The organism is Paenibacillus suaedae (assembly GCF_032337355.1).
GTDB lineage: Bacteria > Bacillota > Bacilli > Paenibacillales > Paenibacillaceae > Paenibacillus_B > Paenibacillus_B suaedae.
The window spans coordinates 1-57,671 of the sequence record NZ_JAVYAA010000001.1; the positions used below are offsets into that span (position 1 = coordinate 1).

Consider the following 57,671-nt stretch of genomic DNA (forward strand, 5'->3'; position numbering starts at 1 on the left):
TGAAGTGGGCAACAATGAAGCAAAAAGGTCGAGTATGGGTACAAATGTAACCCATAGCTCGACCTTTTTCAAATCTAGAGTCGTCTCACAAGTAGTAAAAACCTACTTATGGGACAGCCCCATTTATTGTTTGATTATTTCAAGCGTAGAATTAAATGTGAAGAAAAAAGTTGAGATTTGGAATGGATTGTGATAACCTAAATTATACAATCTTATGTAAACTTATGTAAACTTTTTAATTAGCCTCTGATGAATGACAAGAAATCTATTCTACTTGTTCTCCTACTTCAAGAATATTCATTTTCTTCCTCTCGAGAATAGGAATAGTTAATTTCAAATAACCCCTATATCGTTTTCCATATGATAATTGAGAACTAGTAATAAAAACATGGTCGAAAGTTGGCTTTGCTAGGCTTTTGAAAGTGTTAGGATTTCAGAAGCATATGCATGAGGAGAAGAACGGTATTCACCAATTCTACTGGGAAGGTGAGAATCATTAAACACTGTTTTTATTATGCAATAATGCAACATATAAATAATATTTTTGACACTAATATGAGCGAACCTGAAATTTTCCTTTATTTTGGTGGTTATGATTTTAGTGTACAGAGGAATGAAAATGAGTTTTATGAAAACGTTTCAATAAAAGGAAACATAATAGATACAGAGCATTTTTCTTCATTTACAAACATTAAATTGGATATTTTAAATTTTAATGATACCGATAAAGCTACAAATTTCATTATTGATAAAGTGTCTTTAAAGAAGAATCAACTTGGAATAGTTAATAGCTACTATTTATCTTTTGATGCCGTTAATTATAAGAAAAATAACGGAAGCCACATTATCATAATCGAAAAATATGATGAACATACGAAATCATTCATCGCTAGCGATCAAAGATATACGCAAGAGCACATTACGCTTAATGATCTCGTCGTTGCTTTAACAAGTAATAATAATACGGATGTTGAATTAATTAATTTGCTTTATGATGAGACACCAGATGTACAAAAGATCAGAGGCAACATTCCTATCATTCTAAATAAGAATGCAGAAAAAAATGTATCGAATTGCACAAAAGAATTCGGAAAATTAAAAGCACTGCTCGAGCAAATGAATAATTCAGATGCATTTTATCGCTCGTTATCATTTTACGAATTAATGAGATCCATTAAGTCCGTGGATGGACCAATCTCTTCAAAAAATTATTTGATTAAAAGTGAGTACATAAATAATCCACTCCTTATAGAACTATTGGAAAAGGCAAACAGAAAATGGGAAAGATTATGTCTGGATTTATATAAGGCACATTCTACTGATGAACCTTTACATTTTAAGGATAGTATAGAGGTGCTCGAAGAACTCGAATATTCGTTTCACGATGCCATGATCTCATATTTATAGTTTTAGGTGTGTGTACTAGGCAAAAAGGAGGTAAGAACATGGAATTGAAAGTAATTCCTTTGGGAGCTAGCGTCCTCCCTGATAAAAGAAGTTAAATGAAGAGTGATTGAGACAAAACACTCTCAATATTTCCTTTTCTGGCCACCCTAGGAACACACGGATAACTAGAGGTGCTCGAAGAATTCAATATTCATTTCATAATGCCATGATCTCACTTATATAGTATTAGGTGTGTGTACTAGGCAAAAGGAGGTGAGAACATGGAATTGAAGGTAATCCCTCTTGGAAAAGATAATGTTGTTTCGAAAATGTAATTGAATAGTGATTGAAAAAACAAGATATTTATCATATTTTTCTTTCTGACCATTCTAGTACACACACCTAAAATTATAAGTAGATGAAGGTAAATGATTTATCAGTTGCAGCTTTACAATTTACCGTTTAAGAAGGTGATTACAGTAGAAAAGTGCACTTACTGTTATAATGATATCTTTTCGAATTCAATCTATAAAAATGGAAGAGTTTTGAAAAATGTTGTAACTAATGAATCTTTCTTCGTACACGAAGAAGCTTTTAAAATCATTAGCACGACAATTGATGGAAATGCAACCTTTGAAGAATTATATAATAGTAAATATTCAATTGAAGAGTTTGAAAGTTTTATACAAGATTTAGTGGATAAACAAATATTACTTGCAAAATAACAAGAAAATACATGAAGAGATTCATTCCAATTACTGAACTTTAGTCTTAATTCGTGCTGTTAAATGTACAATTCTCAAACGATAAAATCGAATTTTTTGATATGAGGCACACGGAGCCTGTTCTCCGTGTGTTTTTTGTAAGCAGTAACAGTCAGTACAACCCGGACACTGAAGTGAACTATGAGCTGGAACCAGTTATTCCGCATTTACCAATCGTGGCGTTGAAATCAACGAATGAAAACATATTGTCAGAATCTATGCAGAGAAGCAGAAGGCATTCTTGCAAACGGCATCGGTGGCGCATCGTGACCCAGGATAGGTCGATCCGCACATTTTGTTCATGCGGTTCGCGCGAGCAGGAGCTTGCCATCAAGTGCTCTGGTGTGCCATTTTCGGGCATCTTGGCCTTACTTGCCGTATCATTTCGGAATCAATCATACATTCGGCGTCATCAAGGACGGCGTGCAGTAGAAAAACATCAAGGCGTTAGCCATGATGGGTTTGGCCATGCATTCAAGCGCTTATATGGGATTGCGCTTGAAAGCTATCACGTCACTTCCGTTTGGCATCCATTTATCATCAGGTCTATTATTTGGGTGGTCCAATGAATATTCATTCCTCAACCCACCATTTAGTCATGGAAGGATTAAAGAACCGAATAAACGAGGAGAATGATCTTCATGTAGTCGGAACTTTCACGGATCCACGCGAGGGTATTCAAGAGCTGAACCATGTAAAGCCAAATGTATTCGTGATAGATTTTTCAATGCCGCATATGGATGGCTTCGAAGTGGCGAAGCTATGTAAAGAGAAATTCGGGCTAGCTATGAAAATTATTATGTTGTCCGGCTACTCTTATAGGAGTTCTACCAAAAAGCGTACGATATTGGAGTCCATGCTTATGCTTAAACTAATTGCTCAAGAAAAGAGCAATTAAGAAATCGCTGTTATTCTTGCGATGAGCAAGAGAACCGTTGAATATCACATTGCATCAATTATTGATATGCTTGGAGTTAAGACGCGCATTGGTGCCCTCGTAAAGGGCTACGATCCGGTTTGCTAATAAATCGAACCCAGTAGAATGGTGGATACAGAACGCAATTCTTTAGAAGATCGCACTCTCTATTATTCCTCAGCGCGGTTAATGATAAGGAAGTCCATCTGTACCGAGAGCTATCCAGCCTTACCATAAAGAACTCCCCCTCACTGAGGGGGAGTTACATATCAACATGATGTGAGCCGTTTATCAGCCTGCAGCCCATACATCCAGTTCAATTTTCAATTCAGGAAGACCTAATCCAGCAACATAGGCAATCGTCATGGAAGGAGGTGTAGCACCGAATACGTTATTCCACTCCGCATCGAAATGAGCCCAGTTGATTTCTTCCGTCGCCCAAATATTTACTTTCACGACATGATCAGGAGTTAGCTTCTGAGAAGCAAGGAGGGCAACAATGTTGCTCATCGTGTTCGTTACCTGTTCGTTGAAGTCAGTGGGAATGTGATTGTTTTGATCGATTCCAATTTGACCAGAAAAAACATACAGCTCCGCATCTCTGCCAATTTTGGTTACATGACTGTATTCTCCAACCGGCTTTGCAATCGATTCAGGATTATATCTGGAAACGATAGGATTGATTTGTGTCATAAGTAATATCTCCTTTTAAATGGTTTCGGTTATTTCCTTCAAAATGGACAGACTTATCCCGTCACATTGAATTCTAGAAGAAAACAGCAGTAGAATACCCGATACCGGAGGATAGGCTTCTCAAAGATCTCTTTTTCATCAGGTATTCACTCCTTCCCATTTAAAAGCGAATTATTTGACATAAAACACCTAAATTATAGCATTAGTTATGCTGAAATACTAGGGAATGTTCACTTGGTGAAATGACAGACTTTCAAATTGCGCCCTCATTTCCGACCATACAAGAGAATAGATATAGAATCGGCACACGGAGGCTCTTTCTCCGTGTGTTTTTTGTTTGGCGAAAGTGCTGCCGTACAAAGAGTGCAGTTAAATTGCAACCAGTTATCATCCGAAAACGACCGTCTATCGCGAATTCATTTACAGCAGTGGGGAATCTTCCTATAGTTAGAACCGAGAGAAGGGGATGAGATGACGTGAAATTCGAAGTATCGATCGATCCATCTTGTACAGAGCCGAAGATCATCATCCTAACCGACAAAATGACGGATGAAATATCAGAAATCATGAAGCGGCTGTCAGAGACTTATATAGATGCCTTGCCTGTATTTTCAGATCGCGGTGTAGAAATCGTCGATTGCAAGCATATTGTCCGAATTTACGCAGAGAAACAGAAGGTGTTCCTTCAAACGATCGCCGGTATCTACACTGTTCGTTCCAGGCTGTATGAATTGGAAGAAAAGCTCGATAGCGAATGCTTCGTCCGCATTTCGAATTCGGAGATCGTGAACATCAAGATGATTCTAAACATGGATATAAGCATGACGGGAACGATTGGCGTGTCGCTCGCTGGAAATGTGAAAACTTATGCTTCTAGGCGTTATGTTGCAAAAATCAAGAAACTGTTCGGTATATGAGGTGAATCATCGTGAAAAATCTACTTAATCGAGTTGCCGGTGGCTTCATTATCGGCGTAATCATTGGACAAATCGTCCAGATCATTATTTCGTTCTCTGTAGGTCAGGGGGAATATATGCCGGTTGTCGAACAATTTCGATCTTATTTCCATAATGGGACGATAGCCGTTATCGTGCAGAATCTGCTGACCGGAATAATAGGGATTACCTTCGCAACTAGCTCACTCGTGTTCGATGTGGCGAAGTGGGGACTATTGAAGCAGTATTTCATTCATTTTTGCATCACGGCAGCTGTATGGATTCCGGTCGTTATTCTGCTGTGGATGCCGCAGACGTCCCGTAATGTGCTTATGTTCCTGCTCAGCTTTCTAGGCACCTATATCATTACTTGGGTAACGCAATACGTCATATCGAAGAATGACATCAAACAGATTAATGCTGCGATTCAGTTGAAGCGATTCGAAGAGGGAGGCGAGGAATAGATGAGCATTGTAGTCAAGAACCTATCCCAAACTTATACAGGGCGCAAGGCTGTCGACAATCTATCGCTGACGATTGAACAGGGAGAATTCTTTGCATTGCTTGGTCAAAATGGTGCCGGAAAGACGACCACGATTAAAATGCTAAGCTGCCTGCTTCCCCCTACGAGCGGCGATGCATGGATGGCAGGCGATAGTATTGTCACCAATCCGACGGCAGTAAAGCAGAACATAAACCTTTCGCCGCAGGAAACGGCAGTCGCCCCGAATCTTACGGTGAAGGAGAATCTAGAATTCATTGCGAGCATTTATGGATATAACCAGCGAGAGGCCAAGCATAAATCGATGGATTTGATGGATAGGTTCGGGCTTACAGATCGGGCGAGAAGCAAAGCCAAGACACTATCAGGCGGGCTTCAGCGCCGACTAAGCATTGCGATGGCACTCATTTCCAATCCGAAAATCATCTTCTTGGATGAGCCGACGTTAGGGCTCGATATTCGAGCTAGACGTGATTTATGGGGGATTTTACTGGAGTTGAAAGGCAAGATCACGATTATCGTAACGACGCACTATTTAGAAGAGGTAGAGGCGCTTGCGGATCGAGTTGGTATTATGCACAGCGGTACCTTGCATGCGCTCGGAACAGTCGAGGAGTTAAAAAGAAAAACCGGGAAATCTTCGCTAGAAGAAATATTCCTCGCATTAACAGAAGAGGAGGCCTGATTATGAAATACTTCGCATTTGCTTCACGCAATCGTAAGGAAGTTTTACGAGATCCATTGACCCTTCTATTTGGAATGGGGCTTCCGGTTATCATGATCTGTCTTTTTTCACTCATGCAGAAGAACATGCCCGTTGCTCTATTTCAAATCGAGAATATAACGCCAGGTGTGATCGTTTTTAGCTTTTCATTCATTACGTTATTCTCAGGAATGCTGGTCGGGAAGGATAGAAGCAGCTCATTTCTGATGCGGATCTTCGCTTCGCCCATGTCGGCATCCGATTATATCATCGGATATGCGCTTCCCTTATTGCCAATTGCGGCTCTGCAAATTGCTGTGTGCTTGATTACAGCCTTTTTCTTAGGACTTTCCATACATTTGAATGTGCTGGTAGCTATTATTCTGCTCTTGATGATGGCGCTTCTGTATATTGGGTTTGGACTGCTGCTGGGGACATATTTCACAGACAAGCAAGTTGGAGGGATATTTGCGATTTTCGTTAATCTATCCGCATGGCTTAGCGGAACATGGTTTGCACTGGATATGATCGGGGGTGCATTCCAGTCAATCGCCTATGTATTGCCGTTCGCTCATGCAGTAGATGCTGCACGATATGCGTTGGCTGGCGAATACAGCAAGCTAGTTGTCCCTTTTATTTGGGTAGCAGGCTATGCGGTCTTCATTTTTGCTATCGCGGTGATGAGCTTTAAGAAGAAAATGAAGGGACAATAACTTTGTTCATAGATTGAAAATGGTAAGGAGATGCTGCTAGGCAGACAATATCCCCTCGCTAGGAAGTGTATTCGCCGTGTCCCAATTGGATTTGTGTCATATGGTGAATAGGGAGGAGGGGAACAACAATGGAAGCCTATCAAAATTGCTTGTACTGTATGAACAAAAAAGTCCGTATCCTGACGATGGATCGGAAAGAGTACCGAGGGACAGTTGTTAAGGTAGATTATCAAAATGTCTATTTGCGCCCTGAAGCGAATTATGGAGCTGTAAGAACGTCAGGCTTTTTTCCTTTCGTTAATAACGATATCATAACCTTAAGCTTATTCACATTACTCGCTATTGCATTGATATAACTTGATGGATCCGGAGCTCGGCATTTGCCGGTCGATTTTGTCTCATGACGAGCTTCGGGCTTACATATTCTTTGTTTTGTTTGAGTCTACTCATTTCATAAAAAAGTAAATTTATTCATTGAATCATGTCATATCGCTACCCTAGTTGGCAGCATGTTCGAGTCTTAAAATAATAGATAGAACCACACCTCAGATTCTTTACGCTTCAAACTATTTTTGGAGGCTATTAATTTATGAAGAAAAAGATTGCCGCAGGTATTTTGGCACTTGCGATGGTAGCAGGCATGTCAACATCAGCGTTTGCAGCAAAACCGATTTTTGTGTATGAGGATGAAAGCAAAGGAGGCAACGATACGTTTTCGAAGGCTAACAAGTTCCAATTATCAAATCATGTTATTATTGATGGGAACGCTTCTAAAGGTGATCTAGATTATTATGAGTTTTCTCCCTCTGAATCGGGATCATTTAAGTTTGATTTTACTCCTGGAAACATTGACCTTTCTGCTGGGGATGCAGTAGTTACTCTCTACGACGAAAAGAAAAATGAAATAAGAAGTAAAAAGTTGAATTCAAGCAACACAGTGGTATTTACTGAGGATTTGGCTGAGAGTCATAACTATTATCTGAAAGTAGAAAATAAACGAAGTAAATCCTATGACTATTTAATTTATATTGATAAACAAAACTAATTGCAACATTAAAAAAGTCGACTCGTTTTCCCGATGAATGATTTATTCATCGGGGTTTTTTCTTTGTGATGTAAAAAAGAAATCCTCGAAATGTTGATTTTTCTACTCATGATGTATTCCGATAAGAGGCTGCTGTGTCTATTCAGGAAATGCTTATGGTAATGACCAAAGGTAGCCGCATTATATTATGTTAAAAAGAATCATTGCCTACTATTTTTTATGCGCCCTTCTAATTATACTTACATGTGTACATGGTAGAACGTTGTATGGCTGATTAACACATTGTTTAGGGGGAGCAGTATTGAAATCACCGCTTATGTCTTATGCGACTTTATTTCTCGGGGTGCTGGCATTATCGACTTCGGCCATTTTCGTGAAGCTAGCAGATGCGCCGGCTGGCATTACAGCGTTTTACCGAATGTTTTTTGCAGCGGTTATGCTGCTGCCGTTTCTTCTCGCGAACAAAAAGAGCATGCGGGAACTACGTTCATTGTCGAAGAAGCAATGGGGGTTTGGACTGTTGTCGGGCTTGTTTCTTGCCACGCACTATGTGCTCTGGTTTGAGTCATTAAATTTCACGTCAGTCGCCAGCTCAACGGTGATTGTGACCTTGCAGCCGCTCTTTTCCATGGCGGGAGGCTACTTTTTGTTTAAAGAACGCTTCCGTATGGGGGCCATACTCGGTTGTATCGTAGCGATTGCAGGAAGCTTCGTCATCGGGTGGCAGGACTTCCAGATTAGCGGACAGGCGCTGTTCGGCGATATTCTTGCTTTTATTGCGGCAGGAGTCATTACGGCTTACTTCTTTGTTGGCCAGCATGTTCGCAAACAGTTGTCGCTCGTTCCTTATTCCATTATCGGCTATGCAAGCAGTGCGCTCTTGTTAAGTCTCTTTTCCTTAATTCAACAAGCATCCTTCCTCGATTATTCCACGAACACCTGGTGGTCCTTTGTCGGACTCGCCTTCATTGCAACGATTTTAGGCCAGACGTTATTCAATTGGCTACTGAAATGGCTCAGTACGTCAGTCATTTCTATGAGTATTCTTGGGGAGACGGTCGGGACATGCATCCTTGCTTATTTCATTTTGGATGAGGTTATCACGCTACAGCAAGGCATTGGCATTGCACTCATCTTGATTGGACTTGCTGTGTTCTTATTGCAGCAACGACAGGTGACCGAGCAGCAGACAAATCGTAAGGATATTAGGGCATAGATAGAATAGAGTATGAATGATCTACCCGAAATACTATTGTGAAAAAACTGCATCTCTAAATGCTATATGGTGTCTAACAAAGGAGATGCAGTTTATTTATGGTGGTACTATTTCAGACTATGATTCATGGGGAATTGTCTACTCATCTTCAGTGCCTGGTAACGGTTGACCTGCTTCGAGCAATAGCTTGCTGGCATCTTCTTTCGACAGATTCACGGTGTCGTATTTTTTGCCTGTCCTGTTTTCTAGTTGTCGAACTGCGGCAAGCTGGGTACTTGTGATAGGCTGGTCACGAATGAGCCGTTCGATATTGCCTGAAGCGATCTTTTTTGCCAACACCGGATCATCGAATGCGTCAAGCAGCATGTACATGGCTTGAATTGCATTTTCTTCGCTCGTGAGGCCGTAACCTGAATCCGTGCTTAGCAAAAAGCGATCCGGAAACTCCTTGATGATAGGAACGAAATCCTCCAGCTTATAGGCACTGGATGGATTAAATGCCGTAAAGCCTGCGAAAAAATCCGCGTAGACATTCGGGTGTTCGCTTAGCAATGAGCGTATATTTTCGGGAGAATTGTAGGCATTTGCATGCCCAAAGATAAATATAGTATCTGGGTATTTCTTGGCCGCTTCCTCCAGTTTCAGCATCGGGATGCCTTGAGGAGGATCAATATGCATCAATATAGGGGCCTTGTACTCGGCACACAATGCATAGAGGTCAGGCAAAATACCATCCATTGGATGCTCTGTCTTCCATATGGAATGTGCGAGTGCTTCCGAGTATGTAGATGCGATCGCAATGCAGCCAAGTCAGATAGTGCATTTCCGCAGCAGAGTACATGATACCTGCCAGCTTCATCCTCAACCCAGTTACCAAATTGGATTCCACGAAAACCATACAATTCAATTAAATGATCAGGACGGCTTACGCCAGATGGTTCCTGAGAGTGTCTAATCACATTTTCCGGAACCCTACGTTTCCAGCGCTCAGCATTTTCTACTCTAGCTTTGTCGCTCTCTATTTTCTTTGAAAGCGTCCAATTCCAGTCTCTTCCCTCTTCCGAAGAAAAAGCTTTTGATAATAGACTGCGGTAACCAATTGTCGTACTTCGACGAGATGAATTTACAAATAAGGATTTAAAGCGGTTGCCCAGGGCTAACCAGAAACGAAAATTCATCAGTTCAGGTTCAGCCTCTAATTTGAGACGATATGTCGAATAACGCGCCTTATAGAAGTCCTCTCGAAGCTGGTTAATAGCTTCTCGAACCAGTTGTTCATTCGTGGCTGTTGAAAGCCGTATTCGTAATTCTCCAACGGCTTGAATAAAATATTCTCGCTCCAAAGGGTCATCCTCAGGACGCTGACATACCCTGTCCCAGAGCAACTTAATGGCATAGGCTGCTTGAGATGTAAATCCCTCCTCACGGAGCTGCTCGGCTTTAAAATCGTCTAACAGCTCGTTTTTGCACACCATTTTTTATGCTAGGGTAGGGTCCTCTTCGATAGCTTTCTGCCATTCTGCTGAAAATCTTGCCATTGCAACTAAATGCTTTCTGGCGCCGTGCAATTCTTCCCCACAGTCATATGCATATTTCTTTCCTGTACTTGTATTGAGCGTACCGATTCTATGATCCACGCTGGGATTTACAGTAACAGGCCTAGAAATTGTAGCCTGTTGTAAAGAAGGAAAGTAATCAAAAAGATAAAATGAAAGCTGTTCCACCATTATCTATTACCTCCATAGGTTCCCCCGCTTCAGGCGGGGGGAAATGTGATCCGTCACCGCCTGACCGATGTGAAATCTATGGTCTAAATCCATTCGGGATTTAGAGTCTTCCTTTTACCTCCGGTATTACTCCTACCGAATGTAAATCATCGTTTGATTCGACTGAACTGGTTAATTCAGTTTGTTTTTCTTCTCGATGTTGGAGTAATAAGGAATTTGCTTAATGTTCTCTCTAGCATTGGGTGTATTGCACAGATGGAATGCATTATCTAGGATATCCTCCTTCAGATTCCCGAGACTATACTTGGCAGCCAGACTATTAAGGGAAGATAAGTAACCAAGTGCAAACTCTTTCGAATATACCCCTTTTACATAGCTCTCCTTAACAGTTTCGATTTCTGTAAAAATGAACTGTACAATGTCTTTCATATTGCCTCCTGAATACTGAATATTTTTTTACAATTACAGATCTCGAGGATTTTCCGCCTTTAATGACCTCCTGTTTTTGGACAAAAAAAGGAGACACAAAAAGACACACGTATCCCGTGTGTATCTTTGGTCTCCTATATTAAGTCCTATTTATTCACCAATAAACTTAGCATTCTCCTTCTTTGCCGTATCAATGAACAACAAAGAAAATTAATTAGTTTCGTAATATGCTTATTATAACGCCTTTCATGAGGGTTTGTAAATTATTGTAGGAGTTAATTATAGTCTGTTTATTCTTGCTATCAAAAGGAAGAAACGGTTTACGTGCCACTGATAAGGTCGATTGATTCTGGATGGAGAAAATAGAGTATTAGACTGGCAACTTTGATTTGTTGAGATTTTCGGCTAAGAAAAGCGTCAGCCTTTAAAAAGTATAGACTGTACCATCGAGGAGTCGTCAAAGAAACTTAATCCAGAAAATAAAGTGTTTTCTTAGTGCTTAGATTAAGATAAGGCTCCTTTAAAAGCACTACATGCTACCCGCGTATGTTCTTTAATTAATATTTGGTAAGGATTATAATGGAGGGGAGCGTAGCCCAAGCGAAGGCCTGAACGCCTATGACTTCGGAAGCCCAGCGGGGCGCAGACGAGGGTATGTTGTGATGTCACAGTACCCCTTGGACAACTTCATATGGCCTGAGCCGAAGATCCCTGAAGATTAAAAAGTAGCGCATGCTCCTTCACTTGCAGCATGCGCTCTAAGGAAAATTGGGCTTCGTTCCCATGCATTCATTCTATCATTAACTCTTATTTCACTGTGTACAACTTTAGGCAAAACCGTTGAAATCGCCGGGGATTCGTTGACCCCCAGGGCTATATCGCACGCAATATCGGTTGCTATTGGAAAAAGTATTCCCTATGTGGAAATTCCCGTCGAAACTATACGTTAAATAAGTCCAAGCGGAGCAAGAACGTTTGACTTTATTAATAATGAGGAGCTAAGAATTGATATTGCTGAAGTCCGGAAGTTACACCCCGGCTTGCTAACTTTTGATGAATGGTTACAAAATATAGAGTTTCTGCTCGCCTAGGAGCTGTAATAAAAACGAAATTTTTAAGAAAACATCCGAAATCCGTCCCTAACGAAGAGGCCATTCCTTGCGGGATGGCCTCCTGCTTGTCATTGCAGAATCAGATACCCTCGAAAAATAGTCCTTTAATTTTGCCGTTCAAGTGTTCAAGGAGGCTGGTGGAAGCATGAAGCCATCGGTAAGGCAAGGCGTCATTTGTGCATTCCATTCGGGAGTGCCCCTATACTTCTAACGCATAAGAAACGGCCTGCTCTCTCGTCATTCCTCTTCCGATCGTAATGGCCTCGTTAAACGGCTCATCGCCGCATTCTAGCCTGCAGGTTCGTTTCGCTTGCTCATAAATCAATTGAAACTGAGGCTGAGCCGCGGAGCCAAGCTTCGCTCTTAATTTCTCGGAGACTCCGATAAGCGTAGCGGCCGCCCGGTATTCTCCCAGCCCGCACAACGAGCTTGCAAGTCCCTCGACTCCTCGCGCAAGGAACCACGTTCTCTGATACGTTTGGCAGATGGCGATGCCTCTCTTGAAGAGTGCGAACGCTTCTTTGGGCTTCCGCCGGTTTAACGCGATATATCCCAATGTCCGCAAAGGTCCCGACAACTCCAAATCGTCTTTTGCTTTCTCGAATAGAGAGGCGCTTTCGACGAGCAAGGGTTCGGCTCGTTCCCAATGCTGTTGCACCACCAGAATGTTGCCCAGAGAACCTAAGGATGACGCGAGGCTCCAATCGTCGCCTGAATTCCTGGCATGAAGCACGCTCTCTTCCGCTAACCGGATCGCTTCGTCCCCTAAGCCCGAACTCGATGCCAGCTGAGTCAGCATGCGAAGCTGAGATGCCAGGAGCGCCGGATGTCCGAGCTTGCGAGCTTCATCCGCGCTTTGTCTGGCCAAATCTTCGGCTTCCTCGACTTCTCCCATAACCCATAGCAACACGCTAAGACCATGCTTCGCTTTGACCGCGTGTTCTTGAACGGAAGCTTGACAGTGCGTCGCCAGAGCCGTTCGAAGCAGCGCGGATCCTTCCTGCAAGGTCCCTTCATGCAGCCAATAATAATAGAGGCAGGCTGCCATTCGTATTGCAGCTCCCGCCTCCCGCGGATGATCGCAGGCTAATCTCAGCGCGGAGCGAATGTTGGCGTATTCCCGCCGAATCGCCACGAATGCGGCATCCCGGTCTCGACTGCGGAATCCCCGTTCCGCTCTATTTACGAACCGACAGTAGTGCTCGACGAAGCGACTGATCATCCGTTCGCGATCCTCGTCCGTGCAGTGCTTTTCCCGTTGTTCAATTCCAAATTGTTTAATGGTCTCGAGCATCGAATATCTGCGTCTAGATCCGCTACTTGCCAAATCAACAGAAAGAAACGATTTATTGAATAGGCTAGCAACCAAGTTTAAGGCTTCCTGACGATCGAACCGTCCGAGCGACGGGTTCGATTCTTCATCCGCGCATATCTGTTCGACCGCGTCCAGATCGAATCCCCCGTTAAAAGCACTCAGCTTCCGCAGCAGCTGCCGCTCTTGCTCAGTGAGCAGGGCGAAGCTCCACTCCAGGGTGGCTCGAAGCGATTGATGACGGGGGGCAGCCGTTCGCCTCCCGGCTGTAAGGACGGCGAACAAATCGGACAGCCGTTCGTCGATTTGCTCGATACTGAGCACGTTCGTCCGGGCGGCAGCCAGTTCTATGGACAGCGGGATGCCCTCCAGGCGTTCGCAGATCCGTCCGACGATCTTCACGTCCGCTTCCGTCACGCGGAAGGAGGGAGATACAGCGGTCGCGCGCTCGATAAACAGCTGAACGGACTCGCAGGACAGAATGGCGTCATCTGCTGCATGATTCCGCAGCTCATTCTCCGTGGGGAACGTGAGCGGCGGAATCCTCCATACGCGCTCCATGCCGATGTTCAACGGCTCCTGGCTGGTGGCCAAAATGGCGACCTTAGGGGATGCCGACAACAACCGCTCGATGAGAGAAGAGCAGAAATCGATCAAGTGCTCGCAATTGTCGAATACGAGAAGCATGCATTTGTTCCGGATATGGTCCAGCAAGGATTCGATAAGCGGCCGTTCCTTCTGTTCCTTGATGTCCAACACCGATGCAATGATTCTCAGCGCCGAGAGCATATCCATCGCCGAAGCGAGCTCGAACAGCCACACGCCGTCGGGATAAGAGAGGCAGGCGTCCGAGGCGACCTTATACGCCAGGCGCGTCTTGCCGCTTCCCCCGGCACCTGCAAGCGTGACGAGGGGGTAGTCAGCAAGTTGTTGCCGAATCTCCCCGACCTGTTCGAGGCGGCCGATAAACGAGGACATTCTGCTGGGTAGATTCGTTGTCCCGTATGGCGCGGTTGCATTTCGCGGCGATTCATCGGTCCTGTGAACCGGCGAACCTTCCGATCGGATTCCGGAGTGAACGTTAGAATCGCTACCTGCAGAAGCATCCGCGAGAATCGCCTCGAACCATTGTTCGTCAAAGAGGGGATACATCCGGTTATTTCCTGACCTGTCGTCATGGAATCGACGAACCGTCTCCCAAAGTAACTGAGCCTCCGCGCTCTCGGAACCGCGAAGAAATTTTTGTTCAACTACAAAGAGTTGAATCAGCAGTTGCAGATTATGGGCGCTCGGAAGCCGTTCGCCATTTTCCCACTGCTGTATCGTCCTTGTCTCCACCCCGATCCGCTTGGACAGATCAATCTGCCGCAGCTTCGCCCTTCCAGTTGGGCCCGGTCTCTGCCGTAGTTTGCGAATCATCTCTTCCGGCCATACCCGATCCGTTTGATTACCCGCCATTAGTTCTCCTCCCGATAACACGAACTTACACGAACTCTTCGAACGAACTCGCCTGCATTCTTAGCATAGACCTCATCGTGCTAAGATTCAATCATACCGAACACGCCGGGTAAGCGTGAGGAAAAGACTAAGGGAAAACGATAAGGAGGAATGCGGCATGCCATTCGTACGCATCGCATTGATGAAGGTCAAATCGGCGGAGTATCAAAAGAAAGTAGGGGATATCGTGTATCAGGCGATGATCGACACGCTCAATGTACCGGCGAACGACCGTTCCAGGTCATTACGGAACACGACTCCTATGGCATGGTGTACGATCCCACGTAGCTGAACATACAGCGAACGGAGGACATGATGTTTATCCAGTTGTTCCTCAATGAAGGACGCACGGTTGATGTCAAAGAGCGGTTTCGAGGTCGGTTGTCTACCTATTAGTAGGTAATAATCGATATCGCTTGCGTGGACAATCAAATGGAATCCGCGACCGTTATGCTTGCGAATTTGAATAAGGAGGCGAGAACTTTGTTATATGAATTGCGGGTTTATCATATTCACCCGGGCAAGATGAAGGCGATCCAGGACCGGTTCCGGGACCATGTCGTTGCTTTGTTCGCGAAGCACGGCATGAACGTGACGCAGTTCTGGGAAGACTGGGACGAAGGCGCGAATCGGCTGTACTATCTCGTCGAGCATGAAGACATGGACGCGCGCAACCTGAACTACGACCGCTTCCGCAACGATCCGGAGTGGTTGGCGATCAGACAGGTATCGGAGCTTGACGGACCGCTCGTGGCGAAGCTGGAAAGCCTGTTCATGAAGAACGCGGCCTTCTTCACGGCCATGTCATGAATGAAGCCCCAACCAACAAAGGCGCACTGCTTGACGACCATTCTGCCGCCGTATACGCCAACGGTACGTCCAACGTGACCGATCCATGACGAACCGCAGCGGGGTACACTGTAAGCCAAGAGCCGGAAGCTGTTCGCAGCGATCCGGCTCTTCCCTATGGCCGGCTTCGCGATGAAGCGCGACAAGCCGTTGCCTTGTGCTATCGCCGCTGCATGCCGCCCGCCTTGCTTCTGACCCAGTCGATCAGGAGAAGCTACAGCGGAATGAGGCTCTGCATGATCAGCCCGAGGGTCGGGTAGATCAAGACGAGATACGCGTGGAGTTCGCCGCTGTTATGGAAGATCCAGGCCGAGCCGATCGCTGACAGCAGCGTGAGCGGGGCGATGAGCTCGCGGTAGTTCTGAATGCAGAACAGTAGGCTGACGCTTAGACACAGAATGAAGAGCGATACCGACACTTTAACGAAATTGCCCCTGACCCACAGCGCGACGGCGATCGCTTCCAGCCGCTCGAACGAGCCTTCGATGCCGATATATTGGATGACGCTCAGGAACGAATAGTTCAGCTTGCCAGTCAACTGATGATCTGGGCCTTTCCCGTTAACCGCTGAAGAAAAGGAAGTTATCTCTAGCCGAACGCAAATTCTCTCGGAGCATCTTGCCAAAATGGAGGCTCAGTACTTAGCGCTGGCAAGCATAATCGGGCGGACGCGAGAGAAATTGGATTTCTACAATGAGATATTAGAAAAGGAGGCAGAAATAAAATGAAAATCGCTTCAATTGGTTCTGGGAATATGGGAGGGACATTAGGCAAAAGATGGGCCGCTATTGGGCATAGTGTGCAAAAAATATCTTGGTGTTGCCGCTGAAAATAAAGTCTCGGGCACATCAGTTTTTAAGAGTAGGCAGACATACGAAGGCGTTAGAGATACTCGAAGAGTACTATTTTTAATGACCCTTCTGTTATTATCTCCGAAGATAAGCGAAAATAATTTTCGTGTTTACTATAAGCGATTAGTTGAAAGAGGAATGGCAAAGAGAAAAGCAATTGGTCATGTTTGTGGCAAAATAGCCCATGTACTATACTCTTGCCTTAAAAACAATGAAACGTACGATCCTGTCAAACATGCTAGTAAAATGGGAGTGACTTTAGAAGGCAATAAAGTAAGATTAAAGATTCCGGCTAATTTAGAAGATTTCGAACTCCAGGCTGATCAACTAGCAGACGATGATGTTTTATAAGTGATAAGAACCTACACTGCCTTATTTAGGATCAAAGAGAGCCCATACCCTTATAAATAGGAAAATTAATTTGCTTCCAAATACGGTTATGGGCTTATTTACTTTTCATAAGCACTACACTACATTAGACTGAGTGCTGCAGTCATGTTTGACCATCGCTGTTACCGGCTTGTCGCCCGGCAGCATGGCCGCATCCGGAAGGATCAGGAGCGCGAGCAGGGTAAAACCGGCCATCGCTGTCACCGGTATGCCGTCCCTATAATACTTTTCTAGTATACAACTATACTTTCTTAGTCTAATACTCTATTTTTCAGTCTATAACTTTATTTTCTTTCGTCAGATTCACCCGGCCTAGAGCACCAGTACGGAGAGGCTCCGGCTGCAGAGGAAGTCGGCCGGACCCGCGTCGTAGTGCTGCCCGTACCCCGTTGGGGAATGTGTGGAGCAGCTGCAGAAATCAGCATCCCACAGATTACTTCCTTCTGACAGCTGCGTAGAGCGGGCGAGCGTTTATCAGGAAGAAAATATATTAGTAACTACGATCGTTTATTCAGTTTATTTAAAACAGTTTTTCTTTTAATTCGATTCTCTTTTAGAATTTGAGCTTGTTCTTTTAAATGTATTTTCTTAGGTTTTTTGTTGTACGAAATAATTTTTGATTTATTATCCAATGCCCTAGCCCTCCTATATAATCTGAGGTTAATTAATAGCATTGTCGGTTTTTCATAGTAAATGTATACTTATCAGCTCCAAAAATAAAACACCTTTGCCTAGGCAAAGGTGCTATCAAACACGGGATTTATTTTTTTGAAGTAGTTGATTTAAACTCTACTGTGGTAGCAATTTCTCTTTGGGCCAAAGTGATCTCTTGGATTGCTTTAAGAACCTGTGCTCTTTTTTGTCGGTTAAGATGTAATAGCTCTCTTTGTGAGTGTATCTCAACCTTCTGCGGTTTGACTTCCATCTGATACTGCATCAACATTGAGAGTACCCTCCTTTCCAGATAAAGAAGTCTTCTGTAGTATGAGACAGAATGCGTGAATTAATCGGTAGACTTCTTTTATTTCTATAATATCACCACCAAGTGCGAGATACAATGCTTTAACATTACTCTCATCAAAGTGGAAATTATATATCCAGTCCCTCCCGCTCTCCATTTTCATATAGGTAGAAAGAACAGTACGTCCTGGATATGGGTTATTATATTTTACTTCACGAGGGTTCATTGCAACATCTACTACAGAGTAAACTTCTGCATTATCCTTTGTGATTTCAAGCTCCTTTGGGCTGCTGCCAGTTGTACCTTTGTCAACTATTTTGACAAGCGTACCATTACGAATCTCGTAAATTGTATATGAACAAACAAAATCAAGTTCATGATAGTTCATACATCCATTTACAAGTCGGAACAGAGATTTATTCGTGTCTTTAATAAGTCCGACGAGATAGCTGATTGCTATCTCGTGCTTCTCAATCTCCTCTTCTAAATATTTTATCGATAAATCCTGTGAATCTTTAGTGTCTTGCAATATATCGGTTTGACCTTTGGCGAAATCTATAGCTTCTTTTATTGCTTGACCATCTTTTGAATTCATCGTTGCGTTGATGAAATCATATAACGAACTAAATGAAGTATTGAAGTTGATTATTGGTTTCCATAGTTCATATTCATTTGGGCGCTTAGCCCTTAGAGCTCCTATATGAAATTCTGGACTAGCAATTGAGATCATTTTATTTATGTATTGTTGTACCAATATGAAATACACTATAAATACGAAGGCTATACCAATGGAAACAGTAATCCACACAGGCCAACCCAATACCACAGACACAACAGGCCCAATAATCGGTAATGTAGGTAGTGATATTTTACTAATGCGCTTGCCGGCCTAATAATGCTAGGAAGCTTCTTAAAGGGAGCTGTCCAGGCAATAACTCTCCATCGCCCCTCATCCTGTTCTTTCATTTTTGCGAGAATAGGATCCAGCTTGTCTTTTGTAACTCCAAGAAAACTGTGATAGTTTACTTCTAAGTTCATCAAAATCGCCACCCGATCATCTTATCTTTACTTAGGTCAACTTGATGTCTGTTTCTAGGTTAAGGTTAAGGCAAGAGTATGTCAATTCCTCTAGAATATTCAACAAGGTTATGAAGCCATAGACTACCCATGCATATGCTGACGTACGTGTCGAACTATTTGGATGTAACCAGATATGCCAAGTATAAACGAAAAGACCGCTTTGTTAATTCTATGCGTTCTTCTTGTTACCTCGCCTTTACTTCAAGTTTATCCTACATTTATGTTTAACTGTTCTATGCACACTTTGTCCGAAGAATGTAATTTATGATGATTGAGGATTTACAGATAGCCATTTCAGCTGTTTTGCTAGTCTCAATGACTAAATCATCAAATTTTAATGCCCAACATCTCCCCCCCTTATTTGTACAAGGGATTAGTGAGGTTCTGTTCTCTATAAGGATATGCTCATAAACACTAAATGCTGAAAAGATACATTCACTAGGTTTAAAGGAATGCATGCTCACGAACTTATCCTGAGTAGCGAAGTAGCCTATGTCGGGAGAGTTTGGAATCCATCTCATTACTTCAACGGCAATATAGTAGTTTTGCTTTTCATGTGGCCAAAGTTCAAAGTGCTGTATAAATCTCCTACAATGTGATCGAGACGATAAAATTTCATTATTATCGATTAACTCAAGAAGATTGGAGCGGGTGAGCTCGTAGATGTTTGTTAAACCAGAGTTAAATTCAATCATAATATAATTATGTTCCCTACTCGTCAAAATCGACGAATAGGGAAACTACTTCCTTGATTTTATTAAACCTAACTAATTATTTTGTCTACATCCATGAGATTTGAATTTCTCCAATATAGATTGCTATCAAGTTTGTTCTGAATGAACTAAATTGCGTAGCACAGAGTGGACTGTCGGAATATACTTATTGCCTCCACAAGTTTTACAAAACGCTACCGTATTGACAGAACATAATGGACAAGGCACATCCGTTCCATTTAATAAAGCGGTTACGCAAGAGCGAAGGGCATTTATTTTTCTCTTTGCTGAATCAATTGCGGATTCCCTCGACTCTATTGTTATAGCATTATTCAGGTTTGCTGATAGGCCTTCCATGTGATTTTATCTGTTCCGACAGCACTTGGTTCGGATACGTTTCCAAATAGTACGATACGATCCACACCGTATTTATCCCACATCATATCTAGCTTCCAATCGTATGCCCGATTTGATGCGCTATGATTGTGAGCGTCTATTAGTTTTATATCTTTATATTGTTGCGCCCAATCTTCTAATTTCTTGGCTGGTGGTACAGAAGCTGCCTCTTTTATATCGTCTTGAGGGGCATTTGAAATGGCGGCTGGTTTTTCCTGCTGTGTAGACCCATACATGAATAAAGCTGCTAAGATCAGAACGAGTATTGCAAAAAGTAATGCCATGCGAATTTTGGTTTGCTTGGTCATGTTGATCCTCCCTGTACGTTGATCCCTTATCTAGCTTAGTTAGGTGTGTAACTGATAGTCTCTCTTAAACAACAGTGCTTATGAGGGAGCTATTTTTGTGATCTCTATCTGGGTTATGTACTTGCATAGTACCCCTAGCCTCCCTGATTCGTAGCCTCGGATACGTTGGGAGAGTTGGATGGCGACTCACTTGACTCTAGGATAACACTTTGTACTTTGTCTTCAGTGTTCAGCTTATCACACTTAGCAGGAAAGGAAGATGTTCAATCGGTTTGCGCCGAAGGGGAGACGCGCATGTATATTGATATTGGGCAATCACGCAATGTAAGGGATCGCATATGAGAGAGTCCAGTTGACTTTAACAGGGTAGGGAAATATCTTAAGAATATAACAGATCATTATGGACGGAAGCGGTTTTTATAAATGAAAGGTGGTATGTTTATGCGAATCAAATGGTTCGGGCAATCGGCTTTTTTATTGACTTCGCAGGCAGGAACAAGGATTTTGATTGATCCATACGGACGTCTGCTTCGTTATCGAATGCCTGAGGTAGAAGCGGATATTGTTCTGGTTACGCATGAACATCGCGATCATAATCAGATTCAGGTAGCGGTTGGCGATTACTTGCTTGTAAATGAGCCGAAGGAATACACCTATGGCGACGGCGAGGTGCTGATCAGCGGCTTTAAGACCTTTCATGATAAAGTGAACGGTGCGAAAAAGGGTGATAATATTGTATTCCGCATTCAAGTCGATGGCCTGACTATCTGTCATTGTGGGGATCTGGGTCATCTATTGTCTGAGGAGCAAAGCCAAGCAATCGGCAAGGTAGACGTTCTTATGACTCCGGTAGGCGGAAGAATGACCATTAACGGAGATGAAGCGGCTCAACTGATGCGTCAATTGCGGGCAACGATAACCATTCCGATGCATTACCGTACGAAGGCGCTCCGTCCGCTAGGATTTCTGATTTTTGATAAGGTAGATAAATTTCTCGCAGCATCCGGTCAGCAGGTTAGAAGCTATAAAGAGCTGGATATTACACAAGACAGTTTGTCTCAAGCCGCGGGCGTAGCCATCATGCAATATTGAGGGCAGTGGAGTATGAACGAACTTGACGGTAATGTAGAAATGACACCATTATCATTTTGCTAGAAAGTACCAAGCACATCCGTTATAATCGTCTCAGATTATTAGCACATCGGAGGTGCTCTACTTGCTAGAGGAAAACCGAGATCACTCTCATGTACGTAAGAATATACATTGGGCCGACCTACGGGCGGATTGCGAGAATTGCTTCGGGCTTTGTTGTGTTGCGCTCCCATTTTCTTTTTCGGCTGATTTTGCGATGAGCAAGGATGCGGGAGTACCCTGCTCGAACTTGCAAGCTGACTATCGATGCGGAATTCACGCGAATTTGCGGGCACGAGGATGTAAAGGGTGCACCGTGTTCGAGTGCTTCGGTGCAGGACAGAAAGTGTCGCAGATTACGTTTGAGGGCATTGATTGGCGAGAAAGCTCGGAGAGAGCGAAAACCATGTATAACGTCTTTCCGATTATGCATCAGCTCCACGAAATGCTGTGGTATTTACATGAAGCACTTGTGCTAGAGGCAGTGCGTTCCATTCGTCAAGAGCTTAATATGATGGTGGAGGAGACAGTGCGTCTGACAGAGCTCCGTGAAGATGAAATTCTGAAGGTGGATGTTCACGCACATCGCGCAAATGTAAATAGGCTGTTATTGCAAACGAGTGAGCTGGTCTGGATGGACGTGCATCGCATTCTGAAGGGTAATTCGAAGGAGAGACGGAAAAATTACCGCGGGGCCGATCTCATGGGTGCGAAATTAAAAGCAGCTGATCTCAGAGGGGCAGATTTAAGAGGAGCCTATCTGATCGCGGCTGACTTGCAGCATGCGAATTTGCGTGTAGCCGATCTCATCGGAGCGGACTTGCGCGATGCAAATCTTCGCGGCGCGGATTTGAGAGACAGTATTTTTCTGACTCAGGTACAGATTAACGCAGCGAAGGGAGATTTGCATACTCAACTGCCGGGAAGGCTGTCTCGGCCGGCCCATTGGACAGCATAGCCAGCAGAAGGCAGGCTAGAGAAGAAAATTATGGTTGCGGAATGTATGAATCGTCCGTATTATGGTGTATAGTGCTTCTTATGATGATACGGAGGGTATTGGTTTGTTACTTTACTATTGATATTGTCGATCTACCTCAGACCAATTACATGAGGAGATGATCGAACATGATATACAAACACTCAGTCGACGGAATTACAGATAAAATGCTGGAAGGCTTTTTTGTAGATTGGCCGAATCCGCCAAGCCCGGAAACTCACCTGCGGTTATTGAAGAACAGCAGCAAAGTGGTTCTAGCGATGGATGAACAAACGGGTCAGGTCGTAGGATTTATCACGGCGATAAGTGACGGTGTACTGTCTGCCTATATTCCACTGCTTGAAGTGCTGCCAGCATATAAAGGCAAGGGGATCGGCAAAGAATTAGTCAGTCAAATGCTGAAAGCGTTGGATGACATCTATATGATTGATTTATGCTGCGACGATGATCTGATTCCCTATTATGAACATTTCGGCATGATGAAGGCGAACGGGATGATATTCCGGAATTATCGCATGCAAGCTGGGAATCAGAAGGAAATAGAAACGAAATAAAGATAAACGCTTGGGCAGATGCCCAAGCGTTTTTTTGCATAAGAAGGTCGACCAGCGCCTTAGAACTGAACTGAAAAGCCACGGAATTGGTGAACGCCAGTTCCGAAGCGGACAAGATCCTTCTCAAGCAGCTCTGCAGCCGCTTCTTTCAACGCACCTAATAATTCGGGCTCCAGCCCAAGCCGATTATGGGAGCCGAATACTTGTACAATACCCTCAATCCCCGAAATTTTCTGCCAGGAGGCCACAAGGTCTTCTGGACTCGTCGTAGGATAGAATGCATAGATCGGTGTTTCATCGTACAGCAGATCGCCAGTAAATAAGTAGCCTCTGCTTGTATCGTGCACGACGATATGTCCGGGGGAATGGCCGGGCGTGTGATAAACGAAGAGTTTACGATTCCCTAAATCGATGGTATCTCCATCTAGCAGCAGACCAGTTGGCTTGCCTTGATAGGGAGTATAGGCAGCAGGATCGAAGGTAGGCGGTAAGGGTCTCGTAATATCACGCGACACATCTTTGCGAATCTGCTCAATCGGCAACCCCTTAATGCCATTAATGAGCCAATCTTCTTCCAGTTCGTGGACGTAAATCCGCTCGAACTGGCCATGGCTGCCAATATGATCCCAGTGAACATGGGTGGTAAGCACCGTGATGGGCAGGCTGGTTAGCTGACTAGTCACTCGCGTAATATCATCGATACCGAGTCCGGTGTCGATGAGAGCGGCTCGTTCACTGCCGATGAGCAGATAAGAATGAACTCTCTCCCAATGCCCGTATTCGCTGATTGCAAACGTGGAGTCGTCAAGCTTCGAGACGGTGAACCAAGGATCGTCTATAACGATAGGATATTTTGTTGCGTGCTGCTCACGATTTGCTGTGTTAGATTGCATGCGGTATCCCTCCAGGAAGTGAAGAATGTAATCATTGAATGGCGATCTCTTCGCTGTCATCTTGGAATGCGATCAAGGAAATATAGTAGCTTTTTTGATCTTTTGTTTTCTCTGTCAGCGGGACATATTGTTTACGCTCATCCTGCTCTCGATTCTGATCCTTATTTCCTTCATTCATCCCATTAGTCTCATTAGTCTCTTGCTTCCCATACTTCTCATGCTTCGTAAAATGCTTGTCCAGCAGCTGCTTGAATTCTTCGACGAAGGCGTGGAAGTTCTCTTCCGTTGCCATCACTTGATAGGTGGATGCGATGTTCTTACGCATATCCATATTGCTGCTGTTCAGAGCGAATGATGCAGCCGGTGCGCTCTCAATCTTAGTGCGGGTGACCTCGACGGTCTCCATGAACACTTGTCGCGATGTCTCGATCAGATCCATGCTCGGCAGCAAATGATCTTCTGGAATGAAGCGGCTCGCAACTGCACGGTAATATTTTTGAACGATACCGTTCTTCTCCTCTTTGCGGACAACATGAATCACCTGATGCTTCTCCAGCTCCTTTAGGTGAAAATAAATATTATTTCGTGTTATACCCAGCATTTCAGCAAGCTGCTGCCCGGTATACTCTTGCTTGACAAGGTTCATAAGCATCTTCGTCCGAAGAGGATCAGCAATTGCCTTTAGCTGCTCATGAGTCTGAATTTTATAGACACTAGTCACAGTCATCGAAACACCTCACTACAATTTACCGGTAAATTATAATTTACAGTTTAGTGTGTTTATATTAACATGAGTCACAAAATTGGTCAATCATTCCATTTTGGATATAAGATACTATGATTCAGGAAAAGAGAAATTAGAAATAGAGGAATTGAGACACATGTTGCGTTACTAGGATTAGCTCTAAAGCAAAATACTTCTGCGCGCCGTCCATCAGTAGGTAGTAGAAAGACATACATACAATAGCGGTTTGTTTACCTAATCAGCGTGAACGCGGATGCTGATGCAATAGTCCGCCTCTACGCTGTTTTTTACTTTTTTGATACACTTGGGACATATGTCCTTCCCCGGAGGCATGGGTCTGATTTTAAATAATAAGGAAATCGAAATCCGAGTTTAGGGGAGCGGGAAAAATGGCAGGAATCCTATTTGCATGGTTAGGCGGAGCGTTCATTACGCTGCAAGGCGTGGCGAACTCCCGAATCAGTCAAGATATTGGCACGTGGCAAGCAGCAACGATTACCCAGTTTACCGGATTCGTATTGGCCTTCGTTCTTCTCCTGCTTGTTCGCGACGGTCAATGGCGAAAGATTAAGCAAGTGAAGCCGCTCTATTTGACGAGTGGAGCCTTGGCGGCCATCATCATTTCCAGCAATATTACGTCCATTCATCACGTCGGTGTTACCTTGACGATCGCTGTTGTGTTGATTGCTCAGCTCAGCGTAACCTTTATCATCGATAGCAAAGGATGGTTCGGCGTAGCGAAGCAGAAGATGAAGCTGGCACAGTTCATCGGCATCGGGATGATGATCGCTGGAGTAATTATATTGAAGCTGTAATTTTTTGCGGCAGGGGTGAAGGTGCGCTATGAAAGAGATCAAGGATCGTGAACAACTGGCTCATTATTTGGAGATACATCAGATAACATCAATTTTTAATGCACAGATAATGCCGCATTTGACATTGTACACTTATGATCAAGGTGAACTCATCTGTTCGCAGGGTGATCCAGCCGAGTATTTATCCGTGCTTGTAAAGGGAAAGGTTAAGGTGTATAACACCTCGGCAGAGGGCAAAGCACTGATCGTGTCGTTCAAAACCGCACTAGAAGCAGTCGGGGACATTGAATATGTGCAAGGCATCGACTTCATGAATACGGTTGAGGCGGTGTCAACGGTTCATATGATTGTCGTCCATTACCGCTGGCTGCATCAGTATGCGAAAGAAGACGCAAAGCTGCTTCAATTTTTGTTGAAGCTCATTACGACGAAGTTCTGCATGAAATCCGATTCTTTGAGCTTTAATTTGATGTATCCGGTGGAAGCACGCTTGGCGAGTTATCTTTTGTCCATCACATATGATGAATCGGATCCACGATTTAATGGTCAGCTTCGTACCGGAAGTTTGCGGGATGTGGCCAATTTCATCGGCACCAGCTATAGGCATTTAAATCGGGTCATTCACAAGTTTTGCGAAGAAGGTTTGGTCGAGCGCAATCGAGGATTCATTTCGATAAAGGACAGGGAACAATTGCGCGCATTAGCAGGCCATAATATATACGTAAAGTGAGAGGAGGACGCATATGATTACAGGCTTAGTATTGGCGCTCATAGCCGGCTCGCTTGTGGGCATCCAAAATATATTCAACAGCAGAGCAAACGAGGGCATCGGAACGTGGACGACTACGGTCATTGTACTGGGCATGGGGTTTCTGGCTTCATTTACGATTGGCTTGTCCGTGGAAGGCAAGCAGCTATTCGATTTGCCTAATATGAAGACATGGTACTGGTTCAGCGGCATCATCGGGGTCGGTGTCGTGCTTAGTGTGGTACAGGGAGTGAAGCGGCTTGGCCCGACGTTTGCCATCTCGATTGTGATGGCGTCCCAGATTAGTTTTGCTCTGTTGTTTGACTCATTGGGCTTGCTCGGCCTAGATAAGGTTCCTTTTACGGGGAAACAAGCGATTGGGGTATTAATCATTGTTGGCGGTATTGTTGTATTTAAGATGGGGAGAAGAGTAAAACCGCTGTAGATTCTCTATCTGCTGCGGTTTTTTAGATAGGACTTCGTTGTCGGGCTATAGTTGTGAAATGTCGGGATGCGTTGATGAGCTACGTAGGGCCAACCCCACCAGATCGGAATCATGTCTATACGTTGACGGTATACGCGCTGGATACGATGCTGGATGTAGAGGATGGATACCAGTGGAATGATTTCTATAAGAAGATAGACGGACATGTGATGGCAACGGTCACTGAATCGCTTGTTGTGTTGAAGTAGCGGGTTGATGGTTTCTCTAGGGTGATGAAGGGGCTGGCTTAGTGTTCGTTCTGGATTTTTGTTGAAAAGGAAGGAAGGGCCACAACATCCACTTTGCCGTGGATGTTGTGGCCCTTGTATGCGTGAAAGGTTATTGCAGATTGCAGGTTGAAGATTAAAGACTGAAAATTGAAAATTGAAAATTGAAGTTAGGAGCACCTTCACTTCCGCTACTACCAATTCGATCCGCCGGAAGAATTCTTATTGTCGCCTCCCCAGCTAGACCCGCCCGAGCTATTGGAGTTGTTCGAGCTGGAACCACCTGAGCTGTTGCTATTCGAGTTGGAACGATAGCTGCTCGATCGACTGGCTTGCTCTCGGCGTCGTTCCTCATCGCGTCTGCGTTCCTCTGCTCGGCGAGCCTCTTGGCGTCTTCGCTCCTCCGCCCGGCGGGCTTCTTCCCGGCGCCGTTCCTCTGCTATCACAGCATCATAGGCGGCATTCATAGCGCTAATAATGCCTGCCACCGCAGCAGCTTCCTGACTGGCGCGTTCGTATTCGCCGCGGTACATATAGTCATTCGCAGAGGACATGATCTGCGAATATTGGGAGTCAAAGTGAGATAATCTTACTTTTCGGTTTGTACGATGATACGTGGAACGATACCGTGCTTCCATGTCGTTCATCGTACGTTCTGCATCGCGCTTCACAATGGCAGTTCGCTCGACATCTTGCAAGTAGGCTTCCGCTTCGCGTGCATATTGTGAGCTTAGCTCTGATTGTAAGTCAATGTCATAAGGAGGCTGGGCGAGCAACTGCTTCAGTCCGGAGTCCAGCTTCATCAAAGAATCTTCCGCATATCGCCATGCTTGCACGAGACGATTGCGCTTAATAACATCTTGGGCGCGGGTGTAAGCTTGTTCACCGCTCTTCATCTGTCTGTTGATTAGTTCGAGCGCCTGATCCAATTTCATGACAAGTTCTTCATATTGCCTTTGATTGCGATCCTGATCCTGCCAAGCTTGCAGTATGCCATCAAGTTCCTGACGAGCCATCTCGTATTCCTGCACTTCTTCCGAAGAGAGGGAACGCACATTGTCCAGTCTGGAACGCATGTTGGCAATGACGGAAAGCCCGTTATGATACAGTTCCCAAGCATGATTCCAGTAGTTGGAACGGTAGGTATGGCTAATTCTCTGGTGCAGCCCATTCATGTGCCGCTCTTCTTCTGGCAGGTTGGAAAATCTATTCGCGATCGCTTGGATGTCCTCCGCATTTTTCAGCTTCAAATCTGCCAGCCGCTGTGTCATATGTACAGCATCCGTCAGGTGCTGGCCTCTGCGTTCTGCCAATTGCACAGCTTCCGAAATCTTGCCGCTTCGCAGTTGTTCCAGCATCCGTTCATTCGTGTCTCTAGCTTGCTCCAGACAACCGTAAGGATCGATGCGGATTAGCTTGAGTCTATGTTCTTGTACGATGCTTTCGAAGCGGGCGCGACTGCTGGCTACCTCATTCGGAAATTGCTGGTACAGATTGGCGTAATGAGCGATGGACGCGATATCCTGCGCCAATTGCTCGATTTCTGCCTTGGAGGTATCCATGATGGCATTGGCGCCCATCGGATCGAAGGTATCCATATCATCCACGGTTTGCACACGGCTGACGAGCGTATGGTAGCGTTGGTCGATTGCTTCAAGCGTCCAACCGCGTGTACTGATTTCTTGGCGATATTCGTATTCGAGCTGCTGAAGGCGCGCTCGCGCTTCACGAATGCTGTCTACGAGCTGTCGCTCCGTGACCTCGATTTGTTCAATTTGCTTCGTTAGCTCTGCTGCTTCTTTTTCTCGCGTTTGCCGCACGTTGTCTGCCGCATCGAGTTGGCTTTTGAATTTCGGCAGCAGCGTGTGGGCGAAGCTGATCTGCTTCATTTCCTTCAAGCTGGACTCCAGCGCAATGATGGATGCCGTTAATTGCTGCTCGATAGCCGCAGCTTGCTGCTGCGTCGCGCCTTGATACAGCTCAGTGTAGTGGTGCACACGCTCGAGCGCTTGACTGACCGTGGCCATAACGGCAGGAATTTGGGTACGAATTTTGCGCAGCCGCTGAACCTGCCACATCCATGCAACTAGCAAGATGCACAATGCAGCTAAGCCTGCTGCGATACCGACCCTAGGCCACGGAATGCTGTTCCAGAAAAGGACGAGTGAACTTGGACCTTCCGGTTCCTTCGGTGCAGCTACGGGCTGACTTTCGTTCTCTGATGCGGGCTTCGATGGTTTGTTGCCGGATGGGAGATCCTTAGCAGGCTTCTCCGGCGTTGGTACAATCGGCACAGTCTTCAATTGTTTGGTTGCTTCCATAAGCGTTATAGCAGCCCTAGCGAAATTGCCCTCTTTCGCCTTCGGAATAAAGTGTTTGTCAACGAATGCGCTGAGCTTAGAGCGAGACGAGTCATCATTGGGCAGTGCGTCGATCTTCTCTTGCAAAGCCGGATTGTTGAAGTTCATCTCTACGCGCCGATCTTCCTTAGACAATAGGATGAGGATGTCATCCTCTGTCAATTTCCATTTGTGATATACTTCGGTTGCATATTCTGCTGCATCCTGGCCATCCAATCGATTGATAGTTAGGAGATAGAACGTATAGGGCTTCCCCTTGGCAGCTCGCTCGATATAGGGAATCGATTCTTTGGGAATCATCTTGGCTATATCGCGCACTATGCCCGATTTGCTCGGAATAGCGTCTGCCTGAACAATTCCCGGATGAAGCAACATGACAATCATCATGATGGCGGACAGCCATCGCATTGCATTCTTCACGGTGATCCTCCGTTTCCAGTCGTGCGTTTATGTTATTGGTGCCTATTTCCTATTACGTATTACGTTTGATACCAGTATAAGGTGCAGTCGGAAGCGGGGAAAGAACTTTTCTTACAGAAATTGTTATGGTGAGAGGAAGAAGTACGAAGGACGAGCAGCTAGGAAAAGTGCAGCCAGCAGGGCTGGATGGGAGCAGTAAGGAGTGTAGTCTATATCCAGTACAACAGATGCACGCACGTGAAAATAGAGGGAATATCACACAAGTCGTGTAGATTAGAGCAGCTTGCAGTGTTGATGGATATGAAAATAAAATAGAAAGTACAGCCTGTAGAGCAGGCTATAACATAGATAGGTGGAGATAAGATGCGTATATATCGAACATTATTATTTGACGTTGATGATACATTGTTGGATTTTAAGGCAGCGGAGAAGCTGGCGCTGCGCTTGCTGTTCGAAGAACAGCAGATTGAGCTGACGGAAGAGATCGAAGCTCATTATAAGCAGATGAATCAGGGATTATGGAGAGCTTTTGAAGAGGGACGCATTGATCGCGATGAAGCTGTAAATACGCGATTTTCTCTATTATTGAAGGAGTACGGGCATCAAGTGGATGGCGTTCTGATGGAGCAAAAATATCGAGGCTATTTGGAACAGGGACATCAGCTCATTGACGGAGCTATGGAAGTAATTACGGAACTACACGGCGCGTATGATCTGCACATTGTGACGAATGGTGTGTCTAAGACACAGGATCGAAGGCTGCGTGATTCCGGTCTACATCCGAAGTTTACGAGCATTTTCGTATCGGAGGATACAGGGTACCAGAAGCCGATGAAGGAATTCTTTGATTTTGTGTTCGCACGCATTCCACACTTTGACCCTCACCAGGCATTGATTATTGGGGATTCGTTAAGCTCGGATATGAAGGGCGGGCAGTTGGCAGGGTTGGATACCTGCTGGTTCAATCCCGAGGGAAAAGCGAATGAAACGAATATTGTTCCAACCTATGAAATTCGTACGCTTCAGGAGCTGTATCAGATATTGGGATTGAAGTGAGGGTATTGGAATAAATGAATGTCTAGAAACGCAATAGACTTGATATAATACTAGTAATAGAGAGGGAAAAGGTAGGTGATAGGTGTGGATCTTACTTTGATTGATGAGTTAAAGAATAGATTGGATTCGCTGCGACCACTGCCTGCCGAAGCCGTTCGGAATTTAGAGGAAGTATACCGTGTTGAATGGACGTATAACTCGAATGCGATTGAAGGAAATACACTGACGCTGCTTGAAACGAAGCTTGTGCTCGAACAGGGGTTAACGATCGGTGGGAAAAAGCTTCGGGAGCACTTTGAAGTTATTAACCACGCTGAAGCGATTGCCTACATTCAAGAGATCATTCGTCAGGATCAGGAGCTGACTGGGTATGTGGTGAAATCAATTCATCATCTTGTTCTTAAAAATATTGCGGACGACGCAGGACGATATCGAATGGTCAATGTTCGTATATCAGGTTCACAGCATGTTCCGCCCCATTATACGGTTGTTCCTGAGAAGATGGAAGAGCTCATGAAATGGTACGAGAATCAACAAGGATTGATGCATCCAGTGATGCTGGCTGCGGAATTCCATTTTAGATTTGTATGTATTCATCCTTCCTCAGATGGAAACGGCCGAACTGCAAGACTCCTTATGAATCTAATTCTGATGAAGCACGGATATCCTCCTGCCATTGTGAAGGCGGCGGATGCTGTCAGAATGCTATATTATGAGACGTTGGAGGAAGCAAGCGTCCAAGGTCAATTGGAGCCTTTTATTCAATTGATTATGGAGTGTGTTGCAGATAGTCTCCAGGCATATTTATTCGCTGTGGAATAATAAAAAACGAGGCTGTCTTGCGGTCATGTTAATCATGACGGCAAGACAGCCTCGTTCTATGTTCGGATTGTATTGTACGGCGCTTGTGTTACTTCCAGTGTCCGCCTTCCACGATAATATCGTCTGGAGAGACATCCGGGCCGAGTTCTTCTTTCACGTATTTATCGTACAACTGCAGCAGGAATTTCTCTTTTCCCAGCGTCTCCAGCTCTTGATTCACCCAATCGCGTAGCTCGGTATTGCCTTTCTTGACAGCTGGCGCGATCGGCGCTTCCTTCTCCAGCTTCTCTGGAATAAGGGAGAAGCCAGGATTTTTTCGTGCCCAAGCGAGCAGGATGAAATTATCCTGTGCGTATCCGTCGCCGCGTCCGTCTTTCAGCGCTTGCAGGGATTCGGTGTTTTTCTCGAATTTGACCAGTTCAACGTCAGGATAATTTTTGGTGAAGAAAATATCCGCTGTCGTTCCCTTCGTTACGATGACTTTCTTTCCTTTCAAATCAGCCAACGTCTTAATGCCGCTCTTATCATTTACGAGTACCTGTGTGGTCACCTTCAAATTTGGGTTTGTAAAATCAACAATTTCCTTGCGCTCATCGGTCACGGTCATGTTGGCAACAATCAGATCTACCTTGTCGCTTTGCAAATACGGGATACGGCCTGCTGGCTCCACGACGACGAACTCAATTTTGCTCTCGTCTCCAAGCAAATCCTTCGCGAAGCGTCTTGCCAGGTCATTATCGAAGCCAACCAACTCGCCTTTCTCATTCGTGAACCCGAATGGAGGCTTGTCGGAGAACACACCTACGAGAATTTTGCCGCGTTCTTTAATTTTGCTAAGGGCACCGGTATCGGCACTCGATGATTTTCCGCTCTCTTGTTGCTTTGCCGTGGTTGGTTGTTCCTTCGCTCCACTGCTGGCATCGTTTCCACTGCTGCTTGAACCGCATGCGGACAACAACCCGACCATGAGCAGTACCATTAATAATGTGAGCCCCAATTTGTTCTTCATCCAATCTCTCTCCTTTTCCATGTTTCAATGTCCAAAAATTTATCCAAAAAACGCCGGGCTCGTTCGGTTTTAGGATCTGCAAAAAAAGTATCCGGCGCTCCTGTCTCGCATATTCGGCCTTCATCCATAAACACAATCCGATCTGCCACAGCACGGGCGAACCCCATCTCATGGGTCACGATGACCATCGTCATGCCTTGTTCCGCCAATGCAAGCATGACTTCCAGCACCTCGCGCACCATCTCGGGATCAAGTGCGGCTGTCACCTCGTCGAAGAGGATGACCTCGGGATTCATGCATAGTGCCCGCACGATCGCGATTCGCTGCTGCTGGCCGCCCGACAGTTGGCGGGGATATGCATCCTTCTTGTCTAGCAAGCCGACGCGCTCCAGCAGCTTCTCGGCTTGGACGATCACTTCTACACGGGGGCGCCGCTGGGCTTTGATTGGCCCGAGGAGGATATTATCGAGTACCGTCAGATGGGGGAATAGGTGATAGCTTTGAAACACCATTCCAATCTGTTGGCGAATGTGCTGCCAGCGCGTTGCTGGACTGGTCAATTCTTGACCGTGGAACTGAATGCTGCCGCTCTGCGTTGTCTCGAGTCCATTCAGGCACCGAAGCAGCGTGCTCTTGCCGCAGCCGCTTGGTCCGAGTATAACGGTCACTTCCCCTTGAGCAATTTGCAGGTTGATATCCCGCAGTACCCAATGCTTGCCGAACGACTTGCCGACATTGGATAGTTCAAGCAATGCGTCGGGCATGAATGCTTCCTCCTTTCTATTCAATCAGTAGGATATTAGCATTGGATATTAGGAAAGCAGCTTGTGCTCCAGCCTTCTTGATAAGGCCGATAACGGAAAGCACAGTATAAAATAAAGTAGGAATAATGCACCGTAAATAAGGACGGCCTCTCCTGTACGCTCTATGATTTGCTGCCCCGTCTTAATCACCTCCGTTACGCCGATTAGAACGGTCAATGATGTCGTCTTGATGATGCGCGTGTACACATTAATCGTAGGTGGGATCATGCGTCGCAGCGCTAGTGGGAACAGAATGTATTGGAACAGTTGAACCGTGCTGAGTCCGATCGCCTTGCCCGCCTCCAATTGCCCCCTCGGAAGAGAGATCAAGGCACCTCGCACGACCTCGCCGATCTCCGTAATGCCCCATAGTGTCAGCACCAGCACCGCACATACAGAGCTTGGGACATTCAGACCGAAGAAGATTGGAAGCCCGAAGAAGAAAAAGAACAGCCATACCAAAATCGGGATAGAGCGAAACAATTCCAGATAAGTACGGGTAATCAACCGCAGCCACGGACTAGAAGAGGTGCGCAGGGCACCGAATAGAAGGCCGCCAATCGTGCTTAGCGCGATGCTCCAGATGGCGATAAGCCCTGTCTGATACAACCCCTTAGCAAGCTGGGGAAGTGATACGACAAGCAAATCAAGTCCCGAACTGGCCATGCTGGAACCTCCTTTCCAGCCAAGAAAGCACAAAGGATAATGGCAGGAACAACAGCAAGTATAAGACCGTCATCATGAGCAGCATTTCATAAGTTTTGTAGTAAAGAGCAATGTAGTTCGTAGTCGTGTACAAAATTTCCGGCACGGCAACTGCAGATACAACCGTCGTCTCTTTCAGTAGAAAAATAAAGTTGGCAAATAAGGACGGCGTAGCAATTCGCAGCGCTTGCGGTAGGACGATGTCACGAAACAACTGCCAACGAGACAGCCCGAGTGCCAATCCTGACTCCAACTGAGACTTGGGGACGGCTTCGATTCCAGCGCGGAACACTTCTGTCAAATATCCGCCGCCGAGAAACGTCATCGCTAATAAGGCTGTGGTGTAGCTGGACATTCGAATTCCGATACTCGGCAGTGCAAAGTACAGGAAAAACAATTGAATCAACAAGGGTGTATTGCGAGCTACTTCGATGTAGGCACGTACAATGGCAGTTAATATCAGTACTCGGAAATACAAGAGAATCGAGTTGAACACGGCAACGAGCAGAGAAGCAGCGATGGCCGCACCAGCAATTCCGATCGTGACAAGGGCTGCGTGTACGAAGTCGGGCACATGCTCCAGCATGAAGGAGGTATCGAGTGTCATGTTAGCCAGTTTCCTCCCTTGAAGTGGACTGCCTGCCGGAGATAGTGCTCCTTCTGTTTAGGTAATCACCAGGCTCCAAGACAGGGATGCTGGTCTGGACGACATGCGGGTATTTCAAGCCGAGCCCGGTATTGATCGCAACGACGGTATCGCTGTCCTGAATCCAGCCGCTATCCCGCAATCGGCGTGCGGCGACGAATGTAGATGCGCCTTCCGGGCAGATGAAGGCTCCTTCGAGCTCAGCAATAAGGCGCTGCTCGCCCAACAGAGCGCGATCATCCACCGCAATCGCACAGCCCTCAGTTTGATAGATGGCATCCAATATTAGAAAGTCTCCTAGTGCCTTCGGTACATTGATGCCGAACGCAAGGGTAGAAGCATTTGGCCAAGGTATCGACTCGGATTGCTTGTTCTTCCATGCCTCGACGATGGGGGCACATCCAGCAGATTGAACAGCGACGAACCGAGGGAGCTTGCCTTGAACCCAGCCTAGTGCCAGCAACTCTGTCAATGCCTTATAAATGCCGATGAGGCCGACACCGCCTCCTGTTGGATACAGGATGACATCGGGCAGCTTCCAGCCTAATTGCTCGGCTATTTCGAAGCCAATCGTCTTCTTGCCCTCGATCCGGTAAGGCTCTTTTAGTGTAGAGGCATCATATAGGCTGTCATCGTCGCTGATCGCTTGGGAGACAATTTTGCCAGCATCACTAATTAAGCCATTGACCAGATGGAGCTGGGCTCCTGCAATCGCGCATTCGCTGCGTGTAATGGCCGGCGCATCCACAGGCATGACAACCGTGGAGCGTATGCCCGCACGAGCTGCATAGAGTGCCCAGGCCGCTCCTGCATTGCCATTCGTCGGCAATGCTAATTCCTGAACGCCAAGCTCCTTGGCTTTGGATACACCAACAGCCGCGCCGCGGGCTTTGAAAGAGCCAGTCGGCTGAAGCCCATCATCCTTCATATACAACTGGGAAATACCAATTCGGTGTCCAAGCTTGGTCAGGGGGAGGAGAGGAGTAAGGCCTTCTCCTAAAGAAATCACATTCTGCTCCAGCTCGATGGGGAGCAGCTCATGATAGCGCCACAAGCTTGGTTCTCTTGCAGCCAGTTCGGAGCGTTGGACGGTTTCCTTCAGTTCATCCAACCGATAGACTACAAGTAATGGGGAACCGCAAGCACATAGATGCGCCTGCTTGTGCGGGGAATAACTTGTTCTGCATTTCGGGCAATGCAAATGAGAGATATAACTGAATGACACGGTACGCTCCCCTTTCTGCACATGCAGCGATGATAATAGGGGCCTCCGTCGGTACGGTCAGCGGAATGATGAAACTTTTGACAGACATCCAAAATATGTAACATGATAAATTAATAATAAATTTGAGTAATCCAATTTGTCAACTGAGAAATTGAAACTCGTACTCTAGTACATGAAATTTTATGCTTTTGTTCTTGTGTTATAAATTATCGGAGTTTCTGGAATTAATAAAAAATTAGTAGAATTTCATGAAGTGCTTATAGTTTAAATGAAACGAACCGAAATATTAATATACAGGAATAATTCTCGATACTATTGGAGCTGGGAGATCCGTATCTACTTCTAGTAAATACGCCGTAAAATTATCAATAATTTTGTATAATTCCGCATAATCGTTCGGAATTATATCACTTTATACATATTAAACATGTGCTAAAATTTCCACGTTAAAGACGTTATAACGTCTAATCTGGGGTTTTCATTCCGATCCCAGTATGAGTTTTGTAACGTTTACAATTCATAGGGGGTCGACATCATGTTTAAAAAGTTACAGAACAAGCTTATGTTAATTTTTGCAGTATTGCTGGTTTCTTCCTTGGTCATTCTGCAATTGACAACTAACCTGCAGATGACTAACAGCTTTAAAGAAGAGCTGGATGAGTTAGGAAGCGAAGAAGCGAAGGCCTTATTGCAAGTTACGGATTTGCGTCTACATAATTATGCAAATGATATTTTGCATTTTAGTGAAAATCCAGAAATCAAAGACATTGTAAAAAATAGAGACAAGCTAACTCCTAACATGATTCAAGTGATGAAATCTTATACAAAAATCAATCCTGAAATATCTGCTATTTATATGGGAAATTCATCGAAGCAGATGTTTGATCCCGAAGCTAATGTATTCAAAAAAGATTATGATCCTCGTATTCGCCCATGGTATAAATTGGCTAATGATGACAAGGATAAAGTGAAATTCACCCCTCCGTATAAGGATAGTGTCAGTCAGAAAATGAAAATAGCGATTTCTAAGGCCATTGTGGAAAACAACACGATCCTCGGAGTTATTTCGCTTGATGTGAACCTGGATCAATTGACAAAGCAAATCAGTGAAACGAATGTGGGATATAATGGGTTTGGATTTATTTTGGATGCAGAAGGAAACTCGATAGTACTGCCGGATACAGAAGATGCAGCCGGGAAAAATCAACGGGAAAGACCATATGTCGACAAAATTTACACTTCAAATGAGAGTGCAGGAAAGGTCAACTACACGGATAAAGGCGAAGCGGAAGTTCTGTATTATACGACGTCCGGTCTTACAGGGTGGAAAATCGGTGCTGTCTATCAAGAAGACGAACTGTTAAAGCTCACGAACCATATTAAATACATGAACATCATCATAACCTTGTGTGCCATTGTTGTATCAAATGTCATCATCTACTTTGTCGCCCGTTTCTTTACGAAGCCGATCGTTCAATTGACGAAGCAGGTGCAGCTAATGGCTGATGGAGACTTGACCGTGGAAGGGAAGGTAAGTTCGAAGGACGAGATTGGCCAATTAACAGGCCACTTTAATCATATGGTACAAAGCGTGCGGGAAGTCTTATCCCGTGTGATTGGTTCCTCTGAACAGCTCACGGAGTCGGCTGAAAATCTGAGTGCCGTATCAGAAGAAACAAAAGCGGCAAGCGAAGAAATTGCCCACGCCATGTCAGATGTCGCGCAAGGTTCGGCCGAAAGCGCAGCAAATCTGGATCATATGCAGGAGGTCACAAGCAAGCTGGACTCGCAGTTTAGATCGGTGGAAGAAACGATGTCCTCCATGCAGGCGAAGTCAAACCAGACGCAGCAGGCAAGCATCGATGGAAGAGAGACGTTGGCTGTGCTGCAAGTGCGTTCCGATGAATCGTTCCGTGAAATTCAATCGATCGAACAAGTATTGAACCTGCTCGTAACCAAAATCAACGACATTCAGGCTGTGGCCGAAATGATCAAAGCGATATCAGCTCAAACCAATCTGCTTGCTTTAAATGCGTCGATCGAAGCGGCAAGAGCGGGAGAGGCTGGCAAGGGATTTTCAGTCGTCGCCACAGAAGTGCGTAAACTAGCAGAACAATCCGCTAATTCGACAGAGCAAATTAGCAGCACCATTCAGGGCATTATAGAAGAGGCTGCGAATGCCACCCGTGCGATGAGCCGGACCAAGGAAATCACCTCGGAACAAAATGTGGCCGTGCAGTCGACAGAGATTGCATTTACAAGCATTCAAAGCTTGATGCAGCAAGTGATCGAGGCGATTAAGGAAATGTCGGATAAAATACAGACGGCGTCCGAGCTGAAAGAAAACGTGGTTCAGTCCATCGTAAATCTGTCCGCGATCTCGGAGGAATCCGCAGCCGCCGCGGAAGAAGTCAGCGCTTCGACGCAGGATCAGTTGAAAGCAATTGATACGGTCTCGCAGTCGGCTGAAGATTTAAGCCGGTCCAGCAGCGAATTGGAATTGCTAGTGAAGAAATTTAAAATATAAGCTATCATTGTGATGTTACGCGGCGGTACGCTGATCCTTATGGATTCGGCTGCCGCCGTTTTTTATTAGGACGGCCTTAAACCTGCCAGTTAGGCTGAATGGAGATTGTTGGGGAAACGCGAAATAGAATGGTTGGCAGCGTATTGACAAGGTCATTCATACTGGGGGATAGTAAATAAAAGGAAATATTTTCTTGACATTGAATGTTGATTATAATCTGCAAAGTGGTGATCCAATGCCCCGTTATCAATATGTATCCCCTATCTATCGCAAAAGCAGAAAAAAATTCGCATTAATAGATGCAAACGGGAATCGAGTAGGGGAAATTCAAAGGCACTATAATAGTACGCTCCATTATGTTGTTGATACTATTTTTAGTGATTACTTGATCAATGCTGAAGTTTTTGATAACGAAGGAAGGTCAATGAGTAAGGCGGTTGAAGTTTGGTCGCTCCAGACAATGATTAGGTCGGAATGGAACGTGGATTCTAAACATTTCGGAAGATTTGTGCTGAAAGATAAAACGAGGGTCAAACCAAATCCTAGTATGGAGTTCGTGATTGATAATAAGGTTTACTTATTAAAAAAGGACTTCATGGATCGAACCACTAAGTTAACATGCTCATCTGAATCTGACAGAGACATAGCTTTGATTACTTACAATAAGGTTATACCTCCTCGGACGATTACGATCGAGCTTTTAGACGATGAAGTGGACGTTTATACTTTAGCGTGTATCTACTATTTATTTTCGTTGAGAGATTATACGTGACAGCCCTGAAAGCTTATTTATACAAACGAACACCTTCTGGTGTAGGATTGGCGAGAGCCCGCCCCACACCATCTTAGGTCTATACACTGTTTTCTTCATACCTTGCCAGTGCCATGGCGGCCGTCTCGCGCATGCGCTTCTGCAGGTATGTATTATCCTTCACACGGACGCGCTTGCCGAGAAAGCGTATCTTGGATAAGAGGAACTCATGCTCATTCCACGGCAGCCGGATTCGAATCTGGTAGCTGCGCTGTTCCTCATCGTACATCACCTCCGTCTCGAAGCAGGAGAAGGCATACAAGATGCGCGACAGCTCGCGGTTATATTCACGGATGACCTCAATCACAACCTCAGATTTGCGACGATCGCGCAAGCTGGCAAGCTTCGCTAGAATGTACTCCGCTTCCGCAGGCGGGAGCGATTCTGCTGTTAATGAGGTAATATTGCGCAGCTTGGTGTTCATGAGACCACGGTGCTGACGATGGTACCAGAGCAGGTACCATTCTCGCTTAATAATGGAATACTCTAATTTATATGGAAAGCCCTCATGCTCCTCGTTGATACGACCGCCCTTGATTGCGTAGCTGATGCGTATTCCTGTTCCGGAAGAGATGTACCTCCGGAGCGGCTTTAGCATCGGATGATAGACATGCTTTTCCTTGCTCTTGGCCTTCTCAATAAGATTATGGGAGGTATCCATGAGCATCTCTGAGGACAGGATTCCATTTAATTTGGTTATCGTATCTTCGGAAAAGGCATCGTTCGCTGCTGGATGCGCAAGCATCGTCTTCAACCATGCCCGTTCATGAGAGGTAACCACAAATGTACCCGCATCTTCGAGACGGGATAGAATTTGATAGCCAAAGATTTTCTCAAATGGGTTCATAGTAAGCAGCAATCTCCTTCCATTCCTCTATCAGCTCGCGGCGTAGATGTCTGGGCTCAAGCACTTCGCAGCTCGATCCGAAGCTGCGCAGCCAAGGCTTAATCTCCGTAATTCCATTTACCGTAATTTCGTATAGGAAGGATTGATCATCCTCCTCAACAATTTCCCCCCACTGCCCTTGCAGCAGTACACGCTGCTTAATGAAGTCCGGTTCTCCTGGGCGAGGACTAAAGAAGCGGGCACGCACCTTCACGGGCCGTCCGGTATCAATGAGCCAGCTGTACTGGAGCTTCTCCATGAGCGCCGCTGTCTTCATCTGGAACATGTCCTCGGATACATCCTCCACTTCTTCAATGTGGGTCATGCCCTCCATGCGGAACTTGCGGACACCCTCTCTATCGCTGCTCAGCATATACCATCTTCCATATTGATGGTCATATACGATCTTTAAGGGCAGAGCCTTATGCCAAGTTCCTTCGCCATCCCTCTCGAAGCGCGGATTCGTCTGCTGCGCGGCATAGCTCTTCTCTGCCTTGGGCGTGAAGTATTGGAATTGCACTCTGCATCGCTTGTTGATCGCGCCTAATAAGGTAAACAGATGGGCCTCATCCAATATGCGAAAATGATAGTGATACTTATATAAAAAGGTGTCGGTAAGATATTGCCCCTCATGATCAAGCAGCAATTGCTTCTTCAAGCTGTCCCGCAGCAAATAGCCATGGACAGAAGGCACCTGCGTGTTCGCCATTACATCCACGAAATCGTATAAATCAAGCAGCTCCTCATCCGATAGTTGCTGTATGAGCTCATCGTTCAAGCGGTAGCGATATGGACGGGATACATTCGCTTTGCGTATGACGCCAACCGATTCTAGATATTTCAGGTCGCTTCGAATTGTCTTCTCATCGGGCAGCGACAGCTCTTCCGGCGTTCTTCCGCAGCATTCATCCATAAGCTCCATAGCAGTCATAGATTGCTCCTGCAGCGCCTCTAAAATAATCGATATCCGTACCGATTCGGATTCCTTCAATGATTTGGCTCGAAACAAGAACAATAGGGCAGGATCGGATGAATCGTCATTGCGTTGATGGACGGCTTCTGCCAGCTCCATTTCGGACGAATTCTTAGATTGCACCTCTGAGGCAGCGGCAACTTCCTTCAAGCGTCGAGCCGTTTTGTCCAATGTATGTACGGAAATGCCCAGCCGATCTGCAAGCTGTTGTCTATTGAACGCCCCTCTCATCAGCATGAGCGTGCGCAAATACTGAATCTCCTTATCGAAACTCTCCTTAGCCACGTCGAATCTCCTTCCTTCTCCCAAGTAACCCATGCAGTTCTCTTTTATTGTATCAGGTAATCTTTTGCGGGAGCACGAAATAATCTCGGTAGGTCGTAATACTTTCGCCATGTTCGAAAAACCGGAAATAAGAGATGATGAATGCACAAAGCAATGCGCATCCGTTCAACGGTTAGGGAATGGCTAAAATGCTGGAAAACCTAAGTACCATGCGTTGAAGGATGGAAATCAATCGAAGCAGTGATACAGCGAAACGAGCAGCTTGCAAAAGGATAGCTTTGATAGGGAAGGAGCCAAACCAATATGGAAAATATACGGCAGCAAATTATAGATGCGTTACGAAATATCGAGACAGAAGAACAGGTACGAATAGTATATGCTTGCGAATCAGGCAGCAGGGCTTGGGGATTTCCATCGAGGGATAGCGATTATGATGTTCGATTCATCTATGTAAGGCCTATGGACAGCTATCTATCCTTATTCGAGAAACGAGACGTGATTGAGCGGCCGATCAGCAATATGCTGGACATCAATGGTTGGGATATGAAGAAAGCATTGTCCTTATTCCGCAAGTCGAATCCGCCTTTGCTTGAATGGCTGCAATCTCCGATTGTATATGCGGGAGAGTTGGATGTGGTGGAGCAGATACGTGCCCTATCCTCCGATACCTTTTCCCCGAGAGCCTGTATGTATCACTATTTGCACATGGCCACAGGAAACTACAGAGGGTATTTGCAGAGGGAGTCCGTGAAGATCAAAAAGTACTTTTACGTGCTGCGCCCGCTGCTGGCCTGCCAGTGGATTGAGCGTTATCACGAGATGCCGCTTATTGAATTCCCGGTGCTGGTAGATCGGCTTGTGCCGGCGAACAGTGAACTTCATGCCGCTATTCAACAATTGCTTGCGCGCAAGATCGCGGGAGAAGAGTTGAATATGGAGCCGAGAATCGAAGTCATCAATGCCTTTATCGAACAATCCATCGGGTACTATGAACGGATTGCCGCACAGCAGCCTGTTGCAGCAGGTGGATATGATGCACGGCTTGATGAACTATTCCGCAGGTCGATTACAACTGCAGATGTAAGGAGAGAAGAAGCATAATGGCAATCGTGCAATTATCGTCAACGCATCCACAGTTTTCATTTCTCATTCGGAAAAACCCGCATAACGGAATGATCTTGCGACAGATTCGCAAGGGGACGGCATACGGCTGGTACAGCGATGCAGCGAAGTATAACGTATATTTCAAGGATGCGGACAATGAGGTTTCCTATAAGCAGCATAAGGATGAAGTTTTTGAATATTTGAACGTATCCCGCTATAATACGCCGATTTTCCCGCTGCATGCGATTGGCGAATTTTTCTCGGCACCCTTCAAGACGCAGAGCGAAGAGGATGTTGCGGGTTATGAGCATTCCTTTACCATCAACATGATTCATGTGGATCGCATGCAGTACATTCATTTTTTTCAAAAACATGTAACGGCATATACCTTCGACCTCCATCACCGGACGGATAAGAGCTATTCTATCAAGATAACGACACAGAGAAGCTTGCATGAGCTGCTTCATGTTGTGAGTGTGCTGTGCTTATTCTTGTCTATGTTCGGTAATGAGAGTCTTGATATTTCAGACAGTATGATCGTGAAATATGTGAAGAGCATGAACATTATCGATGCACCGTACTATATTCGCAGCCTGTTCGCACGTATTTTCTTGTCCTCGAAGCAGGATTTCCGCAAACATAAGGTGGAACTTGAACGTACAGTTCGATATGCGATCCAGTTCGAATACGGCGGAACGGCGATGCAGCGCAGAAATTTCATTGCAGGCATACTGCCCTTCAACAAATCGATTCTCGATGTTGGCTGCGGCGAGGGATTCTATGCAATCCCTTATGCTTCGAAAGTAGAAAGCAGCAGCTACTATGCAATAGATATTAATGAAGATCTGCTTGCGGTCGTGCAGCGAAAGGCCGAGTCCAAAGAACGAGATAACATTATAACCTATCCGTCACTTGAGCACTTCATGGAGCATTACAACGGGGAGCAGGTCGACGTGTTGTTGACAGAAGTGATTGAGCATATGAGTAAGGATGAAGCGAAGCATCTGATCCAGTCGATTTGCACGAATATTGATTTTGAACATTTCGTCATTACGACGCCGAATGCAGACTTTAACGTTTTCTACGAACTGACAGCGTTCCGGCACCTCGACCACCGCTGGGAGATGGGAAAAGAGGAGTTCGAAGCTTGGTTTGCGGAAGCGATGAGCGCTTATGGAGCGGCATACACATACGAGTTCGTAGTGATCGGGGATCGCGTGAATGGCATACCGACAACGCAAGGCGTCGTTATCAGGAAGGGAGGGGAAGAATGTGGAGCTTGTCACTAACGTTCATACGATCTATATGATGATTGGGCCGACGGAGTGCGGCAAGACGACGTTTGCCAAGGAAGTGCTGATGCCGCAGTTAAGGGGAGATGCATCAGGGGCCATGCAAATGAATGTGCAATATTTGTCCTCGGACAGCATGCGGCAAGAAATACTCGGTCACGACTATGATAAATATGATCAGGTTATGCTGGAGGCCAGCGCTCAGGCTTTTCATCTGCTATATACGAAGCTGGATATGGTCACTTCTTTTCCGGTGAATGCGGAGTTCGTGATCCTGGATACGACCGGACTAGCCGAGGATTTCAGGGCCAAGGTTCGAGAGATTGCTGACCGCAATCACTATCACGTAGAGGTCATCCTCTTCGACTATCGCAAGCGCGAGGACTATTATGCATCGGAGCGTTCGAAGAGATTGATTACGAACCATATGAATCGGTTGAAAAAGGATGTGCTTAGCTCTCTTGCGCGTGAAGGATATGCCAATATCCATCGGGTGCGCAGCAAGGACTTTTACTTGCTTGATCAGGGGACTGCTCATCCGGAATACCGCGTCATTGTTCAAAATCGCGGCGAATATGCAGCTACATTCCTGCCGAATGAACGCAATTATACGATTGTGGGCGATGTGCATGAATGTATTCATGACTTGCAAGGGCTGCTGCGCAGTTGCGGCTACCGAATCGAGGACGGCAGGCTCAGCGCCACGGAGCGGGTGCAGGATACGGACATCATTTTGGTAGGGGACTGGATTGATAAAGGCAAAGCGACCAAAGCAACCATCGACTTTTTATATGACAATCGGGAGCACTTCCGGTTCGTGCTCGGAAACCATGAGAACTTCGTATACAAGTACTTGCAGGGAGAGGTTAGTGGTGTCGATCAGGAACTGGTGCGCACGTATTTCGATTCGATTCAGGTGTTGATGGGGGATCGAGAACTGCTGGATAGATTTAATCATTTGGTGTCTCTATCGCAGCCGTTCTATCAATATCGTTCACCTCATGCGCCATCGTTCTATGTGACCCACGCGCCTTGTAGGAATAAGTATATTGGGAAGCTGGATGTAAAGGCTGTTCGTCGTCAGCGCAATTTCCGCATTGATCGGGATGCGCCGCTCGAAGAGCAGCTGCGCTTTATTCAAGAAGAAGCGGTTAGCAATCAGCCTTATCATATATTCGGCCATGTGGCGGCCAAGACAGCCTTTCGTATCAAGAACAAAATTCACGTAGACACAGGCAGTGTGCATGGCAATCGATTGACCGCTGTAAGCATCTCTTACAAGCCATTCTTCAAATCTCATCCTGCTAAGCAAGCGATTATGGAAGAAGAGCTTCCGACACTGTTTGAAGTTCAGCGGAAGGTATCCCTGCAGGATCTAAACGATGAGGAAGTGCGGAGGTTGCATTACTGTACACGGAATCAGATTAATTTCATATCTGGAACGATGTCGCCTTCGGATAAAGATGTAGATGCGCATGAGCTGGAATCGTTGAAGCGGGGATTGGATTACTTTGCAGAACATCAAGTAGAGAAGGTAGTGCTGCAGCCTAAATATATGGGATCAAGATGCAATATTTATCTGTATCGTGACGTTGAGCAGTGCTTCGCAGTGAGCCGGAACGGATATAGAGTCAAGCAAGTGGATCTAACAGACGTATACGAGCAACTGCTTCACAGATTCCGGGCTTTTATGGAAGAGAACCAGATCGCAATGCTTTTGCTGGACGGTGAACTGCTGCCTTGGAGAGCGATGGGGGAAGGGCTGATCGAACGGCAGTTCAAGCCGATTGCGGCAGCTCTGGAGAGCGAGCTTGAATTTTTACAGCAGCAAGGCTTTGAAGCTGCATGGGGGAAGCTTGCGGAGACGTATCGGAGTACGGAATTTGAAAAAGACCAGTATCATATGTCGAAGGCGGTGCTTAGTGAAAAGTACGGCAGTCCTATCTATCAGAGCTATAAGCATGTTCACGATGCGCTCAAGACGCATGTCACGCTGAGCGAGCATGAGGAAGCATACGAGACTTATCAGAAGCAGCTGGGACTGTACGCGGAGGACGGGGAATTGGAATATAAGCCGTTTGGTCTGCTTAAAGTGATTTATGAGTCGGGCGAGGAACGGATTCCAACTGAGAATACATCTGCGATCTTTAGCTTCTTGTCTGACGACGAATACGTAATTGTGGATCTAACACAGCCAGATTGTGTTGAGCAAGCAGAGCGCTATTTCTCTAAGCTGACAACGGAGAAACGTATGGAGGGTGTCGTCATGAAACCAGAGATAGCGATAAACAATGCTGTACCTTATATGAAGGTCAGAAATGCAGATTATTTGTCTCTTGTTTACGGCTATGATTATCAATTTCCTCATAAGTACGATAAGCTGATCAAGCAGAAAAACGTGCGCCAGAAGCTGAAGACATCGCTCAATGAGTATCGTCTGGGACAGCGAATGCTGGCTGTAAAGCTTGATGAGATAACACCTCAGCATGCGGAGTATAAGGAACTGGTTGCAAATCTATTATTCGAAGTAGGCAGAGAGAAGGAGCTTGATCCAAGATTGTAAGTCGCATATTTAATTAGGTGATCGCCGTTCAGTCTCATTGGAGGAACTGGACGGTTTGCCTATTTGCCAGTTTAGTTTGGTACATAAAATAAATTAAATTAAATGTGTATACTTACAATATTTTCAATTTTATGTTTAGACATAAATGAAATTTGATGATAATTTAACCTCTAGAGCAGCTCGAAAAGTAGAAAATATTCTAGGGGGAACTAAAAAATGAAAAAATTAGGTCTATCTTTTATGATGCTTATGATTATGTTGGGCATGATTGCAATTAGTCCGGCAAATGCTGCATCAAGCCCGTTTAGAGGTGGATTATTGGACGATGTACCTATTCAAATCGGTACGATTGTTGAACCATTTTCAGGAACAGTCGACTCAAAAATGACGGATGATGATACATCGTCAACAACATATTTTAGAAATGTGAGTAAGGCTTGGTATACTTTCTCCACTCCACAGGACATTTCGGCCGTTGCCGTCTACAGCACGAAAAAAAATGATATCATGGAATTTTATGATTCCACAGGAAAAAAATTACCAACATATAACGCTCTAAACACTAATGGAATTCAGTCTCTTCCAGAAGTTCTTCGTGATGTATCCACTGTCGTATTGATACCGGAAAAAGAAGGCGGTATTACGGAATGGAATGTATTTACTAAGCCTTCTTCCGCACCTTCACCTACAACGATTACTTGGAGTCAGGGCGGTGATAAAATTGTATATTTAGAGTGGGCTTCTACTGGAGCAAAGACATACACTGTGAAACGTTCCGAGTCTCCAAGTGGCATCTTTGAGGTAATTGCTTCTAATGTTACGGATACTTTTTACACAGATAAATCAGTCAATAACGGAACTACCTATTATTATGCCGTGTCATCTGTGAACGAGGCAGGGGAAAGCGCAAATTCCATGACCAACGATAAAAGTAGCGTAACGCCGAATGCAACGAAGTATACGGGCGGATTGTTGGACGGAGTCCGCATCAATGTTGGCGATGTACTAAATAAACCAGAAAAGACGATTCGCGAGTTTACGGATAATAACCCTTCTTCTGGACAGTACATCGCTAATGGAGAGATGGCATGGTACTCCTTTGCTTCACCGGTAGAAGTTTCGGCTGTTATTTTAAATGCAAATGATCTAGGTACTATGGAGTTTTATGGTATTGAAGGGAAATTGCTGTATTCATATAAACCTTTAGTGAATGATAAAGTAGAAACACTTCCTGAAAAATTTAAAAATGTTAAAACAGTAGTGTTGAAGTACTCGTCCGGTACGCGAATTAAGGAATGGAATGTGTTTGGAGAATCAACAGAACAACCAAATCCTGTTTCGATTCAATTAACTGCGACAGGCGGTAATAAAAAAGTATCACTACATTGGAATAGCACTAATAGTGCATCCAGTTTTAACATCAAGCGGAGCACTGTTGCAGGAGGCTCATATAAGACAATTGCAACTGTTACAGGGAGCACTTATGACTACGTCGATTCACTAGTGACCAACGGCACTAAATACTATTATGTAGTAACCGCTGTAAGTCCACAAGGTGGTGAGATTGGGCAGTCCAATGAAGCATCTGCTACTCCGAACTCAGATGAAGTTACACCACCGGGGACTGATGAGGGAGAGTATGGGAATCGCGCTCTATTAAATATTGTATTAAATAACGGGATTTCAAAAGAATTCGATCTTTCCATGAAGGAAGTAAATGCATTTATTGCATGGTATGAAGGTCGAGCTTCTGGAAATGGCTCCGTGATGTTTGCGTTTGACAAGCATAATAATAATAAAGGGCCATTCAAGAACCGTAGGGAATATGTATTCTTTGATAAAATCATTACCTTCGAAGTGAATGGATATGATGCGGATGGTGGCTCTACTAGTAATAGTGGAGATGAGAACCACTCTAATCCGGGAGAAGAATATTAATCATACTCAAAACAGAGATGACTTCTGAATTTACTCAGAAGTCATCTTTTTTCATTCCATTATCGTTTTTGTTCGAAGTGGGTTGTATTAATGCACAATACCGTCAAGCACTGATCTAAGCCGCTCATCTACTTGAGCGAGGAAGAGCAGCAGTTCTTCTAGCAAGGCGACGCCATTCTCCGTGACGATCAAATGTCCAGAAGCAATTTCACGGTACTGTGAACCGGAGATCAGGGCAGCAAGTTCTTTCGTCTGCTCAACAGGCACCATGCGGTCATGGGTCAATCCAATAACGAGGGTTGGAGCGGATATGCTGTCTAAGAGCGGACGCAGATTGATGCGGGTATCAAGTTCAATGTGATGGTTCATCTCCGGCGCAAGATTTTGAGCGAGATCATCCGCCATCGCTAGCAGCTCATGAATGGCGTACTGATTCAAATAATCGGAGCTGTAGCCGGTATGCATTAGGAATTGGGCGAATGCGGTACGATCGGAATTGAGCAGCTTGTGCCATAAATCGAATTGGAAATGTACCGACACGTCCGACTCTACCCATCCTGCAACCAGCGTAAGCGATAGCACGCGCCCTGGGTATTTGGCTGCCAGAGCTGCGGCAATCTCTGCTCCTAGCGAGTAGCCAATGACATGAAATTGCTCGAATCCTTCCTGGGAAACGACGGCAAGATGCTGCTCGACCACATCGTCCAGCTCCAGGCGTGAGTTTGTTCCCAACTGACCGTAGTTGGGTGACATGACGGTGAAGTGGGAGGACAGGGTATGACTTAATTCTTCCCACAATTGATGGGTTGCTCCTGTCCCATGGATGAGCAATAAGCCTGATCCGCTGCCTTCAACGGAATATAACACCTCTACAGAATCCTTCTTCACAATTTTATCCATTGTATCCACCACCATATGATATATTGAGGCTGTCGACTGATCATTTTGATTGGTGCTTATCTTTTCGATGCTAATCATAATTGATGAACATAATTAATGTAAGTACGCACTTTTTGGTGAAATACTTACCGTAAGGAGAGTATGAGATGACAAGTCCGTCTATGTATGAAATGAACGGAAAGCAGTACCAGTGTGCAATCGAGTTGGCAGTCTCTATCATTTCGGGGCGCTGGAAGCCGACTATTATTTGCAAACTGTTTGCAGGCAAGCATCGTTATGGGGAACTGAAGAAAGGGATTGTAGGCATTAATCATAAAATGCTCGCAGAACAGCTTAAGGAGCTAGAGGCTGCGGGAATCATTCTCCGTCATGCCTATCCTGTAGTTCCGCCTAAGGTAGAGTATGAATTAACTGAGCTTGGGATGAAATTAAAGCCAATTATCGATCAATTGCAAGAGTGGGGGGAGCTATTCCAGCTGGCCAATCCGCGAGAGGTGATCCCAGCAGAGAATAATATTGTAACTGACCTTTAACCATGCCATGTGGCGATCGAGAGAGAGGCAAAATGTAAGAATGCCAGGATACATTGGCTCCTTTACAGATATAGCAGGCTGAGCTTCATGAAATTGTGCCATAAAATCTGTGGAAAATCATGCTGAATAAATGGTAGAATATGGTATATAAATGGATAGAAAACTTTCAATTTCATAGAGACAGGAAATGTTGCAATGAAAAGAATAGTACATGCGGGAAAATGGATGCTGGCGGCGGTATTGAGCTTAGGGATAATTGGAGGATCCAATGCATCCGTCGTATCGGCAGAGCAGAAATCAAGCAACGCAATTCAAGAATATGGATCGAACTCGTTAATTAAGAAAGACAAAACCTATTGGGTGTGGGGAAATTATCAGGCTGTGCCGACTCAATTGCATGGAATTGGCCCAGTAACACGGATCGTTGGCCCTTATGTGGTGACGGATGACAAGAAGGTATGGTATTTGAAAGGTAGCGCGATATCGCCAGAAATTAAGATTCACCCCGTAAGCGGCATAAATGATATGGTTTTCTGGAATGGCGATTTAGCTATTGATGCAGATGGCAAAGTTTATATTGTTGCAGACGAAGACAATGCTCAATTCAAGGAGCTGTCCGGCATCGATCAGGTTGAAAAAATAGCTGCGTACTCCCCTGAACATCCGAACCCGGAACGATGGTTTTTCCTGAAGAAGGACGGTACTGTATGGGAGGGAACGAGTAAATTAACTTCGTTTGAGAAGGTTGCTTCCTTACCTCAGGTGAAGTCCGTGGCGAGCGGGCTGGTGCTTAAAAAGGACGGCACGGTGTGGAGCTGGCCGCTTCAATTTCCGGCGGGAAGCACCCCAGCTCCTTCGCAAGTTGATGGTTTGGCTGCGATCCGATCCATCTATTCAAATAGAGAAGCGAATCTGGCAATCGACTCTGCATCTCGCCTCTGGTTTTGGAGGGTACGTGGACGGGGGTGTCCGACGTAACGACGGTTCATGACAATCCGAAGCCGATTCAGTTGAAGAATATCTCTGATGTGAAAGAAGCGTATGTTGTGGAACGTTCAATCATTGCGCTCACGAATGGCGGAAACGTATATCAAGCGTCTATTGAAACCGAATCGATGTCAAGCGGCGCCAAGTTTGAACTTATTGCTTCGAATATCAGCTCGGTAAAGGCTGGCTGGAGACATATCATCATGCAGAAGGCAGACGGCTCTCTATGGGGCTGGGGCGTTAACAATGATGCGGATTTGGGAAACGGGGACTATGAGTTTATGCATGCGCAGGCCGTGCCGGTACACCGTGCGATATCGCTTGTGTTGAATGGAGAGACTGTTAAGATGAACAACGGCGTTGTTATTCGCAACGGTCAAGCCTTCGTGCCGATTCGTTCGATATTCGAGAAGCTGGGTGCCACGATCAAGTTTGATATACTAAGCAAGGTTGTCACGGTCAGCCGCTCCAATGCGGGTACTGGCAGCGCGGAATTGACCATTGATGTCAACTATAAGTCGGGGACAATAACGATGAACGGCAAGGAAGTTCAGTTGGACAACAAGCCTTTCGCGATTAAAGGAACCTCTTATTTGCCGCTTCGCTTCATTAGCGAGAAGCTGGGAGCGAAGGCAGAATGGGTGCAAAAGGAAGATAAAATTTCGATTACGATGAAATAGGGAGTATGAATAGAGTCTTGCTCCGGTTATGACAAATACCGGGCAGGGCTCTTTTTATATAACTTGTGTTCAGAAGAGAATAGTTAAATTAGGGCTGCCGGAGATCAAAGAGGTTTGTCCCCCGCAGCGTGAACACTGTGTTATGCGTAGTTACAGTCCTCTTCGAAATACTATATGTTATTTATGATTCCCTTTATACCAACTGGAATCAAAATCTAAATTTAATAGTTGTCCGAATCTAATTCCAAACTCTATAAATGCCCTTCCTCTAGCTGTTAATATGCCCCCATCTTGTACTACTAAATCATCACAATAATTCTCTTCATTAAAAACTCCTGTTTGACTTCGGCCTGCTTCATGCATACCGATTGTATACTTCCGATTTTCTAATATCCCTGCTTTAGCTAATAAATAGGGTGAGCTTGAAATTGAACCAATAATCACTTCGCTATTAAACTCAACGCATCTTCTAATAAATTCTATTAAATCATCATTATCGAATAGCGTTGTAATATCCATACACCCAGGAATCAAAATGCTATCCAATGTCTCTATATCTACATCATAAATAGTATAATCGGACAGACACTTCAAATCGGATTCTCCAAAGATCGGTTCTGCAGTTATCCCTATTGTTGTAATAGGTTTATTTCCTTGTTTCAAAATGGACAATGCAACGGTTAGCTCATACTCACTGAATAGAGGAAATAGTAAAACACCTGTTTTTTTCATTTTCGAATAATCATCCTCACTATATTGTTTTACTGTAATTACGCACAACGTCTTATTTACGAATTCCGTAAATAACTCCATATGTGGGGTATTCGCGAAACTTTTGAACTATCCTGCCCGTTATTCCACATTCTAGTGTTCTTAAGCTTCCTTTCAGGGCCTTGGAATCTCTTTTATGCAGGTTATATACATCTTCTTGTCGAAGATATTATTTTCCCTCGGTCGATTCCAACCCAATGATATGCTTAACGAACTACTTATCGTAAGAAAAGGCAGGGGAGCAGTGTGGACAATCTAAAAAGCAAAAAAATACTTATTGTGGACGATGAGCCTGACATTCGCACCATGATCGATATGCTGCTGCGCAAAGAGGGCTATTATCGAATTTATACGGCATCCGACAGCAAATCTGCACTAGCCGCGTGCCGCAGGGACAAGCCTGACATCGCCATATTGGATGTAATGCTTCCGGATCAGGACGGCTTTGCGCTGCTGACGGCCATCCGCCAATTCTCCAGCATGCCGGCGCTGTTCTTATCTGCGAGGGGTGAGGATGAGGATCGGCTGCTCGGATTAGGTCTAGGAGCCGATGATTATATTGTGAAGCCTTTTTTGCCAAGGGAGCTGATTCTTCGTCTGAACGGCATTTTGAAGCGAGTGTACCAGACGCATCAGGAGGAGAGGTTGCCGACCTTCCACTTGGAAGGATGTACAGTGGATTTAGAGAGCGCGGTAGTGTATCGAGAGACTGATGGGGATAGAGAACGCGAGCAGCCGCTTACGGCCAAGGAGCATGCCATTCTTATGAAGCTATATGAGAATAGAGGACGTATTGTGACGACTGATGCATTGTTCCAGGCCGGTTGGGGCGATGATGGCGCCAGTTATGAAAATACGTTAATGGTGCATATCCGGCGAATTCGGGAGAAGATCGAGGTGGATCCTTCCAAGCCTTGTAGTCTTCTAACGGTTAGAGGGCTCGGATACAAGCTTGTGGTGAAGGAGCATAAGAACGATGGATAGCATTATCCGCCTTATTCGTCGTTTTACGGGCATCACGTTTGCCATTTTTGCCGGGATCATTGCTTTGAATTTGGCCATGCTCGGTTTCTTCGTGTTCAAGGAGATTAACGCCGGACAATCCCCACAGCGTGTCGTGGAGTTTGTAGCGAATCATTTGCAGCGGACGGGACAGACACATGTATTAGACGCCTCCTCCCGCCAGATGCTGGAGGTTACCGAAGCATGGGCGATGCTGCTTGATAAGGGCGGCCAGGTTATATGGGATTACAAGCTGCCTGAAGACGTCCAGCGTGCATATTCCTTAACCGAGGTTGCCAAGTTCACCCGTCAATATCTGCAGGAGCATCCGGTATACGTATGGGAACATACAGATGGATTGGTCGTGCTTGGTTATCCGAAGGATAGCTATGCGAAGTATCATTTTGACTTTCTCGTGCCATGGATACGTTCTTTACCGCAGAGGGCCTTAATCCTGCTGCTGGGCAACATCGTGCTCGGCTGCGTGCTGGCTATCATAATCGGCACTCGGCTTGCCCGATCCTTGAAGCCGCTCACGGGCGTTGTTAACGCGCTAGGCAAGGAAGAGGCCGTTCGTGCAGAAGAGAAGGGGATATTCGGCAATCTTGCGCGAAGCATCAATGATACCTCTGAAATGCTGCGAGAAAGGCAGGCGGCTCTTCGTACTCGCAATGAGGCGCGGTCGAATTGGATTGCGGGAATTTCCCATGACATTCGCACGCCTCTGTCCATGATTCTTGGCTATGCCAGTGCGCTGGAGGAACATGCTGGAGTGCCTAGGGAGCAGAGGCAGCAGGCGGCGATCATTCGCAAGCAGGGTGAGAAGCTGCGGACTCTCGTCAGTGACTTGAATCTGGTCTCCAAGCTGGAGTATGAGATGCAGCCCTTGAACATGGCGCCTATGCGATTAGCGGCTCTAGCCAGACAGGTTGCTGCGGACTTTCTGAATCAAGGTCTGGATGAGCGGTATGCGATTGAATTGCAGATCAAGGAAGAGCATATTCAGGCTGAAGTCGATCGCAAGCTGATGCTTCGTGCCATCACGAATCTGGTGCAGAATTGCATCGACCATAATCCCGATGGCTGCGACATTTCTCTCCTTGTTAATCAATCAGCCGATGGTTCGGCTTGTCAATTTACAGTGTTGGATAACGGAGTAGGGATTCAGCGTGAATCGCTGGAGGATCTGTTGAAACTGCCATACTCCGCGGAGAGGCAGAACTTGCGACAGAATGGACATGGCTTGGGACTTCCTATGGTGGCTAGAATTGCCGAGGCACATCACGGACAGCTGTTGCTGGAGAGTGACACGGGGCAGGGCATGTGCGCTACAATTGAGCTGCCAAGCTGTTCGGATAAAGCAGCTAGTAGCTAATCTAAGCTAACATAAAGACGAACATAGACAGTTAGTAGAATTGTATAATGGTGTTCTAGTATTTATGGAATATACATCATGACGTTCAACGTTCTTGATCAATGAATATGCTAATACTCCTCAGTTAAGCAATCACGAAAAGGGCCGTTCTCTGATCAGCGTATGATCCAGATAGCGGCCCTTGGTTGCATAAAACTACTATGGCTTATAAATTCCTCTTATGTTCTCGGGAAGACTGTCATACGAGATTTCATGCCAATAGGTAACACCTCGTAGCCTTGTCGTATACAGCTCCAGATAAGCTCCCTTGCGTAATTGCTTGCTGGTGGTAAAGTCCAGTTGTTTTTGGCTTCCTTGGCTATCAAAAGCAAGGAGGCTGTATTCATATCTGCCGTTCTTGTTTTTCATTGCCTCATTCCTGTTGATTTGTACATAATATATCGTCTTCCCTTCCGGGTTGTCCGGCGCTAGTCTTTCCGGAGCAAGGAAGAATATACCGAATGCTACGACGGCTGCGAACAACAGCGCGGCGATAAGAATTATTTTTTTCATTTCAGATTCCCTTTCTGGAGCGAATTAGGCTTGTATGACATCATTCCTCTGCAGGCTGCGAATGGCGAGACTAGTGAATAGAACAATATAAATGCCACTGATCACATAGAATTGGATAAGCTCTGCACCATTTAGACTTTCCTGACTGATTACACCCATACCAATCGTCAGCATGGAATACGGCAGCAGCATGCCGAACTTCGCGACATACAGCCCCAACCCAAGGAAAACAGCGCATAAGCAGATGCCGATCGGTGCCGCAAAGCTGCGGATTCGCAGTGAGAGCACAAGCTGGATGGCAGCTATCGCGAGAGAGGATATCCATCCTCGAAATATCCATCCTATCGCATCGGAAGGAAAGGCCGAGGAGATACCAAGCAAATACCCCGTACCGAAATATAGAGTGAAAAATATCAACTGAACAATAAACAGGAGCGCTCCAACGACAATCAGCTTGGCTATGATGACGCTGGCAATGGATACAGGGGCCGTCAGTACAGCATTCCAGTTCCGGTTCATATGCTCTAATCTGCATGCATAGGCACAACAGATAGCGATTAGCACAGGGAGGAAGAACATGCCATAAAAGAGAGCAGCTTGCGTCCACAAGCTGTACCATTCCTGCTGCAGAACCTCTCGATTGAAATAATAATTCGCACAGCCAATTACGAGACTAATAACGGGAAGAACAACAAGAATGATCCAAATTCGAGAATGCCGCAGCTTCAGAACTTCGGCGGAAACGCTTCGTAACATATCGATTAACCTCCTATAGTTCCCTGCGAGAGACATGTATATTACCTGCCGCGTAACATGCGGCAGCGATGAGCAGCACCGCAGCTATCAGAACGGGACTTGGCGGCTGCATCACGTATGTTGCGGTGTTCTCTGTATATAGATAGGAGACAGGAGACAGTCCGGAATAGTAAGACCATATAAATATCCGGCGCACGAATGCAGGAAATAGATCCGCTGTCATGCCAATAAAACCGCCAATCATGCCTAGGCACAGGGCAAAGGATTGATTCTTTACGATAAGGGAAATCCATTGCTGCAAGGCAATGATGGCTATGCTTGTCAGAAGTGCTCCTCCAATATGCAAAATGAGCAGCCGCAACGGGATTGAATCGAAACCGTTCATCATGCCGAATGCGAAAATGATGCCAGCCTGCAGGACGAGGTAAAGGAAGAGAATTGATGCAGCGCATATGAATTTGGCAGCATAGATGCTGTTCCGATTCATATTCGTTGCCAGTAGCAGCTTCCATGTGTTTCCTTTGTGCTCCATGTCGCACAAGCGCGATACGACGATAGCCGAGATAATCGGGAGAAATAAGCCGTTCATGGAAGATGTTGTTGCAATTATCGTTTTCCAGTCCGCGCTGCTGGGATTACGAGCGATCGACATCGTTGTCGATACCAACGCCCATAGCATTTGAGCACCCAGAAATAAGGCTGCCATTGAGAAGATACGCTTGCGGCGAAGCTTGAAATATTCTAGGGACAAAGCTCTAATCATAAGCTTTTCTCCCTTCCGGTAAGCTCCAAGAATATATCCTCCAGTGTTCTTTTGCGTTCTTCGATCCGAAGAACATCAATACCGCTCAGCACGAGTTCCTTATTCAGCCTCGCCACTTGTTGATCGCTCATATGCTCGGTTTGTAAGCATTCGTCCTGCAGGTTGGCCATATAGCCCTGAGTTTGCATCCATGCTGCGGCTGCGGCATTATTGCTCGTTCGAATTGCGAGGGACGATCTATTTCGCTCCTGCAGTGTCTCCATTTTCCCTTGGAAGAGTAGATTGCCATCATTAATAATGCCAACGGAGGTGGCGATCTGCTCAATTTCAGAGAGCAGGTGGCTGGAAAGAAGCACGGTAATTCCGTACTGCCGCGGCATTGATTTGATCAGCTCGCGAATCTCCCCGATGCCTGCCGGGTCTAACCCGTTCGTAGGCTCATCCAATATGAGCAGCTTGGGATAGGAGATAAGAGCCATAGCTATGCCCAGCCGTTGCTTCATGCCGAGTGAGTAATGCTCTACTTTTTTGTTTTTTTGGTTTTCAAGTCGGACAATTCTCAGTGCCTCATCTATATTTTTTCTCGGAACCCCGCGTAATGTCTGCATGACCCTCATATTTTCAAGTCCAGTCAAATGACCGTAATAAGAAGGAGATTCAATCAAGGAACCGATCTGATTAAGGATAGAACGCCGATGTTTGCCGAGCTCCTGACCGAATAGGGTGATGCGGCCATCGGTGGGCTTGGCTAGACCAAGCAGCATCTTCAAGGTTGTGGATTTCCCCGCCCCATTCGGGCCGAGGAAGCCGTATATTTCGCCTTCAGGAACCTCAA

At 45.5% G+C, this 57,671-nt stretch carries 60 protein-coding genes (1 of these 60 running past the window's edge); 35 read left to right on the forward strand and 25 right to left on the reverse strand.

The features are described from left to right. The 5 genes from RQP50_RS00005 to RQP50_RS00025 all read left to right on the forward strand — a co-directional run. Positions 1–193, forward strand: a 193-nt coding sequence (locus tag RQP50_RS00005; RefSeq protein WP_315742256.1) for a hypothetical protein, incomplete at its 5' end; no start/stop codon positions are given. 254 nt (positions 194–447) lie between these two features. Then, complete coding sequence (locus tag RQP50_RS00010; protein ID WP_315742258.1) at positions 448–1,407, forward strand: hypothetical protein; 960 nt, start codon at positions 448–450, stop codon at positions 1,405–1,407. 407 nt (positions 1,408–1,814) lie between these two features. Further along, positions 1,815–2,111, forward strand: coding sequence for a hypothetical protein (locus RQP50_RS00015; protein WP_072727617.1), 297 nt, complete (start codon positions 1,815–1,817; stop codon positions 2,109–2,111). A gap of 604 nt (positions 2,112–2,715) precedes the next feature. Then, positions 2,716–3,048, forward strand: a complete 333-nt coding sequence (locus tag RQP50_RS00020) for a response regulator (protein ID WP_072727615.1) — start codon at positions 2,716–2,718, stop codon at positions 3,046–3,048. 12 nt (positions 3,049–3,060) lie between these two features. After that, entirely contained in the window at positions 3,061–3,174 is a 114-nt protein-coding gene (locus RQP50_RS00025; protein WP_305082461.1) for a hypothetical protein, read from the forward strand. Positions 3,175–3,357: 183 nt separating this feature from the next. On the opposite strand, the gene RQP50_RS00030 is transcribed toward RQP50_RS00025, so the two are convergent. Beyond that, entirely contained in the window at positions 3,358–3,759 is a 402-nt protein-coding gene (locus tag RQP50_RS00030; protein WP_072727614.1) for a RidA family protein, read from the reverse strand. A gap of 476 nt (positions 3,760–4,235) precedes the next feature. Here RQP50_RS00030 and RQP50_RS00035 point away from each other — a divergent pair, with 476 nt between their 5' ends. From RQP50_RS00035 to RQP50_RS00065, 7 genes are all read left to right on the forward strand, one after another. Continuing rightward, entirely contained in the window at positions 4,236–4,676 is a 441-nt protein-coding gene (locus RQP50_RS00035) for a LytTR family DNA-binding domain-containing protein (protein WP_315742264.1), read from the forward strand. An 11-nt stretch (positions 4,677–4,687) separates the two neighbouring features. Then, entirely contained in the window at positions 4,688–5,158 is a 471-nt protein-coding gene (locus RQP50_RS00040; protein ID WP_315742266.1) for a DUF3021 domain-containing protein, read from the forward strand. Next, a complete protein-coding gene (locus RQP50_RS00045; protein WP_315742268.1) occupies positions 5,159–5,881 on the forward strand; it encodes an ABC transporter ATP-binding protein in 723 nt (240 codons plus the stop codon). Positions 5,882–5,883: 2 nt separating this feature from the next. After that, positions 5,884–6,612, forward strand: coding sequence for an ABC transporter permease (locus RQP50_RS00050; protein ID WP_072727610.1), 729 nt, complete (start codon positions 5,884–5,886; stop codon positions 6,610–6,612). A 128-nt stretch (positions 6,613–6,740) separates the two neighbouring features. Further along, positions 6,741–6,968 (forward strand): LSm family protein, encoded by a 228-nt coding sequence (locus RQP50_RS00055; RefSeq protein WP_315742271.1) that lies wholly within the window; start codon positions 6,741–6,743, stop codon positions 6,966–6,968. A gap of 233 nt (positions 6,969–7,201) precedes the next feature. Beyond that, positions 7,202–7,657 carry a hypothetical protein gene (locus RQP50_RS00060; RefSeq protein WP_315742272.1) on the forward strand — a complete coding sequence of 152 codons (456 nt, stop codon included), beginning with the start codon at positions 7,202–7,204 and terminating at the stop codon, positions 7,655–7,657. A 301-nt stretch (positions 7,658–7,958) separates the two neighbouring features. Then, entirely contained in the window at positions 7,959–8,873 is a 915-nt protein-coding gene (locus tag RQP50_RS00065; protein ID WP_315742274.1) for a DMT family transporter, read from the forward strand. A gap of 138 nt (positions 8,874–9,011) precedes the next feature. Here RQP50_RS00065 and RQP50_RS00070 read toward each other — a convergent pair whose 3' ends face one another. From RQP50_RS00070 to RQP50_RS00085, 4 genes are all read right to left on the reverse strand, one after another. Next, positions 9,012–9,611, reverse strand: coding sequence for an amidohydrolase family protein (locus RQP50_RS00070; RefSeq protein ID WP_315742276.1), 600 nt, complete (start codon positions 9,609–9,611; stop codon positions 9,012–9,014). Between the two features lie 740 nt (positions 9,612–10,351). Then, complete coding sequence (locus RQP50_RS00075; RefSeq protein ID WP_315742279.1) at positions 10,352–10,600, reverse strand: hypothetical protein; 249 nt, start codon at positions 10,598–10,600, stop codon at positions 10,352–10,354. Positions 10,601–10,771: 171 nt separating this feature from the next. Then, on the reverse strand, positions 10,772–11,029 hold the full coding sequence (locus tag RQP50_RS00080) for a hypothetical protein (protein ID WP_315742280.1): 258 nt from the start codon (positions 11,027–11,029) through the stop codon (positions 10,772–10,774). A 1,311-nt stretch (positions 11,030–12,340) separates the two neighbouring features. Then, positions 12,341–14,911, reverse strand: a complete 2,571-nt coding sequence (locus tag RQP50_RS00085; protein ID WP_315742281.1) for a helix-turn-helix domain-containing protein — start codon at positions 14,909–14,911, stop codon at positions 12,341–12,343. 157 nt (positions 14,912–15,068) lie between these two features. Between RQP50_RS00085 and RQP50_RS00090 the strand changes: the two genes are divergently transcribed. Then, positions 15,069–15,242, forward strand: coding sequence for a tautomerase family protein (locus RQP50_RS00090; RefSeq protein WP_175560590.1), 174 nt, complete (start codon positions 15,069–15,071; stop codon positions 15,240–15,242). 191 nt (positions 15,243–15,433) lie between these two features. Next, positions 15,434–15,760 carry an NIPSNAP family protein gene (locus RQP50_RS00095; RefSeq protein WP_072727602.1) on the forward strand — a complete coding sequence of 109 codons (327 nt, stop codon included), beginning with the start codon at positions 15,434–15,436 and terminating at the stop codon, positions 15,758–15,760. A gap of 253 nt (positions 15,761–16,013) precedes the next feature. Here RQP50_RS00095 and RQP50_RS00100 read toward each other — a convergent pair whose 3' ends face one another. After that, positions 16,014–16,337, reverse strand: a complete 324-nt coding sequence (locus RQP50_RS00100) for a GerAB/ArcD/ProY family transporter (RefSeq protein WP_315742282.1) — start codon at positions 16,335–16,337, stop codon at positions 16,014–16,016. A gap of 250 nt (positions 16,338–16,587) precedes the next feature. On the opposite strand from RQP50_RS00100, the gene RQP50_RS00105 reads away from it, so the two are divergent. Further along, positions 16,588–17,001, forward strand: coding sequence for a hypothetical protein (locus RQP50_RS00105; RefSeq protein ID WP_315742283.1), 414 nt, complete (start codon positions 16,588–16,590; stop codon positions 16,999–17,001). Between the two features lie 938 nt (positions 17,002–17,939). Here the strand turns inward: RQP50_RS00105 and RQP50_RS00110 are convergent. The 3 genes from RQP50_RS00110 to RQP50_RS00115 all read right to left on the reverse strand — a co-directional run bounded on the left by RQP50_RS00110 (position 17,940) and on the right by RQP50_RS00115 (position 20,498). Then, the gene (locus RQP50_RS00110; RefSeq protein ID WP_315742284.1) at positions 17,940–18,833 is read right to left on the reverse strand and encodes a hypothetical protein; all 894 of its coding nucleotides are present in this window, start codon (positions 18,831–18,833) and stop codon (positions 17,940–17,942) included. 481 nt (positions 18,834–19,314) lie between these two features. After that, positions 19,315–19,776 (reverse strand): BC1872 family protein, encoded by a 462-nt coding sequence (locus RQP50_RS29230; RefSeq protein WP_394358333.1) that lies wholly within the window; start codon positions 19,774–19,776, stop codon positions 19,315–19,317. Positions 19,777–20,126: 350 nt separating this feature from the next. Next, positions 20,127–20,498 carry a hypothetical protein gene (locus RQP50_RS00115; protein WP_315742285.1) on the reverse strand — a complete coding sequence of 124 codons (372 nt, stop codon included), beginning with the start codon at positions 20,496–20,498 and terminating at the stop codon, positions 20,127–20,129. Between the two features lie 441 nt (positions 20,499–20,939). Between RQP50_RS00115 and RQP50_RS00120 the strand changes: the two genes are divergently transcribed. The 3 genes from RQP50_RS00120 (at position 20,940) to RQP50_RS00130 (ending at position 23,180) form a co-directional block, all read left to right on the forward strand. Next, positions 20,940–21,590 (forward strand): MBL fold metallo-hydrolase, encoded by a 651-nt coding sequence (locus RQP50_RS00120; protein ID WP_021254092.1) that lies wholly within the window; start codon positions 20,940–20,942, stop codon positions 21,588–21,590. A 124-nt stretch (positions 21,591–21,714) separates the two neighbouring features. Next, the gene (locus RQP50_RS00125) at positions 21,715–22,587 is read left to right on the forward strand and encodes a pentapeptide repeat-containing protein (RefSeq protein WP_315742290.1); all 873 of its coding nucleotides are present in this window, start codon (positions 21,715–21,717) and stop codon (positions 22,585–22,587) included. A gap of 167 nt (positions 22,588–22,754) precedes the next feature. Next, complete coding sequence (locus RQP50_RS00130; RefSeq protein ID WP_315742292.1) at positions 22,755–23,180, forward strand: GNAT family N-acetyltransferase; 426 nt, start codon at positions 22,755–22,757, stop codon at positions 23,178–23,180. Positions 23,181–23,239: 59 nt separating this feature from the next. Here the strand turns inward: RQP50_RS00130 and RQP50_RS00135 are convergent, their stop codons facing one another. Further along, positions 23,240–24,073: an MBL fold metallo-hydrolase gene (locus RQP50_RS00135; protein WP_315742294.1), complete on the reverse strand. Its 834-nt coding sequence runs from the start codon at positions 24,071–24,073 to the stop codon at positions 23,240–23,242. 31 nt (positions 24,074–24,104) lie between these two features. Next, positions 24,105–24,800 (reverse strand): winged helix-turn-helix domain-containing protein, encoded by a 696-nt coding sequence (locus RQP50_RS00140; RefSeq protein ID WP_175560588.1) that lies wholly within the window; start codon positions 24,798–24,800, stop codon positions 24,105–24,107. Between the two features lie 407 nt (positions 24,801–25,207). Between RQP50_RS00140 and RQP50_RS00145 the strand changes: the two genes are divergently transcribed. The 4 genes from RQP50_RS00145 (at position 25,208) to RQP50_RS00160 (ending at position 27,074) form a co-directional block, all read left to right on the forward strand. Continuing rightward, complete coding sequence (locus tag RQP50_RS00145) at positions 25,208–25,633, forward strand: DMT family transporter (RefSeq protein ID WP_072727592.1); 426 nt, start codon at positions 25,208–25,210, stop codon at positions 25,631–25,633. 28 nt (positions 25,634–25,661) lie between these two features. After that, complete coding sequence (locus RQP50_RS00150; protein ID WP_315742298.1) at positions 25,662–26,363, forward strand: Crp/Fnr family transcriptional regulator; 702 nt, start codon at positions 25,662–25,664, stop codon at positions 26,361–26,363. Positions 26,364–26,376: 13 nt separating this feature from the next. Continuing rightward, the gene (locus RQP50_RS00155; protein ID WP_315742300.1) at positions 26,377–26,826 is read left to right on the forward strand and encodes a DMT family transporter; all 450 of its coding nucleotides are present in this window, start codon (positions 26,377–26,379) and stop codon (positions 26,824–26,826) included. Between the two features lie 74 nt (positions 26,827–26,900). Next, positions 26,901–27,074 (forward strand): hypothetical protein, encoded by a 174-nt coding sequence (locus RQP50_RS00160; RefSeq protein WP_083544834.1) that lies wholly within the window; start codon positions 26,901–26,903, stop codon positions 27,072–27,074. Between the two features lie 212 nt (positions 27,075–27,286). Here the strand turns inward: RQP50_RS00160 and RQP50_RS00165 are convergent, their stop codons facing one another. Continuing rightward, on the reverse strand, positions 27,287–29,872 hold the full coding sequence (locus tag RQP50_RS00165; protein WP_315742304.1) for a TPM domain-containing protein: 2,586 nt from the start codon (positions 29,870–29,872) through the stop codon (positions 27,287–27,289). A gap of 363 nt (positions 29,873–30,235) precedes the next feature. Between RQP50_RS00165 and RQP50_RS00170 the strand changes: the two genes are divergently transcribed. Continuing rightward, a complete protein-coding gene (locus tag RQP50_RS00170) occupies positions 30,236–30,928 on the forward strand; it encodes a YjjG family noncanonical pyrimidine nucleotidase (protein ID WP_315742306.1) in 693 nt (230 codons plus the stop codon). A 75-nt stretch (positions 30,929–31,003) separates the two neighbouring features. Beyond that, on the forward strand, positions 31,004–31,750 hold the full coding sequence (locus tag RQP50_RS00175) for a Fic family protein (RefSeq protein ID WP_394358334.1): 747 nt from the start codon (positions 31,004–31,006) through the stop codon (positions 31,748–31,750). An 88-nt stretch (positions 31,751–31,838) separates the two neighbouring features. Here the strand turns inward: RQP50_RS00175 and RQP50_RS00180 are convergent, their stop codons facing one another. Genes RQP50_RS00180 through RQP50_RS00200 form a run of 5 tightly spaced genes read right to left on the reverse strand, consistent with a single transcriptional unit; the run spans position 31,839 to position 36,138 of the window. Continuing rightward, entirely contained in the window at positions 31,839–32,759 is a 921-nt protein-coding gene (locus tag RQP50_RS00180) for a transporter substrate-binding domain-containing protein (protein WP_315742308.1), read from the reverse strand. After that, positions 32,756–33,523, reverse strand: a complete 768-nt coding sequence (locus tag RQP50_RS00185; RefSeq protein ID WP_072727586.1) for an amino acid ABC transporter ATP-binding protein — start codon at positions 33,521–33,523, stop codon at positions 32,756–32,758. The genes RQP50_RS00180 and RQP50_RS00185 overlap by 4 nt, the downstream gene beginning before the upstream one ends. Positions 33,524–33,571: 48 nt before the next feature. Next, the gene (locus tag RQP50_RS00190; protein ID WP_072727585.1) at positions 33,572–34,228 is read right to left on the reverse strand and encodes an amino acid ABC transporter permease; all 657 of its coding nucleotides are present in this window, start codon (positions 34,226–34,228) and stop codon (positions 33,572–33,574) included. Next, on the reverse strand, positions 34,209–34,874 hold the full coding sequence (locus RQP50_RS00195; protein WP_065290056.1) for an amino acid ABC transporter permease: 666 nt from the start codon (positions 34,872–34,874) through the stop codon (positions 34,209–34,211). Before RQP50_RS00195 ends, RQP50_RS00190 begins: the two co-directional genes overlap by 20 nt. Position 34,875: 1 nt before the next feature. Beyond that, entirely contained in the window at positions 34,876–36,138 is a 1,263-nt protein-coding gene (locus tag RQP50_RS00200) for a threonine synthase (protein WP_072727584.1), read from the reverse strand. Between the two features lie 535 nt (positions 36,139–36,673). Here RQP50_RS00200 and RQP50_RS00205 point away from each other — a divergent pair. Beyond that, positions 36,674–38,665 (forward strand): methyl-accepting chemotaxis protein, encoded by a 1,992-nt coding sequence (locus tag RQP50_RS00205; protein WP_315742315.1) that lies wholly within the window; start codon positions 36,674–36,676, stop codon positions 38,663–38,665. A 193-nt stretch (positions 38,666–38,858) separates the two neighbouring features. Beyond that, on the forward strand, positions 38,859–39,437 hold the full coding sequence (locus tag RQP50_RS00210; protein ID WP_072727582.1) for a tubby C-terminal domain-like protein: 579 nt from the start codon (positions 38,859–38,861) through the stop codon (positions 39,435–39,437). Between the two features lie 79 nt (positions 39,438–39,516). Here the strand turns inward: RQP50_RS00210 and RQP50_RS00215 are convergent, their stop codons facing one another. Next, on the reverse strand, positions 39,517–40,323 hold the full coding sequence (locus RQP50_RS00215; protein WP_072727581.1) for a WYL domain-containing protein: 807 nt from the start codon (positions 40,321–40,323) through the stop codon (positions 39,517–39,519). Continuing rightward, entirely contained in the window at positions 40,310–41,620 is a 1,311-nt protein-coding gene (locus RQP50_RS00220; protein WP_315742318.1) for a helix-turn-helix transcriptional regulator, read from the reverse strand. Before RQP50_RS00220 ends, RQP50_RS00215 begins: the two co-directional genes overlap by 14 nt. Positions 41,621–41,923: 303 nt before the next feature. On the opposite strand from RQP50_RS00220, the gene RQP50_RS00225 reads away from it, so the two are divergent. The 4 genes from RQP50_RS00225 (at position 41,924) to RQP50_RS00240 (ending at position 48,517) form a co-directional block, all read left to right on the forward strand. Further along, the gene (locus RQP50_RS00225; protein ID WP_315742320.1) at positions 41,924–42,721 is read left to right on the forward strand and encodes a nucleotidyltransferase domain-containing protein; all 798 of its coding nucleotides are present in this window, start codon (positions 41,924–41,926) and stop codon (positions 42,719–42,721) included. Continuing rightward, entirely contained in the window at positions 42,721–44,013 is a 1,293-nt protein-coding gene (locus RQP50_RS00230) for a class I SAM-dependent methyltransferase (RefSeq protein ID WP_315742322.1), read from the forward strand. The genes RQP50_RS00225 and RQP50_RS00230 overlap by 1 nt, the downstream gene beginning before the upstream one ends. Next, entirely contained in the window at positions 43,997–46,579 is a 2,583-nt protein-coding gene (locus tag RQP50_RS00235) for an AAA family ATPase (RefSeq protein WP_315744498.1), read from the forward strand. Before RQP50_RS00230 ends, RQP50_RS00235 begins: the two co-directional genes overlap by 17 nt. 216 nt (positions 46,580–46,795) lie before the next feature. Continuing rightward, positions 46,796–48,517, forward strand: a complete 1,722-nt coding sequence (locus RQP50_RS00240; protein ID WP_315742324.1) for a hypothetical protein — start codon at positions 46,796–46,798, stop codon at positions 48,515–48,517. A gap of 87 nt (positions 48,518–48,604) precedes the next feature. Here the strand turns inward: RQP50_RS00240 and RQP50_RS00245 are convergent, their stop codons facing one another. Then, positions 48,605–49,417: an alpha/beta fold hydrolase gene (locus tag RQP50_RS00245; protein WP_315742325.1), complete on the reverse strand. Its 813-nt coding sequence runs from the start codon at positions 49,415–49,417 to the stop codon at positions 48,605–48,607. Between the two features lie 146 nt (positions 49,418–49,563). Here RQP50_RS00245 and RQP50_RS00250 point away from each other — a divergent pair, with 146 nt between their 5' ends. The 3 genes from RQP50_RS00250 to RQP50_RS00260 all read left to right on the forward strand — a co-directional run bounded on the left by RQP50_RS00250 (position 49,564) and on the right by RQP50_RS00260 (position 51,617). Beyond that, a complete protein-coding gene (locus RQP50_RS00250) occupies positions 49,564–49,950 on the forward strand; it encodes a winged helix-turn-helix transcriptional regulator (protein ID WP_315742327.1) in 387 nt (128 codons plus the stop codon). A gap of 195 nt (positions 49,951–50,145) precedes the next feature. After that, complete coding sequence (locus tag RQP50_RS00255; protein ID WP_315742329.1) at positions 50,146–50,928, forward strand: RCC1 domain-containing protein; 783 nt, start codon at positions 50,146–50,148, stop codon at positions 50,926–50,928. Beyond that, the gene (locus tag RQP50_RS00260) at positions 50,916–51,617 is read left to right on the forward strand and encodes a stalk domain-containing protein (RefSeq protein WP_315742331.1); all 702 of its coding nucleotides are present in this window, start codon (positions 50,916–50,918) and stop codon (positions 51,615–51,617) included. Before RQP50_RS00255 ends, RQP50_RS00260 begins: the two co-directional genes overlap by 13 nt. A 177-nt stretch (positions 51,618–51,794) precedes the next feature. On the opposite strand, the gene RQP50_RS00265 is transcribed toward RQP50_RS00260, so the two are convergent. After that, on the reverse strand, positions 51,795–52,349 hold the full coding sequence (locus RQP50_RS00265) for a DJ-1/PfpI family protein (RefSeq protein WP_072727573.1): 555 nt from the start codon (positions 52,347–52,349) through the stop codon (positions 51,795–51,797). A 285-nt stretch (positions 52,350–52,634) separates the two neighbouring features. Between RQP50_RS00265 and RQP50_RS00270 the strand changes: the two genes are divergently transcribed. Together RQP50_RS00270 and RQP50_RS00275 are read left to right on the forward strand one after the other, a co-directional pair. Next, positions 52,635–53,372, forward strand: a complete 738-nt coding sequence (locus tag RQP50_RS00270; RefSeq protein ID WP_315742332.1) for a response regulator transcription factor — start codon at positions 52,635–52,637, stop codon at positions 53,370–53,372. Further along, the gene (locus tag RQP50_RS00275) at positions 53,365–54,765 is read left to right on the forward strand and encodes a sensor histidine kinase (protein ID WP_315742333.1); all 1,401 of its coding nucleotides are present in this window, start codon (positions 53,365–53,367) and stop codon (positions 54,763–54,765) included. Before RQP50_RS00270 ends, RQP50_RS00275 begins: the two co-directional genes overlap by 8 nt. A 198-nt stretch (positions 54,766–54,963) precedes the next feature. On the opposite strand, the gene RQP50_RS00280 is transcribed toward RQP50_RS00275, so the two are convergent. The 4 genes in view from RQP50_RS00280 to RQP50_RS00295 are tightly spaced (at most 24 nt apart) and all read right to left on the reverse strand, a layout consistent with a single transcriptional unit that may run on beyond the window. Further along, complete coding sequence (locus RQP50_RS00280; RefSeq protein ID WP_315742335.1) at positions 54,964–55,317, reverse strand: YxeA family protein; 354 nt, start codon at positions 55,315–55,317, stop codon at positions 54,964–54,966. A gap of 24 nt (positions 55,318–55,341) precedes the next feature. Beyond that, on the reverse strand, positions 55,342–56,073 hold the full coding sequence (locus RQP50_RS00285) for an ABC transporter permease (RefSeq protein ID WP_315742337.1): 732 nt from the start codon (positions 56,071–56,073) through the stop codon (positions 55,342–55,344). Positions 56,074–56,086: 13 nt separating this feature from the next. Next, entirely contained in the window at positions 56,087–56,836 is a 750-nt protein-coding gene (locus RQP50_RS00290) for an ABC transporter permease (RefSeq protein WP_315742339.1), read from the reverse strand. After that, on the reverse strand, positions 56,833–57,671 hold the 3' portion of the coding sequence (locus tag RQP50_RS00295; RefSeq protein ID WP_315742341.1) for an ABC transporter ATP-binding protein. It continues 79 nt past the right edge of the window; only the last 839 of its 918 coding nucleotides appear in the window; its start codon lies off the right edge, out of view — the gene reads right to left on this strand; its stop codon occupies positions 56,833–56,835. The genes RQP50_RS00290 and RQP50_RS00295 overlap by 4 nt, the downstream gene beginning before the upstream one ends.

Excerpts from the sequence above, each read along its gene's own strand:
- RQP50_RS00010 (WP_315742258.1), top strand. The coding sequence starts at position 448 with ATGAGGAGAAGAACGGTATTCACCAATTCTACTGGGAAGGTGAGAATC.
- RQP50_RS00015 (WP_072727617.1), top strand. The coding sequence starts at position 1,815 with ATGATTTATCAGTTGCAGCTTTACAATTTACCGTTTAAGAAGGTGATT.
- RQP50_RS00020 (WP_072727615.1), top strand. The coding sequence starts at position 2,716 with ATGAATATTCATTCCTCAACCCACCATTTAGTCATGGAAGGATTAAAG.
- RQP50_RS00030 (WP_072727614.1), bottom strand. The coding sequence starts at position 3,759 with ATGACACAAATCAATCCTATCGTTTCCAGATATAATCCTGAATCGATT.
- RQP50_RS00045 (WP_315742268.1), top strand. The coding sequence starts at position 5,159 with ATGAGCATTGTAGTCAAGAACCTATCCCAAACTTATACAGGGCGCAAG.
- RQP50_RS00050 (WP_072727610.1), top strand. The coding sequence starts at position 5,884 with ATGAAATACTTCGCATTTGCTTCACGCAATCGTAAGGAAGTTTTACGA.
- RQP50_RS00055 (WP_315742271.1), top strand. The coding sequence starts at position 6,741 with ATGGAAGCCTATCAAAATTGCTTGTACTGTATGAACAAAAAAGTCCGT.
- RQP50_RS00060 (WP_315742272.1), top strand. The coding sequence starts at position 7,202 with ATGAAGAAAAAGATTGCCGCAGGTATTTTGGCACTTGCGATGGTAGCA.
- RQP50_RS00070 (WP_315742276.1), bottom strand. The coding sequence starts at position 9,611 with ATGGATGGTATTTTGCCTGACCTCTATGCATTGTGTGCCGAGTACAAG.
- RQP50_RS00075 (WP_315742279.1), bottom strand. The coding sequence starts at position 10,600 with ATGGTGGAACAGCTTTCATTTTATCTTTTTGATTACTTTCCTTCTTTA.
- RQP50_RS00080 (WP_315742280.1), bottom strand. The coding sequence starts at position 11,029 with ATGAAAGACATTGTACAGTTCATTTTTACAGAAATCGAAACTGTTAAG.
- RQP50_RS00085 (WP_315742281.1), bottom strand. The coding sequence starts at position 14,911 with ATGGCGGGTAATCAAACGGATCGGGTATGGCCGGAAGAGATGATTCGC.
- RQP50_RS00090 (WP_175560590.1), top strand. The coding sequence starts at position 15,069 with ATGCCATTCGTACGCATCGCATTGATGAAGGTCAAATCGGCGGAGTAT.
- RQP50_RS29230 (WP_394358333.1), bottom strand. The coding sequence starts at position 19,776 with ATGATTGAATTTAACTCTGGTTTAACAAACATCTACGAGCTCACCCGC.
- RQP50_RS00115 (WP_315742285.1), bottom strand. The coding sequence starts at position 20,498 with ATGACCAAGCAAACCAAAATTCGCATGGCATTACTTTTTGCAATACTC.
- RQP50_RS00120 (WP_021254092.1), top strand. The coding sequence starts at position 20,940 with ATGCGAATCAAATGGTTCGGGCAATCGGCTTTTTTATTGACTTCGCAG.
- RQP50_RS00130 (WP_315742292.1), top strand. The coding sequence starts at position 22,755 with ATGATATACAAACACTCAGTCGACGGAATTACAGATAAAATGCTGGAA.
- RQP50_RS00135 (WP_315742294.1), bottom strand. The coding sequence starts at position 24,073 with ATGCAATCTAACACAGCAAATCGTGAGCAGCACGCAACAAAATATCCT.
- RQP50_RS00140 (WP_175560588.1), bottom strand. The coding sequence starts at position 24,800 with ATGACTGTGACTAGTGTCTATAAAATTCAGACTCATGAGCAGCTAAAG.
- RQP50_RS00145 (WP_072727592.1), top strand. The coding sequence starts at position 25,208 with ATGGCAGGAATCCTATTTGCATGGTTAGGCGGAGCGTTCATTACGCTG.
- RQP50_RS00150 (WP_315742298.1), top strand. The coding sequence starts at position 25,662 with ATGAAAGAGATCAAGGATCGTGAACAACTGGCTCATTATTTGGAGATA.
- RQP50_RS00155 (WP_315742300.1), top strand. The coding sequence starts at position 26,377 with ATGATTACAGGCTTAGTATTGGCGCTCATAGCCGGCTCGCTTGTGGGC.
- RQP50_RS00160 (WP_083544834.1), top strand. The coding sequence starts at position 26,901 with ATGAGCTACGTAGGGCCAACCCCACCAGATCGGAATCATGTCTATACG.
- RQP50_RS00170 (WP_315742306.1), top strand. The coding sequence starts at position 30,236 with ATGCGTATATATCGAACATTATTATTTGACGTTGATGATACATTGTTG.
- RQP50_RS00180 (WP_315742308.1), bottom strand. The coding sequence starts at position 32,759 with ATGAAGAACAAATTGGGGCTCACATTATTAATGGTACTGCTCATGGTC.
- RQP50_RS00185 (WP_072727586.1), bottom strand. The coding sequence starts at position 33,523 with ATGCCCGACGCATTGCTTGAACTATCCAATGTCGGCAAGTCGTTCGGC.
- RQP50_RS00190 (WP_072727585.1), bottom strand. The coding sequence starts at position 34,228 with ATGGCCAGTTCGGGACTTGATTTGCTTGTCGTATCACTTCCCCAGCTT.
- RQP50_RS00195 (WP_065290056.1), bottom strand. The coding sequence starts at position 34,874 with ATGACACTCGATACCTCCTTCATGCTGGAGCATGTGCCCGACTTCGTA.
- RQP50_RS00205 (WP_315742315.1), top strand. The coding sequence starts at position 36,674 with ATGTTTAAAAAGTTACAGAACAAGCTTATGTTAATTTTTGCAGTATTG.
- RQP50_RS00215 (WP_072727581.1), bottom strand. The coding sequence starts at position 40,323 with ATGAACCCATTTGAGAAAATCTTTGGCTATCAAATTCTATCCCGTCTC.
- RQP50_RS00225 (WP_315742320.1), top strand. The coding sequence starts at position 41,924 with ATGGAAAATATACGGCAGCAAATTATAGATGCGTTACGAAATATCGAG.
- RQP50_RS00230 (WP_315742322.1), top strand. The coding sequence starts at position 42,721 with ATGGCAATCGTGCAATTATCGTCAACGCATCCACAGTTTTCATTTCTC.
- RQP50_RS00240 (WP_315742324.1), top strand. The coding sequence starts at position 46,796 with ATGAAAAAATTAGGTCTATCTTTTATGATGCTTATGATTATGTTGGGC.
- RQP50_RS00245 (WP_315742325.1), bottom strand. The coding sequence starts at position 49,417 with ATGGATAAAATTGTGAAGAAGGATTCTGTAGAGGTGTTATATTCCGTT.
- RQP50_RS00250 (WP_315742327.1), top strand. The coding sequence starts at position 49,564 with ATGACAAGTCCGTCTATGTATGAAATGAACGGAAAGCAGTACCAGTGT.
- RQP50_RS00255 (WP_315742329.1), top strand. The coding sequence starts at position 50,146 with ATGAAAAGAATAGTACATGCGGGAAAATGGATGCTGGCGGCGGTATTG.
- RQP50_RS00265 (WP_072727573.1), bottom strand. The coding sequence starts at position 52,349 with ATGAAAAAAACAGGTGTTTTACTATTTCCTCTATTCAGTGAGTATGAG.
- RQP50_RS00275 (WP_315742333.1), top strand. The coding sequence starts at position 53,365 with ATGGATAGCATTATCCGCCTTATTCGTCGTTTTACGGGCATCACGTTT.
- RQP50_RS00280 (WP_315742335.1), bottom strand. The coding sequence starts at position 55,317 with ATGAAAAAAATAATTCTTATCGCCGCGCTGTTGTTCGCAGCCGTCGTA.
- RQP50_RS00285 (WP_315742337.1), bottom strand. The coding sequence starts at position 56,073 with ATGTTACGAAGCGTTTCCGCCGAAGTTCTGAAGCTGCGGCATTCTCGA.
- RQP50_RS00290 (WP_315742339.1), bottom strand. The coding sequence starts at position 56,836 with ATGATTAGAGCTTTGTCCCTAGAATATTTCAAGCTTCGCCGCAAGCGT.